Origin of the sequence: Bacteroides faecichinchillae JCM 17102 (assembly GCF_000614145.1) — a bacterium.
Classification (GTDB): Bacteria; Bacteroidota; Bacteroidia; order Bacteroidales; family Bacteroidaceae; genus Bacteroides; species Bacteroides faecichinchillae.
The window spans coordinates 57,672-115,342 of sequence record NZ_BAKK01000006.1; the positions used below are offsets into that span (position 1 = coordinate 57,672).

Consider the following 57,671-nt stretch of genomic DNA (forward strand, 5'->3'; position numbering starts at 1 on the left):
TCCCATATTTCCGGTTGTTTCTATAATACATTATGCTACAAAGATATAACAAAGGATTGAGAAAGTAAAAAAAGAAGCAAAAAAAATCCCCTTATTGCTTACCAATAAGAGGATTTTGTATATATAGCGTATATGCTATTTCGATTATTTTTTGAAAAAGTCTTGTACTTTTTCGTTTGGAACCATTTGTTCATCAAAAATGTAAGCTCCAGTCTTCGGAGATTTTACCATTTTGATAACCTTGGTATAAGCACGACCTTCTTTGCTACCTTCGTGCAAACTTGCTACTGTTTTCTTTGCCATGGGTTATACTATCTTTATTATTTAATTTCTTTGTGTACTGTTACTTTCTTCAAGATTGGGTTATATTTTTTCAACTCAAGTCTCTCTGTAGTATTTTTTCTGTTCTTAGTTGTGATATAACGAGATGTTCCCGGCATTCCACTGTCTTTGTGTTCTGTACATTCCAGAATCACTTGCACTCTGTTACCTTTTGCTTTCTTTGCCATTGTAAGTTTTCTCCTCTACTATTTAGCCGATTACTTTAATGCTTTTCCAATCACAATAACCTTTAGCTACTGCATCAGTCAGTGCAGCATCCAGGCCTTTTTTGTTGATAATACGCAGACCATTAGCGCAAAGGCTAAGGCTGATCCAACAATTCTGTTCTACATAATAGAACTTCTTGTTAAACAAGTTCAAATCAAAGGTTCTTTTAGTTCTTCTCTTTGAGTGTGAAACATTGTTGCCAATCATGGCTTTCTTTCCGGTAATTTGACAAATCTTCGACATTTCTATCTTATTTTTATAGTTTTATATCTAACATATTTCAAACAGGACGCAAAGTAAGCACTTTTATCCGTATAAAACAAGTAATTCATTAAATAATTCACGTATAAACACCAATTTTTCTTTATTTGAGAAGATCACGAAGCATTAACAATGCATTATTGCCCGCTCTTTCAATATTCATCGCTCTTCCCCGATTTGTTTCCTGTTTATAAGTGCGGATTTCGTTTTTATAACCAGCGGCTATCCAAACAGTGCCAACCGGCTTTTCTGGGGTCCCCCCATTGGGGCCAGCTATTCCAGAAGTTGCAACTGCACAATCAGTTTTCAACGCTTTCATCGCACCTTTTACCATCTCAATGACAGTTTCCTCACTTACCGCACCGTGTTGTGCTAATGTTTCGGACGAAACATGTAATAATCCCATCTTTACGTCGTTAGAATAAGCCACTATTCCCCCATTAAAATATTCAGAACTTCCAGAAATAGAAGTTAGGCGTGCCGCAATACTTCCTCCTGTACAACTTTCTGCGGTGGAAACGGTTAATTTCTTCTTTTTCAAAAGGTCACCCACAATCATTTCTAGCGGTGTATCTTCTTCGCTAAAAATATCATCACCTAGAATTTCTTCTAACTTTACTTTTTCACGATTAAGAATATTAACCAATTTCACTTTATCATTTCCTCTTCCAGTCAATCGAAGACGAATAATCCCAGGTTTTGGCAAATATGCTAATTTGATGCATTCCGGAAGAGCTGTTTCCCATGGCTCTAGCTTTTCCGCCAGTACCGATTCGGGATAGTGTTGCACAAGGAAAGTCTGATGGATAATAACATCCGTTTGAAATCTTTCCTGTAATTTAGACAAAACGGACTCTTTCATCACAGCGGTCATCTCCTGAGGAACACCGGGCATTGACACAAGTACTTTATCTCCTCTTTCAAACCAACTAACAGATGCGCTTCCTATAGGATTATTAATCACCGTACAGTCTTTGGGAACCATCGCCTGACTCTTATTCAACGCATTCATCGGTATTTTTCCGGCAAGTACACGCTTGATATTCTCATATACATCTTCATTGAACACTAATTCAGTGTGAAAATACTCACAAAGAGTCTGTTTAGTGATATCGTCTTTAGTCGGACCAAGCCCTCCGGTTACCAAGACAATATTTGCCCTTTTCATCGCACTGTCAATCGCTTCTGTAATCTCTTCCTTTCGATCGCGAATTGAGACAATGCGAAGAACTTCTATACCTATTTTATTTAATTCCTGCCCCATCCAGGCGGAATTTGTATCGATGACCTGCCCTATCAGCAGTTCATCACCAATGGTAATAATCTCAGCAAACATATTTCCCTTATACTTTTAATAGCACTTATACCTTATATTATATAGGTATGTATATTACACTAATCCTTTGAAATTATTCTATTCTCTCGTTTCACGTACATGATCCGTTCGATTTACGTACGTGATTTCATCAGACTACGTACGTGGAGCGATCAGATCTCGTATATGAAACGAAGAAACCCCATATGGAAAACTACTTAATGAAGGCTTCATCTCCTCTTAATTCTCCCAGGTTTATCTATTAATAATAGAAGAATATTAGTCTTTTGATAGACTTTTATTATCGTTTTTCCTACTTTTATTACCATCTACTGTCACTTTAATTATTACCATTTAAATAAATATCAAACAGATTATTATTCTTAGATATGACAGGTGAAAATAAAAAACGAATTATAGTGTAACGCGAGAATATGCAGGAAGTTCAATAGAACAAAAATCTTTATCCAGATACTTGAAATACCCTGTAATAGCAATCATAGCAGCATTATCAGTAGTATAACTAAACTTAGGAATAAAGATATTCCAACCATATTTCTCTGCATGTTCGCGGAAAGAGTTACGTAATCCGTTATTTGCAGATACTCCACCAGCTACAGCAACTTCCTTTATATTATATTGTTTGGCTGCTTTCCGCAACTTATCCATAAGAATGTCAACAACAGTAGCTTCAAGCGATGCGGCTAAATCGACTTTATGATGTTCGATGAAGTCAGGATCTTCCTTCAACCAATCACGAAGTGAATAAAGAAACGAGGTTTTCAATCCGCTGAAACTATAATTAAGCCCTGGAATATGAGGTTTACTGAACGTAAATGCTTTTGGGTTTCCCTGACGTGCCAATTTATCTATAATAGGACCACCGGGATAACCGAGTCCCATTACTTTAGAGCATTTATCAATAGCTTCTCCGGCAGCATCGTCAATAGTCTGTCCGAGAATCTCCATATCATTATAAGCTTTTACCAATACAATTTGCGAATTTCCCCCGGAAACCAACAGGCAAAGAAAAGGAAATTCCGGCTGTTTATTTTCTTCTCCTTCAACTTTAATAAAATGAGCTAAGACATGCCCTATCAAGTGATTAACATCAATCAAAGGAATATTGAGTGAACGTGCAAATCCTTTTGCAAAAGAAACTCCTACTAATAAAGAACCCATCAATCCCGGTCCACGTGTAAATGCCACCGCACTCAATTCTTCTTTAGTAACACCTGCCCGTTTTAGTGCTTCGTGTACTACTGGTACAATATTTTGTTGATGTGCCCGAGAAGCTAGTTCCGGTACGACACCGCCATAAGCTTCATGTACAGCTTGACTTGATACCACATTTGACAGCAGATAACCATCCTTAATTACGGCTGCCGACGTATCATCACAGGAGGATTCAATTCCTAATATTATTGCACTCATAAGTTATTAAACTATTAAACGGTGCAAAAGTAATGATAAAACTACGATTCATAACGAACTATTTTATATTTTTGTTCGCAAAATAAAATTATCGCTTATCAGAACGCTGAAAAAGACCGTACGTTGGGTAGTCGGAATTGTACTTGTAGTATATATCGGGACTATTACATTGCTGAATATTCCAAATGTTCAGCATGCTATGAGTGCGTTCATAGCTGAAGAATTATCTAAAGTATTAAAAACACATCTGACAATTGGCAGAATTAATATAGGATTATTAAACCGTATTATCATCGATGACGTGGTGCTAAACGACCAGAGTGACAAGGAAATGTTGAAAGTCACTCGTTTGTCTGCCAAATTCGATATTATTCCTTTCTTTAAAGGCAAAATATCTATCAGCAGTGTTCAATTGTTTGGTTTCAACATTAATCTGAATAAACAAACCCCCGACTCTCCTCCTAACTTTAAGTTTGTTTTGGATGCTTTTGCTTCTAAAGATACTGTAAAGAAAGACAATTCTTTGGATTTGCGTATTAATTCAGTTTTAATTCGTCGAGGGAAACTGTCTTATCATATTTTATCAGAGGAAAATACACCCGAAAAGTTCAATGCAAAACATATTCAGCTTCAAAATATCATTGCGAACATATCTTTAAAGGCAATGAACAAGGATTCATTGAACGTAGGTATTAAACGGTTAAGTTGGATGAAAAGATATCCGGCTTTTCTTTGAAGAAACTGAGCATGAAGCTTGTGGCTAACAAAGAACGGATGAGCATTGATAACTTTGCTGTTGAGTTGCCTGAAACTTTTTTGAAAATGGATACAATTCGTATGGAGTACGATAGTCTGAAAGCCTTCGACCATTTTTCAGAAAAGGTTCGTTTTTCGTTCCGTACATTACCGTCACAAATTACTCTGAAAGACATTTCTCCATTCGTACCAGCCTTGTCACATTTCAAAGAACCGATAACTTTGGATATGGAAGTTGATGGCACAGTTGATCAATTAAACTGCTCTCATCTTGAGATCACTGCTGACAATCGACAATTCCGGCTTTCAGGAGACGTATCACTGCAAGATCTATCTCGTCCACAGGATGCATATGTATTTGGTACACTTTCAGAATTTGCCGCAAATACTCGTGGAGTTGGTTTTCTGGTGCGTAATTTAAGCTCTAATTATAATGGAGTACCTCCCGTTTTAGAACATTTAGGGAATATTAATTTCCGCGGAGAAGTTTCCGGATACTTTACGGACTTGGTCACCTATGGTCAATTATCGACTAGTATCGGAAACGTAAATATGGACTTGAAACTAAGTTCTGATAAAGTAAAGGGACTGTTTGCTTATTCCGGAGCGGTTAAGACTAATGATTTTGAATTAGGAACACTGCTGGGCAATGACAAATTGGGAGAAATTACATTTAATCTAGATGTTCGTGGGCGGCACATTGATAAACAACTGCCTACAGTTGAACTGAAAGGATTGATAGCTTCATTAGAATATAGTAGATACAAATATGAGAATATTACATTGGACGGTGAATATAAACAAGGAGGATTCAATGGAAAAGTAGCATTGGATGACCCCAACGGTTCTATTTATCTAAATGGGGATGTCAATGTTACTTCAAAGATTCCGACGTTCAATTTCTTGGCTGTGATTACCAGACTTCGTCCCAATGATTTGAATTTGACACCCCAATATGCTGAAACAGAATTCTCTTTAAAAGTAAAAGCTAATTTTTCGGGAGGTTCTGTGGATGAAATGATTGGGCAAATCAATATCGATAGTTTGGAAGTTAATGGTCCGGATAAAAGTTATTTCATGAAAAACATGAATATTAGTGCTACCCGAGAAAACGATGAAAATCAGCTTAAACTAATATCTGAGTTTCTGACAGCAAGTATAAAAGGACATTTTCAGTATCATACATTGCCAGCCAGTATTCTTAATATTACACGACGATATATTCCTTCTTTGGTATTGCCTTCTAAAAAAACGATTGACACACATAATAATTTTCAATTTGACGTAAGCATATATAATACCGACATTTTATCCACTGTCTTTAATATTCCACTGAGTGTATATACTCATTCTACTTTGAAAGGATATGTCAATGATACTTTGCAGCGTATACGGATAGAAGGATATTTTCCTCGTTTACAATATAAAGACAATTACATAGAATCGGGAATGGTATTATGTGAGAACTCTTCTGATTTTATTCGTGCAAGAATTCGCCTGACTAATCTGAAGAAAAAAGGAGCTGTCAATTTATCAGTGGATGCCCAAGCAAAAGATGACAACATCAGTACAACTCTGAATTGGGGAAATAGTGCGGTAACAACATATAGTGGTCAGTTATCAGCTGTAGCTAAGTTCTTACGTACTGAGGGTGAAAAGCCTTTATTAAAAACAGTAGTTGATGTAAAACCAACAGATGTTATATTAAATGATACAATATGGCAGATACACCCTTCACAAGTGGTAGTAGATTCGGGTAAAATAGATGTAAAGAACTTCTATTTTAGTCATCGTGACCGTTATATACGTATCAACGGACAGCTCTCTGAGAATCCTGAAGATACGGTGAAAGTTGATTTGAAGGACATTAATATGGGTTATGTCTTTGACATTGCCAGAATATCTGACGATGTCAATTTTGAAGGAGATGCTTCTGGAACAGCTTATGCTAGTGGAGTCTTGAAAAAGCCGGTGATGAATACCCATTTGTTCGTAAAGAACTTTTCGTTGAATCAGGGGCGCTTGGGAGATTTAAATGTATATGGTGCCTGGGATAATGAAAATAGAGGTATCCTTCTGGATGCATCTATCAAAGATATATCCCGTTCTCCGTCACGAGTTACTGGAATTATATATCCTCTAAAACCTGAAAGTGGTCTTGACTTAAACATCGAAGCTAATCAACTGAATTTAAAGTTTCTTGAATTTTATATGAAGTCGATAGCAAATGACATCAAAGGACGAGCTACAGGTAAAGTGCATTTCTATGGTAAGTTCAAAGGATTAAATTTGGACGGTGCAGTCATGACAGACGCATCGATGAAATTCGACATTTTAAATACGCGGTTTGCTGTTAAAGATACAATTCGACTTGCTCCTACAGGACTGACGTTCGATCGGATTCATATTGCTGATGCGGAAGGACATTCAGGAACAATGAATGGATATTTACACTTTGAGCATTTCAAAAACATTAACTATCGCTTTGAGATACAAGCTAATAATATGCTGCTGATGAATACCAAGGAATCTACAGATATTCCTTTTTATGGAACAGTATATGGAACAGGAAATGCCGTACTTACCGGAAATGCCATACAAGGACTTGATGCGAATGTAGCAATGACAACTAACCGAAATACAAACTTTACTTATATCAATGGAAATGTTGCATCAGCTACGAGCAATCAGTTTATCAAATTTGTAGATAAAACACCTCATCGTACCATTCAGGATTCTGTTCAGGTAATGTCGTATTATGAACAAATGCAACAAAAGCTCCAAGCTGTCGAAGAAGAACGAAAGACCGATATTCGATTAAATATTCTGGTAGATGCAACTCCAGACGCTACAATGCGGATTATCATGGATCCAGTTGCAGGGGATTATATTAGTGCCAAAGGAACAGGAAATCTCCGAACCGAATTTTATAATAAGGGAGATGTGAAAATGTTTGGTAGTTACCGAATTAGTCAAGGAGTATATAAGTTTAGTTTACAAGAAGTAATTCGTAAGGACTTTGTGATAAAAGATGGTAGTACAATCAACTTCAATGGTACTCCATTGGATGCTAATATGGATATTCAGGCTTCTTATACGGTCAACTCTGCATCTTTGAATGATTTAATTCCAGATGAAGCTACAGCAGCTGTTATTCAACAGCCCAATGTTCGTGTTAATTGTATTATGTATTTGAGTGGTATGTTAGTTCACCCTACTATAAAATTAGGAATTGAACTACCAAATGAAAGAGATGAGATCCAAACATTGGTAAGAAATTATATTAGTACGGAAGAACAGATGAATATGCAAATTCTTTATTTATTGGGAATCGGTAAATTCTATACTGAAAATAATCGAAGTAATAACCAAAATTCTAATGTAATGTCATCTGTACTCTCTTCTACTCTTTCCGGACAGTTGAATAATGCTTTATCTCAGGTTTTTGAAACAAACAATTGGAATATCGGAACAAACCTGAGTACTGGTGATAAGGGCTGGACAGATATGGAAATAGAAGGTATTTTATCGGGGCAGTTACTAAATAACCGCCTTTTGATTAATGGTAACTTTGGTTATCGCGACAATCCTATGGCAAATACAAATTTCATAGGTGACTTCGAAGCTGAGTGGTTATTGAATCGTTCGGGAGATATCCGGTTAAAAGCTTATAATGAAACAAATGATCGTTATTACACAAAGACAAATCTGACAACACAAGGTGTAGGTGTCATGTACAAAAAAGATTTCGATAAGTGGAAGGAACTTTTCTTCTGGAATAAGTGGAAAATACGTAATCTGAGAAAGAAGGAAGTTGAAAAGATCGAAAAGCTGGAATCCGATAGTATTGGGCAACAAGCAAAATCGGAAATGAAAAGGAAACGTGAAAAATAGCATTACTCAAAATGGTAACGCTATCTTAGCCATATAATAACACTATAAGCATCGAATGATGACACCATCCTGTCTGGATAGTGTCACCATTTTTTAGATTATAGAATAGTACCGTCAGATGTAACTTTTATCTTCTTATCTGGCCTATTATCTGCCTCTAATTCAATAAGATAGTAATTTCCTTCAGACAATGTCTCAAAGTATTCGGAATCATCAATATGATATTCAGGGAATTGCTCGCTAATAGTTGTTCCAACTGTTACGGGGATGATGTCTACATCCCACGAGGTAGATATCCAATCACCTCCTTGATTAAATAATACTTCCTTAGATGATCCATTATGTAAAATATCAACTTCTGTATAACCGGAATCTTCCTTATCTATTTCCATGATTTTTGCTTCCGGATATTTTCTTTCAATAAAAGATTTCATTTTAGCAGTAAGCTGAGGGATCGGTAAGTAATTGTCCTGATCATCATCTGTATCTACTGCACTTTTTATCAAAACACCATCCTCCGAATAATACAAATCCATCTCTTGGTTCTGTCGCTCTACCTCGATGACATACATAGTTCCCATTCCCTGACGTTCTAACATATCTATATCATCCTTTTTCCAATCTTTATATTCACTCTTTTCAAATGAGTTTTTTACAGCTTCCGGTAATTTGGTATAAGGAATATCGGTTTCGGTCATACACCAACTACCATCCGGCATAAACCAAGCCGAAGTCTCATATCCATTATGAAAGTCTGCCACATAATAACCGGACTTAGTTTCCCATTTTACATTACCTGCATTGGGATATTTGGATGAAAATGCATTCTGTAATTCTATGGGAACAGAGATTGATTCATCATCATCGCTATCACAACTTTGTAAGCTCCAGGCACTTAGAGCAATCATTAGAAGATACAATTTTAGTTTCATATTGTTTTAGTTTAGAATAAATTACATATCAATATCAATCAAATTAAAGTTTATGTCGAATTTCAGTTCTGTTCGATTAGTAAGCTTTACTTCATATTCTTTTTTATCCCGTTCCAGTTTCAGTATCTTGGTATCCGGATAGTTGTCTTTTACATACTTTTGAATAGGTTCAGGAATCACAGCAGCAGGAACAGCACTATATTTGCAATCTACTTCTTTCCAGTTTCCCTTTTTATCAAATTCCACTTTATTACCATTAGTGAAAATCACATCATAACTTTTATTAAAAAGATCACTTTCCATTTTTGCCAAAGCTACCTTATTGTCAGCAAAATATTTCTTTATAAATAACTGCGCTTGCTGTGGCATTTGACTTATCTGGATGGGTTTGTCATCATCAGCTCTTACCACCGTTTGCATAGCGAACAAACATACAAATAAAAATAATAACTTTTTCATAATCATCGTTTTTTTATTGGTTTATACTATTATCGATTATTTCGTAATGCAAAGATGAGAGTAGAATCTGAAAAAAATTAGGAATTTTGAGGAAAATCGAAAAAAATAATGGAAATATATTCAATTATATTCTTATAATAGCTACTAATATTAACATCCCTTACTTTTGCATACACAAATTTGACTATATTCATATTAAAATAACCATAAGAACTTTTTTATGACTATGAGAACAAATTATTTCCTATTATTAGTAATGAGACGAGAAGTCAGATCAAGGTAAAATCTTACAAATATTTTCCATAATACTGAAAAGAAACTGTATCAAGACTGATAATTACTATCATTTTTGATACAATTTCTTATTTTAGTTACGTTTCAAGATATCGAAGCAATGTTCTTGATGTTCGAAATAGTATTGTAATTTTAAATGTTGTAAACGACAAATAGAATTGGCAATGGCTAGTCCTAATCCGGTAGAACCTTCTTTTCTACTCCCCTGATAGAAACGCTCAAAGATGTGTTCCTTATCTAATGGATGATTTGTTCCAGTATTCCGGAAAGTTATTCTATACTTAGTAATTTTAACATGGATACAGCCACCACTTACGTTATGAACAAAGGCATTTTTTAAAAGATTCGTCAATAGAGCAATAGCCAATGATTCATTTATTGTTGCATGGAATTCACCTTGTTCTACAATTGTTACTTTTATATTACGATACTCGTAGACTTCTTTGTAATCTTTCAGATACTGTTTAAGAATGTTATTCAATACTAAATCTTTAGTTTCAGAAAATTGCCCGTTATCTATTTTAGTCAATAATAATAAGGACTTGTTTAATTTCGTGATATATTCCAACGTTTGATGAGTCTTCATCAGTTCTTCCAGTTGATTCTCAGTTAATGAATCATCTTCCATTAACATTTCCATACGGTTACGACAGATAGCAAGCGGAGTTTGTATCTCGTGCGAAGCATTTCCTATAAATTGCTTTTGTTGTTCGAACATTTGATCTGTACGCTCAACGTAACGGATAGCGGCTTCATTCAATTTACGAAACTCAGTTATTTGAGTCTGATTTTTCAGAGGTTCATTTTTTTTCCCTGTCTGATAACCATCCAGCCAATGAAGCAACGCATACAAAGGACGCATATTCCGGTAGAACACCCATACTGAAATGGAAATAATACAAAGCGATAAAGCAATGTACAAAAAAATAACCCAAAGTAATATCTCATCTTTCAAATCATCTTTTTCAATGCTAGGAGTAGATACGGTAAGTTTGTGATAACGTCCCTCATCATCTTTAAATATAGTAATCAAAATACGCGCCGGTTCCGTTTCTTCCTTTTCTACAATATAAACCATAGAGTCTTTATATTGGATATCGTCATGGCTTTCTGCATATTCTTTGCTTACTTCTGTCAGATAATATTGGTTATTAGAACCATTATTTTTAGAAGGTAACTCCTCTCCTGCCAAGCACGGATAATGATTGCCTCCGAGTAATCTTCCAACGAATCATCTACTTCATCATTTATTTCGTCAATCATCGTGACATAAAAAAAGGTAGCCCAAATTGTTAGAATGAGAATTAAAGCTATAGAAATACGGAGAATGATATAATATATTAATTTCATGTATAGGCGTGACTAGTTACTTTTTATTCTACAATCATCTTATAACCAAAACCATAAACGGCCTTTAATTCTATATTAGCTCCCGAGTCTTTCAACTTCTTACGAAGATTCTTGATTTGGGCATAAATAAAATCAAAATTATCTACCTGATCAATATGATCCCCCCAAACGGATTCAGCTAACGTATTTTTATTTATTAATCTTCCGGGGCGATTCATAAAGTATAATAAGATATCATATTCTTTACGATTCAATTCCAATTCTTGATTTTCAACGAAAACTCTGAATTTATCTGGTTCTATCCGCACATTTCCCTGGCAAATATTTATTTCTCCTTCATTCTGGTGACGGCGAATAACACTTTTAATTCGTGCATTCAATTCAACCAAATGAAATGGTTTTGGCAAATAGTCATCTGCTCCCAGTTCTAAGCCCAAAACTTTATCTTCCAAAGAGTCTTTAGCTGAGATAATAATCACATTTTCTCGTTTATGCATCGTTTTCAACTTCTCCAAAAGATCTAATCCGCTTCCATCTGGCAACATGATATCCAGCAAAATGCAGTCATAGTCGTAATCTTCTATTTTATATAAAGCTGTATTAAAGCTGTCCGCCGTTTCTACAACATACCGTTCCTTCTCCAATGAAAGTTGAATAAGTTCTCTCAAAGCCGGTTCATCTTCTACAATTAATATCTTCATAAAAAGTCCTCCTTTTCTTGTACGAATACAAAGAAAAAGGATAATTCTGAAATAAAATTGAAATGAATAAAAAAGAGTCTGAAATTCAATGGAGATTTCAGACTCTTAGCAAATTAATGTGATCTAGATTGGATTTTCCTCACATCAAATTATCTTAATAAGAACGTGCAAAGATTACACGACATGCAGAAGGTTTACCCGTAACCATACATTTACCCGGTTCTTTATCACCCGGAACAAATGAATCGAATGGGATACAACGGATCGTAGCTTTCGTTTCTTCTTTTATCTTTTCTTCAGTTTCAGTTGTTCCATCCCAATGAGCCAGGATAAAACCACCTTTTTCGATTTTTTCCTTGAATTCATCGTAGGAATCAACTGTAGTGATATGTGAGTTACGATAATCTAACGCCTTCTTATAAATATTTGCCTGCATTTCTTCAAGCAAATTCTGAACATATGTCTCAATACCATCACAAGATACAGTTTCTTTTTCAAGTGTATCGCGGCGCATCACTTCCATTGTATTATTCTCAAGATCACGTCCACCCATCACAAGACGTACAGGAACTCCCTTCAATTCATAATCTGCGAATTTGAAGCCCGGACGCTTATTATCTGCATTATCATATTTTACAGAAACACCTAACGCTTTCAACTTGGCGACAATACTTTCTACTTTAGCATCAATTTGTTTTAATTGTTCATCATTTTTATAGATAGGAACAATAACGACCTGAATTGGAGCCAAATGTGGAGGTAAAACCAAACCGTTATCATCAGAATGAGTCATAATAAGTGCCCCCATCAAACGAGTAGAAACTCCCCATGAAGTTGCCCAAACATACTCTAGTTTATTTTCTTTGTTTACAAACTGAACGTCGAAAGCCTTTGCAAAGTTCTGTCCCAAGAAATGGGAAGTACCGCTCTGCAATGCTTTTCCATCCTGCATCATAGCTTCAATTGTATATGTATCAAGTGCACCGGCAAAACGCTCGTTAGCAGATTTCACTCCTTTTACAACCGGAACAGCCATATATTTTTCTGCGAATTCAGCATATACATTCAGCATTCTTTGTGCTTCTTCCTCAGCTTCTTCACGTGTAGCATGTGCTGTATGCCCTTCTTGCCACAAGAATTCAGCAGTACGCAGGAACAAACGGGTACGCATTTCCCAACGGAATACGTTTGCCCACTGATTACAAAGGATAGGCAAATCACGATAAGACTGGATCCAATTCTTATATGTATTCCAGATAATTGTTTCAGAAGTGGGTCGAATAATCAGTTCTTCTTCCAACTTTGCAGCCGGATCTACCACAACGCCTGAACCATCTTCTGCATTCTTCAAACGATAGTGTGTTACCACAGCACATTCCTTAGCAAATCCTTCTACATGCTCTGCTTCACGACTTAGGAACGATTTCGGAATTAATAATGGGAAATAAGCGTTCACATGTCCTGTTTCTTTAAACATATTGTCCAATTGACGCTGCATCTTTTCCCAGATAGCGTATCCGTAAGGCTTAATCACCATACATCCGCGTACAGCAGATTGTTCTGCCAAGTCTGCTTTTACCACCAAATCGTTGTACCATTGAGAGTAGTTCTCACTACGTTTGGTCAGGTCTTTCAGTTCTTTTGCCATTATATTTTTCTATTTAAGTTTCTTAAGTGTTCAAACAGGACGCAAAAATACGAAAAATGAACGAAATGTGTCTATTCTTCATACATTAATTTCAATACGAAAAAAAATCAGATAGATATCTAACATTATCTATCTGATTTATAACGGAGCGGTAAACGAGGCTCGAACTCGCGACCCCCAGCTTGGGAAGCTAGTGCTCTACCAACTGAGCTATTACCGCATTATTCACTCAAAAAGTGCTTCCAAAATGATGATGCAAAGGTAAACATAATTTTTATAATTTCATTCTTTAGTGAAAGAAAAATTTCAAGTAGCCTAATTTGTCTTCTAATTACGGAATTCTAAACTGTTCATTATGGAATAATTAGCTTTTAGAGTACCCATAAGTGAACAAAGTTGTTCTTTTATCTGTTAGAAAGTCTCTAAAATAAGATTTGATAAACATGAAAAAGAATCAACTGATATTTGTATTATTTGCTTTATGTTTCCTCAGCAATCAAATGAAGGCACAGACTTCGTTAAGTTTTAAAGAATCATTACATTTGCTTCAACAAGGAAATCAGAGTTTGAAAATAGCAGATAAAAGTATAGAGATAGCAAAGACTGAACGTGATAAGTTAAATGCTTTTTGGTATCCTAGTCTACAGTCTACAGGAGCGTTCGTGCATATGTCGGAAAAGATTGAGGTAAAACAACCTTTGTCTCAATTTACGGATCCAGCTAAAGATTTTGTGCATTCTATAATTCCAAATGATCAGATCATTTCATCTATCCTTGACCAAATCGGAACCAATACACTTATTTTTCCTCTAACTCCACGCAACTTGACAACAGTTGATGTATCGGCTGAATGGGTACTTTTTTCTGGAGGTAAGCGATTTCGTGCCACAAATATTGGACGTACAATGGTAGATCTGGCTAGAGAAAATCGTGCAGAAGTTTCTGCCAACCAACAAAATTTGTTAGTCGAAAGTTATTATGGGCTTCGACTGGCACAACAGATTGTGACAGTTCGGGAAGAAACATACAAAGGACTACAAAAACACTATGAGAATGCTCTGAAACTTGAAGCAGCAGGAATGATAGATAAAGCAGGACGTTTGTTTGCCCAAGTAAATATGGACGAAGCAAGACGAGAACTAGAAGCTGCCCAAAAAGAAGAAACTGTCATGCAAAGTGCTCTTAAGACCTTATTAAACAAGAAAGATATGGATGAAAATATTGTCCCTACCTCTCCTTTGTTTATGAATGACTCCTTACCTCCTAAAATGCTTTTCAATTTATCAGTGGGAAGTGGCAACTATCTACTCAACCAATTGCAGTTACAAGAACATATTGCCAAACAACAAGTACGCATCGATCAAAGCGGTTATTTGCCCAATATTGCAATATTCGGTAAACAAACCCTTTATTCTCATGGCATTCAAAGTAATCTAGTCCCTCGTACCATGGTCGGAATCGGATTTACATGGAATCTGTTCGATGGTTTGGATCGTGAAAAACGTATCCGGCAATCGAAACTGACACAACAGACCTTAGTCCTGAGACAAATGAAAGCTCGAGATGATCTGGCTGTAGGAGTAGACAAACTATATACACAACTTCAAAAAGCCCAAGACAATGTAAAAGCTTTAAATGCAACCATTAAATTGAGTGAAGAATTAGTACGTATCCGCAAAAAGTCTTTCACTGAGGGAATGGCAACATCAACCGAAGTAATTGATGCAGAAACAATGCTTTCGAAAGTGAAAGTAGCTCGACTGGCTGCCTATTATGAATATGATGTGGCACTAATGAATTTACTTTCACTTTGTGGCACACCAGAACAATTTGTAAACTATCAACCTAAACCGTAAAAAATAATGAAACCAACTAGTAGAACCCTTTCCTGGGCCTTTGTCATCATCATGCTGGCAGTTGCCATCTTCACAGTCCTGGGAATGATATTGATGCATAAACAACCGCTAGTTCTGCAAGGACAGGCAGAAGCAACAGAAATTCGTATCAGCGGGAAACTTCCCGGACGTATTGACACTTTCTTCGTAAAAGAAGGCGATTGGGTACGTCAGGGCGATACACTTGTCGTTATCAATAGTCCTGAAATACATGCCAAATACCAACAGGTAAATGCTTTGGAACGAGTAGCTATGCAACAAAATAAAAAAATTGATGCAGGAACCCGCAAACAGATTGTGGCTACAGCATTGCAATTATGGAATAAAACCAAAAGTGATCTGACATTAGCAAAAACAACTTATAATCGAATTCTTACATTATATAATGATAGTGTAGTTACTTCTCAACGAAAAGATGAAGTAGAAGCAATGTATAAAGCAGCAGTAGCAGCCGAACGGGCAGCATACGAACAATATCAGATGGCTGTAGACGGTGCACAGAAAGAAGACAAAGCTTCTGCTGCTAGTATGGTGGACGCTGCACGAAGTACAGTAGATGAAGTCTCAGCTTTATTAGTTGATGCTCGATTGACCGCACCAGAAAACGGACAAATTGCAACTATTTTCCCAAAACGTGGAGAGTTGGTTGCCCCAGGAACACCTATTATGAATCTGGTAGTTATGAATGATGTACATGTTGTACTTAATGTACGAGAAGATCTAATGCCACAATTCAAAATGGGAGAAACATTTACTGCAAATGTACCAGCTATCGGAAAAGAGAATATTGAATTTAAAATCTATTATATTAGTCCCCTGGGTAGTTTTGCTACATGGAAATCAACTAAACAGACGGGAAGTTATGATTTACGTACCTTCGAGATCCATGCTCGTCCCACAGAAAAAGTAGAAGATTTGCGTCCTGGAATGTCCGTATTATTGACGCTAAACGATTAAAAGCATGAGTTCATCACAAACATATCATCCTTTTCACGCAGTGTTGCTGAGAGAGTGGCATCGTATGACTTCACGACGTCTTTATTTTGGTGTGTGTATAGTACTCCCACTGTTCACTCTCTTTTTTATGGCAACAATTTTCGGCAATGGACAAATGGAAAATATTCCTATCGGTATTGTTGATCAGGATAATACAGCCAGCTCCAGAACAATTGTTCGTAATATATCAGCTGTACCTACATTCAATGTGATACAGCATTTTGTAAATGAAGCTGCTGCCCGAGAAGCTGTGCAGAAAAAGGAAATATATGGTTATCTCTCTATTCCTCCTCAATTTGAACAAGACGCTATTACCGGAAAGAATGCAACTCTATCTTATTATTATCATTATGCACTTATGTCGGTTGGCGGTGAGTTGATGGCAGCGTTCGAAACATCTTTGGCTCCTGTATCTCTTTCTCCTATCGTGATGCAAGCTGTTGCATTAGGAGTAGATCAAGAACAAATTACGACTTTTTTATTACCTGTTCAGGCTAATAATCATCCTATTTACAATCCGAGTCTGGACTATTCGGTGTATTTAAGTCAGCCTTTCTTTTTTGTATTATTTCAAGTGTTGATTTTACTCACCACTGTATATGCAACGGGTATTGAAATAAAGTTCCGAACAGCCGATGAATGGCTGACTGTTGCAAAAGGTAATATGGTAATAGCTGTATTAGGGAAATTACTACCTTATACTATTATTTATATACTAATAGGATGGTTTGCCAATTATGTAATGTTTGGTATTCTACACATCCCTTTTCAGGGAAGTTGGTTGTTAATGAATAGTATGACTGTTCTTTTCATTATAGCAACGCAGGCCCTTGGTTTGTTCTTATTTTCACTGTTTCCTGCCATTTCCTTAATCATCAGTATCGTGTCGATGGTAGGTTCTTTAGGTGCCACGTTATCAGGAGTAACTTTTCCTGTTCCTAATATGTTCCCGTTAGTAAGGGATGCATCTTACCTTTTCCCGGTCCGTCATTTTACGGAAGCAATGCAAATGATGCTTTACGGTGGCAGTGGATTTATTCATCTTTGGACAACGGCTGTAATATTGTGTATATTCCCTTTGTTAGCCTTCCTGTTACTTCCGCATTTGAAACGAGCTATAGAAAGTCATAAGTATGAAAAAATTAAGTAAATTACAACAGATATCGTTCATCATCCGTCGTGAATTTGTGGCTATCAGTACTAGTTATGCTATACTATTGGTATTGATAGGAGGAATTTTCGTATATGGATTACTCTATAATTATATGTATGCTCCTAATATCGTAACTAATGTTCCGGTAGCAGTTGTTGATAATTCTCACAGCCAATTAAGTCGTAATTTTATTCGATGGTTGGATGCTACTCCACAAACAGAAATTTATGATCAGGCTATAGACTATCATGAAGCAAAAGAATGGATGAAAACAGGAAAAGTACAAGGAATTATCTATCTACCCCATGATTTTGAAGAACGGGTATTCCGGGGAGATGAAGCTGTATTCTCTTTATATGCAACAACTGACGCTTTTCTATATTTTGAAGCTCTACAAAGTTCCTCTTCATTAGTAATGTTGGCAATCAACGATAAATATCGTCCGGATGGAGCAGTCTTTCTACCTCCTCAAGGTTTATTGGCTGTAGCTATGGCACAACCTATCAATGTTTCTGGAACGGCACTTTACAATTACACAGAGGGATATGATCTTATTTGATTCCAGCAGTTATGATGATTATTATTTTTCAAACATTATTAATGGTCATCGGGATGGCGACCGGAGAAGAATATAGTACGAGAGGAATTCGGGTTTATATACCTTTTGGACAAGGATGGGGAACCGCTATACGTATTGTGGCAGGAAAAACTTTTGTATATTGCAGTCTATACGCTGTCTTCGCTTTGTTCTTGTTAGGTCTGCTTCCATACTTTTTTAGTATTCCTAATATTGGCAATGGATTATACATTGTCTTATTGATGATTCCATATCTCATAGCTACTTCGTTTCTCGGATTAGCAGCTTCGCGTTATTTTACAGATTCGGAAGCACCCTTACTTATGATAGCCTTCTTCTCAGTTGGATTGATTTTCCTCTCGGGAGTTTCTTATCCAATGGAGTTAATGCCATGGTATTGGAAAGCAGCTCATTACATTCTTCCAGCAGCACCGGGTACACTTGCTTTTGTGAAGTTAAACTCAATGGGAGCCAGTATGGCTGACATCCGACCGGAATATATCACTTTGTGGATTCAGGCAGGAATCTATTTTCTATTGAGTATATGGGTATATAAGAAAAAACTGAATTAAACAATCAGCAGAATAAAAAGGCCAAGAGGTAGCACTTCATGATGAAAAAGAACTACCCCTTGTTTATGGCATGAAGTATCTTGTTATTATCTACGAATCAAATATTTGATAAGAAAATAACCTCCAAATACTTGTAAACACATACCAAGGATACCTATACGAAAATCCTGAATAGCTTTAAAGAAATTATCAACATAGATCCACTCTCCTAAAGTACCGACTATCTGATAGCTTAAGACTACTCCTACTAAAATAGGAATAGATATACGTCCGAAGTGGTGAGCAGCCCATCCGGCAGAAACAGCCAGTAGTATTGATTTCATAAGAATAATAGGCAATGCAGTATGCATTGGCATATTAAATAATAAAAAATTAATCACAGGTGAAAGAATAGCTGTCAGTAGACCTACTTTCCAACCATACTTATAAGCACCGATTAATGTAAAGAAATAAATTGGTAGCCAGGTTATTCCACCTTGGGGAATGAGATGAAAAAGTTGAGGGAAAAGGAGGTTGCCTACAATGAATATAGAGGCTGCCAAATATGTCTTTATATCACTATAATTGAGTGAATAGAATTTCACAGATATTGTTTCCATATTATTTATTATTTAAAAGTTCAAATTTATACCGCCCATAAAGGTTACTTTAGGCATTGGATATCCTAGATTAATTTCATACTGTTGTGCCAATAAGTTTTCACCTTTTACAAAGACGCTAGCATAATTACATAAGCGGTAACTTCCCCTAAGATTCCACAGTACAAAACTATCTTGCTTTTCATTTCCTTTGATCGCACTAGTATAAAGTCCTTTCACATATTGTACTCCTGTAGCCAAGTTCCAACGCCCTGAAGAAAAGTTTGCTCCAGCATACAATTTATGTTCGGGAGCAGCAAGCACCGGATTCTTTATATGTAACCAGCTATAATTAGCATTAACACTCCAATAAGAATTAATCCGATACCCCATATTCGTCTCAATACCCCAATTTTCAATCTCACCCGAATTTATATTGAGTGGAGGCATTAAACCATTGGACATGATTATATTATCTCCATTAATATAATAAAGACTCAAACCATATGAAAGCGCATTTCCCAATAAATGTTGCGAATATGACAATTCATAATTCGTCAGCCTTTCAGCTTTCAAATCAGGATTTGCAGGAGTGAACATATACATATCACGAATAGTTGGATTACGATATCCTTTGCTTACCATTGCTTTTAATTCCGTATTTTTGGGAAAATGGAAAGCTAATCCTCCCTGAGGAATCCACTCTGTTCCCACATGTGAATGATGATCAATACGGACACCTGCATCCAAAGACAACCAGCTATACAAATCCTGTCGGAAATCTACATATCCGGCAAACTCATCTACTTGTTTGTCAACTCCAGGGATACGTTCACCAGTCGCTACTACCCTATTCCATGATTCACCTCCAAAATGTTGATAGTCAAAGCCTACAGTCAGACGATTACCAGAAAAGAAGCTGGTACTCTGAAACCAAGAAACACCCATCATTTTATCTTTAGAATAAAAATGTGACTTCTGAGGTTCTTTTCCTGCTGAATATCCATCATTGATTTTATGCCGTCCCCAATTGTAGAAAAAACTCAGAGCACCGGAAGTCTTTTCGTAACGATTTTCCAAAGCAAATGAGGTCATTCCCCGAGTTATACGAGAATCATTATCAATAAGAGGAGTTTGAATGGTTCCCGGATTGGAAGCGTTGAAATGGGTAACATTTACATCTCCCCACACTTTCCAATAATTACTAAGATCATATCCTAATTTAGCATATCCACCATATTGCTCAAATTCCATATCTGAGCGATGGCCGTCTGTACGGTTATATGATCCTGTAACAACACTACTGAAACGTCCCTTTCTTACCCGGTTGGACATTTCTGTCTGCAAAGTATTATACGAACCGTAACCCACTTGCATATCAGTATTTACTCCATCCTCCAACTGCTTACGAGTAACTATATTAATAACTCCCCCCATCGCATTAGAACCGTATAGAACAGATGCAGGTCCACGTACCACTTCTACTTTTTCAGCCATCATTGATTGATAAGCATCCGCTATTGGATGTCCCATTAATCCCATGTATTGAGGATGTCCATCAATCAAAACAAGTAATCCTGCCGTTGGACTTCCTCCAACACCACGCAGGCTCATGCTACCCGCTGCCCCTGTAGATACACCATATCCCATTATACCACGACTAGTGATAAACAGTCCCGGCACCTGTTCTGTCAAAAGTGGCAGCAACGAAGCTTCATATCTACTTTCTATTTGAGAACGTCCTACCACAGATATAGTCATCGGAAGATGACGAACATCTGTTTCACTGCGTGTTCCTGTAACCACCACTTCATCAATCGCATAACTCCTCCCCACATGTGTCGTATCTTTTTTAACCTGTGCCGCTCCTGAAAGGGAAAACAAACTACTTATTAAAAAAAGACTAGCTGTATTTTTTATCGTTCTCATCTTTTGATTCTCATTTTTCCAATAAAATCATGAATTAACGGTAATATTGCCTCGGCAGTTTCCACATCACTACACATAGTTTCTACAGGACACCACCCAGTACGATCACGATTCCAAATAAACGGCACCTCTTGCTTAAAACCAACTTTCACATCAGACTGGCGGAATAATTCCAAAGCTTTAGAACTGATTATATCAGTATACAATTCCTTTATACCTCCCAGAATCATTAATGCAGCAGCACCTTTACCGACTACTTTATCAGCAATGGAAGCCCCCTGAAGAAAATCAGGTTCCAGAGTCAGCAAATCATATAAGTCAGCTACTCCACGCTGAGTGAAAGTTCGACGTACTTCTCCATTAACAATCACACAGGAGTATCCTCCCGAATGTAACAAATTAATTAGTTCTTCCATTATAAGGTTCCTTGTTTTAGTTGTTCTACAAATTGATCGATACGGTATAACTCCCTGGTATATCAATATTCTGTGGGCAATGAGACACACATTGGTTGCATCCGATACAATGGCTGGCCTGTCGCAATTTAGGAACACTACGGTCATAACCGATAAGAAAAGCACGACGTGCCTTCGCATAATTTTTATCCTGTCCACTACTTGGTACATTACCTTCATTGACACAGCGATTATAATGCAACAATACTCCGGGTATATCCAATCCGTATGGACATGGCATACAATATTTGCAATCGTTACAAGGTATTGTAGGATAATTCAGCATTAATAAAGCTGTTTCCTCCAAGAAGTCTTTCTCTTCGTCGGTAAGTGGCTGCAAAGGAGAATAAGTGCGGAGATTATCCTGTAAATGCTCCATATAGGTCATTCCACTTAAAACAGTAAGTACCTTCTCCGGAGATCCCGCATAACGGAATGCCCATGACGCTACGCTAGTTTCAGGGCTACGTTGTTTAAGACGTGCAACCAGATGATCATTCAGTTTAGACAAACGTCCTCCTAAAAGTGGTTCCATTATAACGGCTGGAATGTCACGTTTTTCCAGTTCCTGATATAAATATTCCGCATCTGTATTCCTAGCATTCACTTCTTTTGCATGTTTCCAATCAACATAATTAAGCTGTATTTGCACAAAATCCCATTTTATTTCATTATGCAACGAAAGTAGGTAATCATATACTTCAATATCACCATGATAAGAAAATCCAAGATTCCTGATACGTCCTGCTTCACGTTCTTTAATCAGGAAATCTAGCATTCCGTTATCTAAATACCTGCCTCTGAGAGCATCCATTCCCCCCATCCCAATACCATGAAGTAACATATAATCAATGTAATCTACCTGAAGATCTGTGAATGATTTATGATACATTTTTAAAGAAGCCTCACGAGACCATGTACTTGGATCGAAATTAGATAATTTGGTAGCAATATAATATTTATCACGTGGGTGACGGCTTAATGCAATACCTGTCGCCTTTTCAGAAAAACCTTGAACATATGCCGGAGATGTATCGAAATAGTTTACTCCATGAGCAATAGCGTAGTCCACCAATTCATTAACAGCGTCTTGGTCAATCAATTCACCTTTACCATCAGGAGCCGGCTTGAGTGGCCATCTCATACATCCATATCCTAACAACGAAACCCGATCTCCTGTAGAAGGAGTAATACGATAGGTCATTTTGTCGGTAGGAATCCCTTTCTCCGCTGAAACTACACTTGAAGCAGAATTATTATTATTAGAAGAGCATCCATACAGTAAACCTGTTGATGTAGCAGCACTGATACCTACTATCTTTATGAAATCTCTTCGATTCATTTCTTTTTTATTTTTTTCTTCCATAATCTTATGTTGAATTAGATTATATAACTCGGTGCATCAGATGTCCAGATACATAGATTGCACTAAACGGACGTGACGGACATAAATTCTCACAAGCTCCACAACCGATACAACGTTCTACATTTACTATCGGAATTTTAGGGGAATCGGAAATATTCGGATTCGATGGAACCATTTGTATCGCATTGGTCGGACAGTGACGAGCACAGTTACCACACTCCTTTCCATCTGTTAATGGGACACAATTCTCTTTCACCCATACAGCATGACCGATTTGAGTTGCTGATTTATCAGCGGTAGTAATCGGAAGAATGGCACCTGCCGGACAGACATCCGCACACTTAGTACATTCAGGGCGACAATAGCCTCGTTCATATGACATCTCCGGTTGCATTAACGTCATTAAATTATCTGAGGGACGAAGCACTTGATTAGGACAAACAGAGACACATAATTGGCAAGCAGTACAATGCTGCGTAAAATTACGTGCACTTAATGCACCGGCAGGGAAAATCTTATTTTCCCGATTGGGAATCTTTTTATCTTCAATGACAGCTAACCCTCCATCCACTTTCTTTTCCTGAGCTTTCAGAATAGCTGCTGTGGCAAAGATTGCAGATGATGATAGGAAGCTACGGCGAGAGTTACTCGCTGGCGTAGAATTCACTTGCGATGTTTCCAATGAAACCGATCCGTCATTTACTGTTCTAGGAACTCGCCGAGTATATTTGATAGCTCCATGTTTACACTTTCCGATACAATCCATACAAGCAACACAACGACTATAATCAATTTCATGTGCTTTCGGATTAATACAGGATGCCTTACAATTACGCGCACACAACCCACAATTGTTACATTGGGTCGTATCAATCATTGGTTTGAAAACAGAATAGCGGGATATAAATCCCAAGATCGTTCCAACAGGACAGATTGTGTTACAATAAGCACGTCCGTTACGCCATGCTAATATAAACAATACGATAAAGGTTACGACTGAAACCATCAAAGTAGAAAGACTTTTCATCCAAACATCCACTTCATAGAAAGCATAGCTATCTGCTCGATCTGCCAAATAGGCAAGAAAATTATTCCCCCATTGCCAAACAGGAGCTAAAAGACTGGATACCATACGTCCATAAGCGCTATAAGGTGCCACAAGAATGGCTAAAGCATTCCATCCCGCAATCATAGCTACAACAAACATAGCTAAAACTCCATAACGTAACCACTTTTTTGCCGGTGAATAACGGAAACGATTTTTCTTCCGTTTTCCGGAAAACCAAGAAATAATGTCCTGAAACACTCCTAAAGGACATATCACCGAACAATAAACACGCCCGAATATGAATGTCAGTACTACAAGAAATAGTACGACACCTACATTCAATGCTAATATTGCAGGTAAAAATTGAATTTTAGCCAGCCAACCAAACCAAGTATGCAATGTTCCTGTAAAATCAAGGAAAAGCAGGGTAATAATAACAAAGCATACAATAGCAGTTGTGATTCTAATAATACGTAGCATAATCAAATAAATTTCAATTTATAATAGTTAAAATTCTTTTATTTAAAGAGTTTTACCGTATGTCTGACCATTATACACCACAAGCGGATTTTATTACGGTGCAAATTTAATCACAGAGATTTACTTTTCACATATCTTAATTGCTGAAAGTTATACCAATATTACAGATTTACTTTCTTTTAATAGAAAAACTGCCCGTCAATACATCATTTGGATATATCAATGAGCAGTCTTTTTACAGTTTCATTTCTATATACTTCTTTATGTTATGAAATCTATCAGACATTGTTTCCCATTTCATAGGCTTCCACCATCGAAAGTTTTCCTTCTATCTCTCCCACCTTCCAGGCACCAATTCCATAAACCACTCCTTTCTCTACTGGCTCTTCCAGACAATCAAGAAAGCCTCGGAAACCTTCGATGGTTCTTTCCATCATCGGAACACTTTCTTCTGCAGCAGCTATAATAAAATAGAATTCTTTGTTGCGTATTTCGAGATAACGGGCACAGCAACGGTCAATCAATGTTTTCATCTGTGCGCACATAGTATAGAAATAGACAGGAGTTGCCATTACAATCACATCTGATCCTATCATTTTTTCAATGATGTCTGCTGCATCATCTTTTTGCGGACAAGGTTTCCCGTACATACTACAAACACTACATCCCGTACAATAATTGATTTGTTTGTCTTTCAGAAAAATCTTTTCCACATCATTTCCTGCCGCTTCGGCACCTTTTAAAAACTCATCACACAGTCTGTCTGAGTTTCCTCCTTTACGGGGACTGGATGATAGTATCAGAACTTTTTTACTCATAATCGTAGCCTTTAAATTGTTATTGATTATTCACTTTGCAAAAGTATGCAGAATTTACCAGAACTTTTGTATATAAATTACGGGTGATATTACCATTTTTACAGATAATTATCCCTATCTTTGCTTACCTGTTAATTATAAGTAGAAGTTATGAACCATCCTTATCAATTTAGAGAAGCAACAATTTCGGACATAGAAATTCTGAAAGAATTGTATAAAGAAACAGTTTTGACTATAAACATAAAAGACTACTCTCTTGAAGAAGTCCGAGATTGGGCTTCATGTGGTGAGAATATTCCACATTGGATAGAACTAATCAATAATCTATATTTTATTATAGCTCTCAACGAAACAAACCAAGCCATTGGATTCGCATCTTTACGTAAAGACGGCTATTTGCATTCCATGTTCGTACACGCAAAATTCCAACAGAAAGGAGTGGCTACCTTCCTGTTGTCCGAAATAGAAAAATATGCTATCAACCATCAAATTGAAATTATCACATCCGAAGTAAGCCTGACAGCCAAATCCTTTTTTGAGAGCAAAGGTTATTACATCCAATACGAACAAAAAAAGACTGGCAAACCAATTATGTCTCACCAACTTCGTCATGAAAAAACATTTGAGATAGAGACATTTGCATACATGTCCTTATTCAACGACCATTTCAAACTGATCACACGCTCCTGTTCGATGAGCCAGATGTTTGGTTGAAGGAGAAAAACCAAATAAAGGTGAATAAGTTTTTACTTTGATAGTTTTACCGTCAGGCATAAATTCAAGTATACGGAGCCAACCGTCTCCTCCATTGCCTTCCCATCCGCCACCTGATATCTGTACATTGAACATCATCTGGTGAACCTTTTTTCCCACCTTGTTCGGGTCTACACGATAAGCGACTGCATCCTCAAATTCACCAGGTTTACCCGTATGTCCACATACAACCAGATCTATATTTGAAGAAGGATAAATCAGTTTATCCCACACTCCTTGTCCCCAATTTCGGGGAGTTATTTTATAATGCTCATTGTCAGTACGTTTCGCATTGCGCTCCCGAAGAAAAGAATGAGTTATAAATATAACCTTATGATCAATATATTCTTTCTTTGCAACTAAATTTCTTGCCCATTCAAGCACTTCGTCACGTGGAGCAAATTCTGATGTTATAACTAAGATTTTATCCCAATTAGGAACTTTAAACTCAAAAGCTGCATTCTCTAAAGATACTACTCCATTACGATTCGGAAAGTCAGCGACAAGACAATCTCTCCAGGTTGAATTTCGTTTGAAAGGAAAATATTCAGGAAAATGAGTAATACCACATTCTGAACTTTTGTATCCGTAATCATGATTACCACAAGATATTATATAAGGAACCTTGTTGTCAAGACGCGCAAATGAACGTGAAGCGGATTCCCACATTTCTTCACTTGTCTGATTAAGCATCTTCCGATTCATTGTAATGTTTTCGTTTTGTTCTACCAGATCTCCTGTACAGAGTACAGCCTTTATATTTAGATTGTCAATATTATCAGCAATCCATGCCGTACAGAGTTCGAATATCGGTTGGTTGATGTCGTATTTTGTATATCCTTGAGGATCCCCCAATACGATCATTGAAAATGATTCATTATTTTCAAGGTGTTGTTGGTCTGCTCGCTGTTGTGCTAGCGTGGGAAGTATGAATGTAAGTACTGCCCAAAAGAATAAAATTGGCTTCTTCATATTATTAGATACAATAGTTGAGAACTTAATTATTGGAATCAAAAATACAAAAAATATATTGTATTCATACTTCTATTAATATTTTTTCTTCAAATAACATACTGTTTGGATTAGTACTTGTTCTATAGAACACAGTTTACTTATATTTTCGTTTGTTATGTTTTCCTGGATTATATTTCTCAAATCCCGCATTGTTAAGACGTTTTTTTAAGTAACCATTCTGCTTTAAAAACAACTAAACAAACGGTTTATTTACCTTTATATATATAAAAAAGATTGTGCAATTTTACACGCTAAATCTATTCAATTGAAAGAAAAATAACACAAGTTGGAGGAAGAAAAATACAAAAACATAACGAATAGTAGAATAACAAAGTGACAATAGAACCCGGATAACTTTCTATTATCACTCTATTGTCACCGACTATTATCACCATTTCAGCATTGATTAGTAATTGTTTAACTTAAAAAAGTGACAAATGACAATAAAACAAGCATTTTTTAGTCTAAGTACGCTGAAGGAACGAGCCTTGATTGTACAGTAACTGACCGGAAGAACTAGAATAAGTTGATAGTTACTGTACAGCATTCAGCCAGTTACTCTGTTGCAACATAGTTGTTCGTGCAGATGTTCTCGCTAATGGATAGAGGAATATTATTAATTTATACGGATAAAAACGATAACTCCTCCTTATGGATTGGTAAAGATACCTTTTATTATTAGACTACAAAGGTCATCTTTTATTGCGATTTACTCTTTTTCTATCGGGATTTACTTATATAAATAACTCCACAAATAGTTAGTAAATATCCTGTTAGGCATATTACAGAAGCCACACGTATACGTAAATCACTGAATATATCCGGATTATAAGCGGAAAGGGTACTCCCCTCGCCGCTCATCAATATATATCGATAAAACACCGAACATTCCCAAGGCAGAAGAAAGAATTGTCATCGAGTAATATGCCTGTGTCTTTTGAAGCCGGGTGCCATTTACTTCAAAATAAGAGACTGCCTGACGTATTTGTTCATCGGATGAATGATGGACGTTCTTATCCTCATTGACTTTTATACACAACAGATTATACTCGGCAAGTTATGCCTCGTTCATCTGATTCGTCTGAATATTTTCAAGAATTATAAAAGCAGTGTCCGGGTCCTGCTCCATTATTGCGCAGCTCTGTCTAACCCCTGTTTTACATTTGTCCCTTCCAGATGACAACCAACCAAAGAAAACAACATCACATAAAGTAAAATTCGGAATTTATTCATAGCGGTATCATACCTATTGATTGTTGTCGCAAATATAAAATGAAGTAACAAATAAAAGAAAGAAAAGAGGAATGTGCCTGGGGCAATTGATACAGATTACAGTTTCTTCTACCATTATTACTGATAGGTAATACCAATACGGGAAAAAGTACTAAATTTGTATCGTATCAATCAAGCTTAAAAAGAGTATGGACGAAATCATCAAAATGGATCACATCTGCCAATATAATGATCGGGTAGGCAATGAAACACTACATCCACTAGTGAGTGTAGTAGACTTCTCTAAATGCAAATCTATACGGCATTCACGTCAAATGTTGGGCTTTTATACCATATTTCTAAAGGAAGTGAAATGTGGAGATATACATTATGGACGCCAGTATTATGATTATCAGGAAGGAACAATGGTTTTTCTTGCTCCGGGGCAAGTTGTAGGTTTTGTAGACAATGGAAAGCCTTTTCAACCCAAAGGATGGGGATTGCTTTTTCATCCTGATTTTCTTCGCGGAACATCACTGGGACGTAATATTAAGAATTATAACTTCTTTTCTTACGAATCCAACGAAGCTCTCCACCTGTCTGAGCAAGAACGGGGTGTGATTATTGAGTGTTTTCATAATATACAAACAGAGTTACAACGTGGTATCGATAAACATAGCCAAACGATTATTGTAGCTAATATAGAATTACTCCTAAACTACTGTATGCGCTTCTACGATCGTCAATTTATTACTCGTAGTAATGTAAATAAGGATATCTTGAGCCGGTTCGAAAATCTTCTGCACAACTACTTTCTGTCAGATAAACCACAGGATATCGGTTTGCCTTCAGTACAATATTGTGCAGAGAAGCTGAATCTTTCACCTAATTATTTCGGAGATTTAATCAAGAAAGAAACGGGAAAGTCACCACAAGAACATATCCAACTTAAATTGATAGAAACAGCAAAAGAAAAAGTCTTTGATACAAGTAAATCTATTAGCGAGATAGCATACGAATTAGGGTTTAAATATCCTCAGCATTTCACACGTTTATTTAAGAAATGTGTAGGTTACTCTCCTAACGAGTATCGACAGAATAGCATAAACTAATGCTCTTCATTTGAAACGCTTTAGATCTTTCTTTGCGAATGTCCATTCCGGAGTATAAAGATTTCCATCGTCCGCATCGGTCAGTTCGTACCAAGGAGACAGATTGCGATCTGACGGATTGACTAAGATATGAATCTGTTGAGCCGGCATATAACTTTGTGCCAATAAAAAGACCTTTTTCTTTGTCGTTGGATGGATAGCAATGTCCATCACGATTACAGCATGCCCCGGAGAGCCTCCTTTGATAAAAACATCTCCGGGTTGTAAAGAGGTGTAAGGAACTGTTTGAAGTTCCTTTGCGAGAGAGGCCGTACCGGCATACATAAATACCATATCCAAATACTTGCGAAAAGTTTTATATGAATAATCTCTTCCTCCTGCAGCATACCACTCCGCTTTATTTCCACTTACCTTAATACGTTTCCCTTCCGCCCACTTCGTATATTCTACCGGAAAACCACTGGTAAAGTTAAACTTGATTTCACCATATCGCTTTTGTACCCATAGATACTCTGCCCGTAAGCGTATCACCGCATCTGCACATTGCTGCAAATCCAGATTGCCTATTTCCATATTTATCACAGAATAAGCAGCTGATTGATTTTGCTTTTCTTGTCCATTATAAAGTTTGACTTTACTGCCCTCCGGAAACAAGGGAAGTTGTCGTAAATAAGCTGCAAAAGAATTTCCATCACACTTCTTACGGATATATCCATCAGGGGGAACGATTCTATTTTCTATAGTTTGTGCAAAAGCGATTATAGAAACAAAGCAGATTATATTAACTATTAATATTCTTCTCATAATATTTACTTTGTTCGAAGATAAAATTTATTTTATTGAAAATCAAATACTATTCAAAAAACTTTCTGATTTTATCAGAGAGAATACTCATCTTTAAGAAAAGGATTCTCCACTATTCTCTTTATATTTGCAAGAAATTAAAAATATGTACTCACAAGTTATACTTATTACTGGAGCATCTTCCGGATTCGGAAAATTCACAGCACAAATGTTAGCTGAACAGGGGCACGTCGTTTATGGAACAAGTAGAAAACCATCCGGAAATATAGGTAATGTTAAAATGATAGTAGTTGATGTCACAAATGTCAATTCCATACAATGTGCTATTGACAAGATAATATCGGAGCAAGGAAGAATCGACATACTTATCAATAATGCCGGAATCGGGATTGGAGGAGCATTAGAACTAACCACTGATCAAGAAGTAATGACACAAATGAATACCAATTTCTTTGGTGTAGTAAATATGTGTAAAATGGTGCTACCATTCATGCGTAAAGCTCGCAAAGGAAAAATTATCAATATCAGTTCGATTGGCGGCGTAATAGGTATTCCTTATCAAGGATTTTATTCGGCTTCCAAATTTGCCATAGAGGGATATAGCGAGTCATTGGCTTTGGAAGTTCACCCTTTTGATATCAAGGTATGTCTGGTAGAACCAGGAGACTTTAATACAGGATTTACTGCCAATCGTAATATATCAGAAGCGACATTGAAAGACACTGATTACGGACCAAGTTTTGCCAAATCTTTAGAGATTATAGAGAAAGAAGAACAAAATGGTTGCCATCCTCGTAAACTAGCAGGTACTATCTGTAAGATCGTATCCTCTCAAAATCCCCCTTTTCGGACGAAAGTAGGGCCATGGGTACAAGTGCTATTTGCTAAATGCAAATGTTGGTTACCACATAAGGTTATACAATTCGCACTCCGGTTTTTCTATGTTATTCGATAGTTTCTCTCATAAAAATAATCCTCTCATTTTCATATCTGGAAAATGAGAGGATTATTTTATGACATTATTTCGTTCTATGCTTTAGATACCAACTCCAGAAACATAGTAGTAGTTAATAATACTGCTAATCCTACGCAAACTGTAATCAACAACCAGTTTATGTATTTCGCTTTTGGCTTAGTATCTGCATGCAGGTTATTTAAAAAATATTCCCGGAAGAATAGATACAAGCCCGGAATGGTCGCACTTGCCAATAAAAAGTCCTCAGGTATTTGGAAAAAATAAGTTTTAGACAATCCGATCAATGACCAATGGCATAGAAAAAGAACCAGAAACATATTTACCTTATGGGCAAATAATAGCAATAATCCAATGGTAAATACCACTACCGAACAAGGCATTACCGGAGAAGTCATTTCCGGGAAAGTCAATCCGCGAGCTAAAGAAATAAGAGGATAAACAAATGGCATTGCTAACAACACATAAGAAAGTATATCATATTTATGAGTACGCTCAAAAGTTGTATAGCCTGTAATAATATCCCAAAGCCATATAATAGCCATTACTCCCCAAAACATAGCCATCACCCCGTTATAACTACCGTTCTTCACAACAAATATAATAATAGACAATCGAAATCCATGTATACAGTCCTATCATATAGACTTTCATAGCCATCTTCTTCCATGGATAAGGCTTGCTCACAAGCAATGCAGTCAGTATAATCCCAATCAGTATAATTGCTATCTGATATATCCAGGTAACAGAATTATAATATCCAATTGTTCTCCAAAAAATCTCCATAAATGTAGTTTAATTAGTGTCTTGTTAATGAAAAAGCTCTATGTGGGAACACGAACATTGGAAAGGTAGCTCCTACCGCCAACATAAAAATAACCGTACTTGCTATCAGAGAATTAGAAAAAAACATTTCCATAAATTTACTCAACTTCTCAGGTTCATTGACAGTCTGCAAACACATTATCAATGAGAACACCATGTTGTATGCAAACTTACCCGGAATCATTGGGAGTAATGCCGGAATATAGAGTACCGTCATTGGGCAATAAACTCTTTTGCCTAGCCATAAACTACCAAAGCCAATCACCAATCCCGCAAACAAGGAAGCTGTAGCAATATCTACTCCTAAATACGTTATCAGACAAAAACGACATGCATGTCCCAATGCCGCCAATATCGCAATTATTTTGAACGCTCGCAAAGGAGGATCTGAAATAGCTCCAAAACCAATTCCAGCTATCGCTGCAAAAAATCCGTCAGTTAAAATATCAAATATTATCATATCAAACTATTTTTGACCATTAATAATGTAAACGAAAGCCCGATAGCAATACTTACAATTAAAAGAGAAGCTTCTGTCAAACGAGCAAAACCAGTCAGTACATATCCTTCCACCACATCAATAACACCATTTATCAAAGGAACTCCCGGAACAAGATATAATACACTAGTTGCCATCGCTATTTCTGAAGTTGTATTAAAAATCAACGCAGTCGAAGCGCAAAGTGAAGCAACGAATGCCGAAACAATAAAAGTGATATAATGATTGATCTTTTTCTTTTGCATTTGCTGTTTCAAAAAAAATCCGGTAAGCGTAGCAGAGAAAACAATACCCATTGAACATAAGTCACCGCCAAACAGCTTACAAAAAGAAGCATTGGCAAAGCCAACCAGAATCAATACAAATAATGGATGTATTTTAGGAGCACTAATAATCTTATTATATTTTTCAGTCAATTCCTCCAGTGATAAATGTTTATCGAGTGCCTCCCAACTTAATGCACTTAATTCGGAGTTATGCTCGAAACTAATGGGATGTGCTGGAATATCTATTACTTCATTACATGCTTCATGAGTTTCTTTGTCGATAATGGTCAAGATAATATTTTTATGAAAAACGCCCAACTTTACATTTACATTAAAAGCTTCTCCAATACGTTTTGAGTTGCGCACAACTCGTGATGTATGAACCCCGGCTCCCATTAAATGGACTGAATATTCTGCAATAAATTTACCTATAGATAATAAAGATTCGCTTGTCTTCATATAGTGATATTTTTTTAATCGGGCACAAAAGTACAAAAAAAATAGATACCTTTGCCCCACTAAAAATAAAAAACACATGAATATGCAATTTACGTATCCTAAAGAAAGAATACGTTTCGCTATCTTTACTTTCTTTTTTGCCCAAGGACTTTGTATGGCAAGTTGGGCAAGCCGTATACCTGACTTTAAAGATTTATTTGCCGCTAATTATGCTTTTTATTGGGGACTTATTTTATTTATGATACCTGTAGGCAAATTTGTTGCAATCCCTTTAGCCGGTTATCTTGTTTCCACACTAGGAAGTCGTAGAATTGTACAGATCAGTATTTTGGGATATGGATTTTCTCTGTTTTGTATCGGCTTAGTTCACCACGTTTATATATTAGGTATTCTTCTATTCTGTTTCGGCGTATTTTGGAATCTATGTGATATTTCTTTCAATACACAAGGAATAGAAGTAGAAAGATTATATGGCAAGACAATTATGGCAACCTTTCATGGCGGATGGAGCATGGGAGCTTGTACAGGAGCTCTGATTGGCTTCTTGATGATATTATCGAATATACCACCTATCTGGCATTTTTTATTCATAGCACTTTTAATATGTCTCATTGTACTAACAGGAAAAAAATATTTGCAGGAATGTGGTTCCCTAACTGAAATAAAACAAGAAGAAAAAACAATAGAAAAAAACGGATTGAAATTATTGTTTCACAATCCGGAAATGTTATTACTTCAATTAGGTTTGGTTGGTTTGTTTGCTTTGATTGTAGAAAGCGCTATGTTCGATTGGAGTGCTGTGTATTTCGAATCAATTGTCCATGTTCCTAAATCCCTTCAAATAGGTTTTCTCGTATTCATGATTATGATGACAGTGGGGCGCTTCCTAACGAACTATGCTTATAGGCAATTCGGAAAAAAAAGAGTTTTGCAAATTGCAGGAAGCTTTATTTGTTTAGGCTTCTTTATTTCCGCACTATTAGGAAACTTTTTTGAATCGATGGCTCTAAAAGTGATCATCAATTCTTTCGGTTTTATGTTAGTCGGATTAGGGATATCCTGTGTAGTCCCTACTTTATATAGTTTTGTAGGAGCCAAGTCAAAAACTCCGGTAAGCATTGCACTTACTATTTTATCAAGTACCAGTTTTACCGGTTCTCTGGTAGCCCCCTTATTAATCGGTGCTATTTCGCAGGCTTTTGACATACGGGTTGCTTACATGTTGGTAGGATTATTTGGGGGATTCATTGTAATAATAGTTCATTTTAATAAAACATTTGAAATCAAAGGATAAGTACTATCTAAGAAAGACGTTCTATTTGTCATTCTATTTATTGTCTCCACCTATTCCAATCTTCAATTGAATTAAAATTAGAATATCGATAATTAAATATAGAACATCGTATTAACAAACAAAAAGTTGCATATAAAATATTTTTTTTAATAGAGTAAAAAAATACTGCTTTAACAGCATTATTCTTCTAGAAAAGGCTTTCTTTGAGATAGATTCTATGATTTTCATTGATTTTACCAATAAAAGCCTATTGACATGAAACTTAACAAACACACACTTTACAGTGATGATTTATTAAATATTTTACCAGAAGGAGTCCTCATTTTGAATACCGAAGGAGAAGTTCTGCTACTGAATCAGCAGGCAAGAATGGAACTTCAAACTAAGGTTCTAGACATAAATCCATTTAAATCTTGCCACATAGATAGTTTATTGAAACTTTTATATAATAAGGAAGATATTCTTCCATCAATTATGGATAAACTCCGCCAAGGAGAATGTCGTTACCCATTACCTGATCGTACTTATCTCCAGGAAAAAGTAAATTATACACAATTTCCTATAAAAGGACAATTTGAAACTCTTAAAGAAAAAGGTGAAATAAAAGTTATTGTATTCTTCTTCCGTAATATCACTGCAGAACTCACACAAGAATACATTTTAAATACTGCTTTGCAAAGAACAAAGATATATCCATGGTATTATGATATAAGTAAAGGTGAATTTACCCTTGATTACCGCTATTTTAAACATTTAGGTATTCCAGCAGGAGTGAATAACTCATTATCAATGGAAGAATATATAAATATGATTCATCCGGATGATCGTGAAGCTCTTGCTGATGCTTTTGTTGTACAACTAAGCGGAGTTGAAACCTATGAGAAACCTGTCCCTTTCCGACTACATCGTGGTGATGGAACTTGGGAATGGTTTGAAAGACAGTCCACTTATATCGCAAATGTATCCGGCCAACCCTATCGTTTAGTAGGGATCTGTATGAGTATACAAGAATATAAGGATATAGAAGAGACTTTAATTGCAGCCCGTAAAAAAGCAGAAGAAAGTGATAAACTGAAAATGGCTTTTCTTGCTAATATGAGCCACGAAATTCGTACTCCATTGAATGCAATCGTTGGTTTTTCGGATGTAATAGGAAATTCTTACAATGAATTAAGCAAGGAAGAAATTGAAGATTTTATAAGACTAATCAGCATCAATAGCGAACATCTAACAAGGCTTATTGATGATATACTCGACCTATCTAAAATAGAATCAAATACAATTGATTTTTCTTTTTCTGATAACTCATTAATATCTTTGTTTAAAGATATTGAGAAAGAACAAATAATGAGAAATATTTCAGAGATTGAAATAAAAGCAATATTGCCAGACAATGATATTAGAATTGTAACTGATGCTAGACGTTTGAAACAAGTCATTTGTAATCTGATAAATAACGCATGCAAATTTACTAAAAAAGGATTTATTCATTTTGGTTATACAGCCAGCAAAGAAGCAGTTTCACTATTTGTAGAAGATACAGGAATAGGTATCCCTTTCGAATATCAAGAACAGATATTCGAAAGATTCTACAAAATAAACTCCTTCAAACAAGGTACCGGATTAGGACTTTCAATTTGTAAAACGATTATAGATCATTTAAATGGAAAAATAACCGTTACATCCGAGTTGGGAAAAGGTAGTTGCTTCACAATTACATTACCTCTGAACAAAGAGAATAATCCCTAACGTTCCCGATATTCTTGAGGTGTAACTCCCGTATGCTGTTTGAAGTATTTATTAAAAAAGGAAAGATTATCAAATCCCAGCGACAAAGCAATATGTTTTACAGGTTTATCAGTAGATTTTAACCATACCTTAATATCTGTAATGATCAAAGAAGTAATTATCTGCAGAGGAGTTTTACCTGTCGCATTCTTAATAGATGAACTGAAATAAGGCAAACTTAGTCCCAACTGATCAGCATAAAATGTAACGTCATGGTGAACTGTATAAAATTTCAGAGCCAATTGCATAAAATCCTGATAAATAGCATACTTTCTTGTATACGAAGGTAAATACCAATTATTTTTCATTTTATAAAGTTCTGTTGATCCCTGAACAAACATCATGAGAATTGCATTGATAATTTCTCTGTTTTTCCTGTTTTTCAAAGATTTATATGCAATGATAGATGATTCATAAAACATCTTATAACTTTGTGCATCAAAAGGAGGCAAATTATATATTGGATTCTCTATGATAACCGGAAGAAGATGCTGGGTTGATCTCATCAAATTAATACTCTCGATAAAACCAGACGAAAATGCAGCAAAGTAAATATGTATATCTGATGAAAAATCATGAATTTCCATAAAATAATTAGAGGGTAAAGTAAGTAAGTCGTTCTCTTTAATATGATAAGTTCTGGCATTAATAGTTATCTGCATACTACCTCTTGTACACAGAATGAAAAAACAGGATTCTATTTTACAGGGATAATTTTTATAAGCCTTTAAGGATTTCTCAATTCCTTCTCCTACAGCATAATCAACAGATAAATTATATGTAGTTATACCTCTTCCTATCATTTAGATTGTCTTTGTATACAGCTATTTTACTTCCTTATTCAACCGATAAACCTATAATATACACATTAAATTGTTTAATTAATTACATAGAATCTTACTCTGAACAATTTATGATTCCGAGAGTTTTCCGATTTCTTTAGCTTCTCTTTCAGTAACCTTTCCGCCATGTCTATTCTGATATTGATGAACCATTTTTTATAGAATGGACATTATAAATAAAACAAGAATGAATATTATTTATTTTTTAGAAATCTGATCCTTCCTCCCCTCTTTATTTACAACAGCCGGATTACCTCTATATTCAATATCACCGCTACCACCAACCCTGGCACTAAGTTGTTTCGACGCATAACATTCAATATCTCCTGAACCTGAAACAGTAGCAATAACATTAGTAGTAACCAAATTTCCCGCACTAATATCACCGGAACCATTGACAGTCAGAATCGCATGTTGTGCAGTACCTTTCATTTCAATATCACCAGAACCCGCAATTTCTGCATTCACATTATCAACCTTCATATTTTTCAATACGATGTCCCCACTTCCTTTAACTGCCACAGAAATATCTGTATAGTTCAGATTTTCTGCATCAATATCTCCAGACCCCATTACATTCAATCCAATATTTGTACCTTTTATAGTACCTTTCAGACTTACATCCGAAGAACCTTGTATATCAACTTGCGTCAATGAGGGCGATGAAGCGATCACTTTCAAACGACGTTCTCCGCCATGAATATTGACTCCTTTCTTTATATTTACCTGTAATACTCCATTCACTGTATTTACTTCCAATAATTCAACCAGATTATCAGAACCGTAAATAAAAACTGCCACCTTAGAATTATTACTTTGGCGATATTCTACATCTGGACTACCCAATACTTTAATAGCACTGAAGTTACCTGCATTTTTTACTTCTTGCGTAATATATTTCTTACTGGGAATAACCGTCTGTGCTTTTACTCCTGTTACGGACAATAACATCCATATCATCCATACAGATACATTCTTTAAATTCTTCATAATTTCTTCGTTTAAATTGATTTATCACAAATATACTTTATATACTTTAAATAACAAGGAAATAACATACTATTCTTTATTGTATAACATCTATAAATTCATTACTTTTGTTCGTTAAAATAAAAAAATGAGCAATCATGGCAGATAATTATATAGAAAAACAACAAGAGGCATATGAGGCCCGAAAAGCCGCATGGAAACTAGCTATAAAGAATGGTAAAAAAACAACAACTCATCAAGCTAAAGCGAAACAAACTACTGAAACAGTCTCTGATACACTAACACAAAAGAGAAGAGTTTTTGTAACAGGAGGAGCAGAAGGAATAGGCAAAAGTATTGTATCAATGTTCTGTCAGGAAGGTGATTTAGTTGCATTTTGTGATAATAATGAGTTGGCAGGACAAGCCAGCGCAAAAGAGACAGGAGCTACTTTCTACCAAGTAAACGTCAGTGATAAAGAAGCACTTGAGAAATGTTTCCTGCATCTTCTGGCGGCATGGAAAGACATCGACATTGTCATCAATAATGTAGGTATCAGTACTTTCTCATCTATTACAGAAACAAGTGTGGAAGACTTTGACAGAATACTTTCTATCAACCTTCGCCCGACATTTATCCTTTCGAGACTACTGGCAATTCACCGCCAAGCTCAAGTTACTCCTAACCCTTATGGAAGAATAATTAATATTTGTTCTACACGATACTTAATGAGTGAACCCAGCAGCGAAGGATATGCCGCTTCCAAGGGAGGGATCTATTCGCTCACTCATGCATTAGCGACCTCTCTTTCAAAATGGAACATCACCGTAAATTCAATATCTCCGGGATGGATACAAACACAAAATTATGAGCAACTCCGTCCCGAAGCACATTTGCAACATCCTTCCAAACGAGTAGGAAAGCCGGAAGATATCGCCCGCATGTGTTTATTTATCTGTCAGAAAGAGAATGATTTTATCAATGGAGAAAATATCACGATTGACGGAGGTATGACAAAGAAAATGATCTATGTAGAATAAACCAATCTAATCGTTTTTTTGCTTATTAAAAGAGTAACACTATCCTACCAACATAGTGACGGTATATGCTCAACATGGTGTAACCATCCGAGACATATACCGTCATTCTTTTACAAACATTATTATGTAACCCAAAACAGCACCTATAATAGCTATTTTAATTCAAATAGCATCTTTTTACCATGCACAAGTTCATCATGAGTAATACGGTACTTATTTATTTTTTTACCGTTTAATAATACTTTATCAATATAAAGAGTTTCCGTCCCAGTACGATTACTTTCAATTACCAACTCCTTCTCTTTATACCATTTCGGATCCAGACAGATCGTTACTTTATTGAAAATCGGAGTCGTCAAAGTATATTCCGGCAATCCGGGACAATCCGGATAGAAACCAATCATATTGAAAATAGCCCAAGCCGACATCGTTCCCGTATCATCATTTCCGGGAATTCCATTCGGTTTTGTCGTAAAATACTTATCCAACACACGTTGAGTTTCTTTTTGTGTACGCCATTCCTCTCCCTTAAAATATGAGAATAAATAAGCATAAGCAATATCCGGTTCATTAGCGGGATCATAAAGTCCTTCATCAAATACCATTTGTAACTTATTGATAAAAGGTTTCTTCCCTCCCATCAACTTCGCAAGTCCGTAAACATCGTGCGGCACATAGAATGTATAGTTCCATGAATTACCTTCATGAAAGCCCGGACTCGGTTCAAAGTTCTCTCCTTGCTTCGGATCAAACGGACTATAGAAAGTTCCATCTGAAAGAATCGGACAAAATGTACCATATTCTTTACTATAATAATGTCTATAACCCAAAGAACGTTTGTAGAACAGTTCTGCATCTTTCTTCTTACCTAATGCATTGGCAAAACGTGAAAGTGCAAAGTCTGCAATATAATATTCCAACGCATGGGATACAGAGTTATCATATTGTTCGCGGAGAGGAATATATTCTTTCTCTATATAATCATCATTATCCGGACGCATCAGGTTTTCAGTTCCGGGCAATGTAGCCGATTTATACATCGCTTCATAAGCCAGATCGACATCGAAATCACGCAAACCTTTCATCCATGTATCCACAATAACCGGAATACTCGGATCACCCTCCATAGTCAGCGTCTCTCTTCCATACAATTCCCATTTCGGCAACCACCCATATTCCCGATACATATCAAGCATGGTACGTACCATTTCTATCTGACGTTCCGGATAAACCAAGGTCAGCAGCTGATGTACATTCCTATACGTATCCCAAAGAGAGAATACCGTATAGCGGTCTCCTTTCGTTGTCAGAATCTTATCACTTTCCATTGCCGGATATTCTCCATTAACATCCTGCAAAATATTAGGATGAATCAATAAATGATAAAGCGCCGTATAGAAAACCGTTTTCTGATCATCCGTTCCTCCTTCCACAGTAATTCGTGACAGGTCACCGTTCCATTTGGCACGTGCATCTGCATGAACCGTTTCAAAACTCTTTTCTGCCTGTTCCTTATCCAGATTCAAACGGGCATTCTCAATACTGACAAAAGAAACACCTATCCGTACCTCTATCTGTTCACCTTCTTCCGTATCGAAAGAGAAATAAGCTCCCACATCATCTCCGGCAATCTCTTTCCCGTACTTAGTATACAATTTATATTTCCCATTATCCGAGTCCCATTGAGCTTCTACCCCTGTCATCGGACGTTGTTTCTTCCAATACCCCGTTGCAGCAGGAATTTTATTCACCCGCATCACAAAATAGATAGGAAATACCGCTTGTGGATTATAGCAGAAAGTACCCAACAACTTCATTCCTTCCACCTCACAATCATTCACACGACGAAGCATTGCTCCTGTCTCATTCGTTAATCCTTCCCCCAAATTCAACAATACATGACTTTTACCTTTCGGGAAAGTGAAACGTGTAATCCCCGTACGAGGTGTAGCCGTAGTTTCCGTCTTCACATTATATTTTGTTAGATAGTTAGAATAATATCCGGGAGAGGCTTGTTCGTCTTTATATTTACTTCCATATTTTTTGTAATCAACGTTCAGTTCTCCTGTAGTAGGCATTAATAATAAAGATCCTAACTCTGGACAACCGACACCACTCAAATTCACATGAGCATATCCTGTAAAAAAACAATTCGTATGTTCATAAGGAGTAGACCACCAGCGGGCATCTTTATCATATTTATTATCAGAGGAGCCCATCACATTAAAAGGCACAACGGACATCATTCCGTTCGGGCAGACAGCCCCCGGATTAGTAGTTCCGAAATTTGTTGTTCCGATAAAAGGATCCACATAATCTATCAACAAATTCTTTTTCTCATTGAAAGGGGGGCCTCCCCCCTCTTCCGCATAAACGGAATGAAGAGAGAAAGCAAGTGTGTAAGCTAATAGTATGCGTTTCATATTTAGATAATACTCGTTCGTTTAATAAATTCGATGATTTCCTTGATATAACCGAAAGCCACACCTACTACAGTATCCGCTGCACCATAATAAACAGCTACCCGTTCACCATCTTGCAAAGCCGCACAAGGGAATACCACATTAGGCACATCTCCCTGAAGTTCATAAGGAGCAGCCGGACCGAGCAAATATTCACGAGTTCGGTACAATACTTTCTCCGGATGATCCTTGTCAAGAATAGCAGCACCCATCGAGTAACGGAAACCATTGCAAGTCGTAATCACTCCATGATAGAAAAGCAACCAACCTTCATCTGTCAGGAAAGGTACCGAACCTGCACCGATTTTAGTACATTGCCATGCACTTTCAGGAAAGGGAGTAACTTTCATCACGCAACGATGTTCACCCCAATATTTCATATCCGGACTGAAGCTGATGTAAATATCACCGAATGGTGTATGTCCATTGTCACTGGGACGACTCAACATAGCATACTTACCATCTATTTTTTGTGGGAAAAGTACACCATTACGATTGAAAGGAAGGAACGCATTCTCACATTGGAAGAACTCCTTGAAATCATAGGTATAAGCAATACCTATAGTCGGACCATGATAACCGTTGCACCAAGTCACCCAGTAACGGTCTTCAATCCATGTCACACGAGGATCGTATTTATATTCAGATTCAATCATCTCCGTATTACCTGCTTTGAAGCGAATAGGTTCATGGCTAATATCCCAATGAATGCCGTCTTTACTAAATCCTGTGAAAATATTCATCTGGACAGCCTTATTATCGCAACGGAATACCCCAGCGAATCCATCTTCAAAAGGGACCACTGCGCTATTAAAGATACTATTGGATGAAGGAATATGATAACGTCCGATAACCGGATTCTGTGAATAACGCCACATAACGTCTGTACATCCTGCTGGACGTTCTTCCCAAGGCATTTGAATTTTACTCATAGTTATATTTTTATATTAGTTATTTTTTAGAGTCATCATGAGTGAATGGAATAAAATATGTAATCAGAAAAGCCGGAATAGTAGCCAGCAACACATAAATAAAGAAATCCCGGTAGCCAAGCAAATCACTCAAGTAACCGCTAGCCATTCCCGGTAACATCACTCCCAGATTCATAATCGCCGACGCAAAAGCATAATGAGACATCTGATACTTTCCGGGAGCAATCTGCTGCATCATGAACAAGGTCAGTCCGACAAAGCCGAAGCCGTAACCAAAATATTCCATGGTAATACAAGTTCCTACTAAATAAAGATTATCCGGTCGAACAATAGCCAGAAAAGTATAAGCAATAAACGGAAGATTGAATATGCAACAAAGCGAGAAAAGTGTTTTTTTCAATCCAAACTTAGAAACATAAAAACCTGCCAGCAAAGAACCAAGCACAAAAGCCGCAGAACCGAATATTCCAACCAATGTACCGATTTCTGTGGTTGTCAGTCCCAACCCACCGACTTCTCTTGACGAACGAAGAAACAAAGGAGCAACTTTCATGATAAAACCTTCTCCTAACCGATATAAGATAATGAAGAAAATATAGTAAATGATATGTTTTTTAGTGAAGAAGTTACGTATTACCGCAACCAGTTCTCTGCCAACTTCCGCAACCGTTTTTCTCTCGGCAGAAGAAACCGGGACTTGTGTCGATGGCAACATTTTTATATGATAAATCCCCAATAAGACAAGCATTAATGCAATGATCCCATAAATAATCATCCAAGAGTACGAATAAGCTTCCTTGTTCATCTCCAACGGAGCTCCTTCTGTAGCCCCGAAGTATTCAGATAGCATACCTGCCAAAGCAACCAGCCCTCCATTAGCCACCAATTTGGCAATATTGTAAAAAGCTCCCTGAACTCCAATATACTTAGTCTGATCAACTTGGTTTAACTCTGCATGTATACCCCGTCACAAGCCACATCATGCGTTGCTCCGCTAAATGCAATCACAGCCATGGTAGAAATACTAATCGCAAAAAAGTAATTAGAAAACAAAGAAAATGCGACCAGTCCAAACAGAAAACCACTTAACATTTCAGTCAGCAGAACAAAGAATTTCTTCGTCCGGTACATTTCCATAAAAGGACTCCATAGAAATTTCAAAGTCCAAGGAAGTATTAACAGGGAAGTCCAAAACGTAATTTGTGTATCCGAAACTCCTAATTCCTTATACATATACAAAGAAACCAGATTTACCGCAATGAAAGGAAGCCCCATTGCATAATAAGCAGTAGGTACCCAATAAACAGGATTAGTAGCTTTGTGTTGAGAAACAGTTTTATTATGTTGCATAAATCATAGTATATAGATGAAAATATATTTTTATCATACTCATATATAATACAACTAAGATAGTAAAATTACTAATACCCATTCCTACTTTTTTTTAAATTTTCTCTTTTACCTGAATATTTTCCGGACTTCTTCTCACATTTTTTATTTTTTCTCCTTGTTCTTTCCGTTAAAATTAAAAAGAAACCTATCTTTGTCTGATAAGCTAATGTCAATAACAAAATAATTTCTTTAAAATGAAACATGAGAGTGAGCTCCTAGTATATAAAGCCTCTGCCGGATCCGGCAAAACCTTTACACTGGCTGTGGAATACATTAAATTATTGATTCTCAATCCACGTGCATACCAACACATTTTGGCTGTTACCTTCACCAACAAAGCGACAGCCGAAATGAAAGAGCGCATTCTCAGCCAGCTATATGGCATTCAGACAGGCGACAAAGACTCCGAAGCTTATCTTGAACGTATTGAAGAAGAGACAGGAAAAACAGAAGAAGAAATACGAATAGCTGCTGGAACAGCTTTAAGCTATATGTTACACGATTATAGCCGTTTCCGCGTAGAAACAATCGACTCGTTCTTTCAGTCCGTCATGCGTAATCTGGCACGTGAACTTGAACTTAGCCCGAACCTGAATATCGAACTGAATAATGCCGAAGTATTGAGTGATGCTGTAGACAGCATGATCGAAAAACTCGGACCTACTTCTCCTGTGCTGGCTTGGCTATTGGACTACATCAACGAACGAATTGCAGACGATAAACGCTGGAATGTATCTGACGAAGTGAAAAACTTTGGACGCAATATATTTGACGAAGGTTATATTGAAAAAGGAGGAGGACTTCGCCAACGGCTTCGTACCCCTGACACGATAAAAGAATATCGAAAACAACTAAAAACTCTGGAAACCGAGATTCTGGAACAGATGAAAGGATTCTATGAACAGTTTGAAGGAGAATTGGATAACCATGCACTAACTGCCGATGATCTGAAAAACGGTTCAAGGGGAATCGGAAGTTATTTTCGTAAACTGAATAACGGAATTCTAAGTAACGATATTCGGAATGCGACTGTAGAAAAATGCCTGGAAGATGCAAAGAACTGGGCAACTAAGACTTCTCCCCGTTATGGAGATATTATTGCTTTGGCCGGCTCGAGTCTGATGCAGATTCTGGAAGACGCGGAAAAACTCCGTTCAAAGAATAATCTTTTGTTAAATAGTTGCCGCCTTTCCCTGCAACATCTCAATAAAGTACAACTTCTCGCCAATATCGACGAAGAAGTACGTCAATTAAATCATGACAACAACCGCTTCCTTTTATCAGATACTAACGCATTACTCCATCAATTAGTAAAAGACGGAGATTCTTCATTTGTCTTTGAAAAGATAGGAACCAACATCCGTAACGTTATGATCGATGAGTTTCAAGATACCAGCCGGATGCAATGGGGAAATTTCAAACTCCTTTTGCTCGAAGGTCTGTCTCATGGTGCCAATAGCTTGATTGTAGGAGATGTCAAGCAATCTATCTACCGTTGGAGAAACGGAGATTGGGGAATTCTGAATGGACTGAATGATCATATCGAACATTCTAAAGTTCGTGTCAAGACATTGGTAACCAACCGGAGAAGCGAAACAGCCGTCATTCGATTTAATAATCGTATTTTTACAGCTGCAGTGGACTACTTGAATGATATCTACAAAAAGCAATTGAATAAAGATTGTGAAGATTTACAGAAAGCATACGCAGATGTCGTTCAGGAATCCCCGAAAGAAGTAGAAAAAGGATATGTGAAAGTCTCATTCCTTGAGCCTGATGAGGAGCATGATTATACAGAACAGACACTTATCAGTCTGGGGGAAGAAGTAAAAAGGTTGCTTGCCTCTGGCATAAACCTGAATGATATTACTATTCTGGTACGAAAGAATAAAAATATTCCCCGAATCGCCAATTACTTTGACAAAGAGCTACATTACAAAATAGTATCAGATGAAGCCTTTCGCTTGGATGCTTCCCTTGCAATTTGTATGATGATAGACGCACTGCGTTATTTATCCAATGAGAATAATCGCATTGCACGTGCTCAACTAGCCATCGCATACCAGAATGAAGTTTTGCAAAAAGAGTTAGATATCAATACTCTCTTAATGCATCCTGTAGAAGACTATCTCCCTCCAATTTACCTTGAAAAGCTTGCCGAACTAAGGTTAATGCCTCTATATGAATTATTAGAAGAACTTTTCAGTATCTTTGAAATGAACCGTATCCAGCAACAAGACGCTTATTTATTTGCTTTCTTCGATGCTGTGACCAACTATTTACAAAGCAATTCCTCGGAACTTGACAGCTTTCTTCGTCATTGGAACGAAACATTGTGTAGCCAAACAATTCCTAGCGGTGAAGTAGATGGTATCCGTATTTTCTCTATTCACAAATCCAAAGGATTGGAATTCCATACAGTACTCCTTCCATTCTGCGACTGGAAACTTGAAAATGAAACAAATAACCAGTTGGTATGGTGTGCCCCTCAGGTAGCTCCATTTAACACACTGGATATACTTCCCATCAACTATTCCACCCAAATGGCAGAATCAATTTATGGAAACGATTACTTGCATGAACGATTGCAATTGTGGGTAGACAATCTTAACTTACTATACGTAGCTTTTACTCGTGCAGGAAAGAATCTGATTATCTGGAGCAAGAAAGGACAAAAAGGTACCATGTCCGAATTGCTTACGAATACATTACCCGTCGTAGCCCTAAAAGAAGGAATCGAATGGGAAGAAGATTGCTACGAACAAGGAAAGCTTTGTCCTTCTGAAGCGAAGAAAGCTAAAGTTTCCACCAATAAACTTACCCGAAAACCGGATAAGTTACCCATTCATATGGAATCCATGCACCACGATATCGAATTCAGACAATCCAACCGTTCTGCTGATTTCATACAAGGAATTGAGGAAGACGAATCCAGTAACCGTTTCATCAATCGCGGACGTATGCTTCACACGTTATTTTCTGCTATTGAGACAGCGGATGACATTGAACCAGCTATCGAACGGCTTGTATTTGAGGGGGTAATCAGAGATCAGGATAAAGAAGAAATGACTCGTGAAGTGGCACATAAGGCCTTCTCACTTCCCGAAATACAAGAATGGTATTCTGGGGAATGGACACTATTTAACGAATGTGCTATCGTATACAAAGAAAAGGGGATCCTTCAAACCCGTCGTCCGGACCGTGTCATGATGAAAGACGGGCAAGTGGTTGTTGTCGATTTCAAGTTTGGAAAAGAAAATTCCAAATATAATATGCAGGTAAAAAGCTATATGCAATTACTTGCCCAAATGGGGTATAAAAATATTACCGGTTATCTATGGTATGTAGAGGAAGAAAGAATTGTAAAAGTATAACAGAAGAATATGGATAAAGTATATACAATGAAAAAAGTTCCTTTAATAGGAATTGCCCGTCACAGGCTTACCATTGATGGTGAGGGAGTTACAACTCTCGTCGCATTTCATGGTTGTCCGTTACATTGCAAATACTGCCTGAATCCTACATCCCTGCATCCGGATGGTATTTGGAAAAAATATGATTATCTAAAGCTTTATGAAGAGCTACGTCAAGACGAACTTTACTTTCTTGCCAGTGGTGGCGGAGTTACTTTTGGCGGTGGAGAACCACTATTGCAAAGCGAATTTATTTTTCAATTCCGCCAGCTATGCGGTCCTCAATGGAGAATTACAGTAGAAACATCGCTCAATGTTCCGTTACAACATCTGGAACTTCTATTACCTGTTATTGATAACTACATTATTGATATTAAAGATATTAATAATGATATCTATCTCCAGTACACTCAAAAAGAAAATATGACTGTTCTTTCAAATCTTCGTTACTTAATCAAACACGGAAAAGCAGAACAAATCATCGTCCGTACTCCATTCATACCCTCTTATAATACAGATGAGGATATAGATGCCAGTATCCAACGACTAAAAGAAATGGGAATTATCCATTTTGATCGATTCAAATATAAAACACCTAACAACTAATAGAGCCATGAAAAGAGGAAAGCAAACTTGTAAGATCTTGAAAGAGATTCGCCGACAAATAGCTGAAGCGAATGATATTGAATTTATCACTTCTGAATGTCAGTACCATGGGGATTGTCTGGGTAGTTGTCCGAAATGTGAAGCTGAGGTACGTTATCTGGAACAGCAGTTGGAAAGAAAAAGACTGGCAGGTAAAGCAATTACCATTTTAGGAATTTCCGCCGGAATGCTTACGATGGTTCCCATACAGGCCGAAGCACAACAGGTAAAAACGACAACAATAGAAAAAAAAACAGATTCCATTAGTGTGGTTGAAGGAGAAAACGTATTACCCGGAGTCATCGAAACAATGCCCGAATTTCCCGGCGGACAAGCTAAATTACTGGAATATATAAAAACAAATCTTCGTTATCCCGATCCTGACTGTTGCATATCAGGACATGTGATCGTGCAATTTAAGGTGATGAAAAATGGTAGTATAAATGAAATCAAAGTTGTAAAAGGATTGCATCCATTATTTGATCAGGAAGCATTAAGAGTGATCAGTACTATGCCCAAATGGAATCCCGGAAAAATAAAGGATCGTCCGGTAAATACCTTATTTACTGTGCCGGTTACATTTAAATATGAAAATAATGATTCAACCAAATTACCAAAAACCCACATATTAGAAACTGCAACAAAAGATACCCCAGAAAGTCAGTTCATCACAGTAAAAGGAAAAGTGGTCTATACTGACGGCACTCCCATAGTAGGAGCAAATATTTATGAATATAAAAATGAGCAGAATAATACTATATCTTATGTGGATGGTTATTTTCAATTAACGATAGATAGAAGACATGCCTTATTTGTTACATACATAGCCTTCAAGCGACAGGATATTAGATTAAACAAGTATAAATCACCCTATATAACAATAGTACTTCATGAAAGTGAACCTGTAATTATGGGTGAAGCCATCATTCAAACAAGATAGCCATGAATCGAGGAAAGCAAACTTGTAAGATCTCAAAAGAGACTTGCTGGTAAATAACTGAAACAAATGATATGAAATAGATCCTCTGGGAAATTAGCAGATGGTACCAAAGTAGCTGTTAAATATACAATTCCAGTTATGTTCAAATTACAATAAAGAATAAATTTTTTAATAATAATATGCAATCATTTCTCCAACTAGTCGCTCATGACCTGTACTCTAAAATAGGAAACAACCTGTCACGTACAGTACTCGTCTTCCCAAATAAACGTGCAAATCTGTTCTTTAACGAATATCTCGCGGATGAATCCGATCATCCCATTTGGTCACCCACCGCTATGAGTATCAGCGACCTGTTTCAGAAAATGTCCATACAGAAAGTAGGAGACCCGATTCGTCTGGTCTGTGAACTTTATAAAGTATTCCGGGAAGAGACACAAAGTCAAGAGACATTGGATGATTTCTATTTCTGGGGAGAATTACTTATAAGTGATTTCGACGATGTAGACAAAAATATGGTGAATGCAGACAAACTATTCAGTAATCTGCAAGATCTGAAAAATCTAATGGATGATTACGACTTTCTCGATAAAGAACAGGAAGAAGCTATCAAACAGTTTTTTCAAAACTTCTCCATTGAACGACGTACTGAATTGAAGGAAAAGTTTATCTCTCTATGGGATAAACTAGGTACAATCTACCATCATTATCGTAAGAATCTGGCTGAATTAGGCATTGCCTACGAAGGTATGCTCTATCGCAATGTCATCGAAGAACTGGACACAGACCGATTAAAATACGATAAATATATATTTGTCGGTTTCAACGTACTAAACAAAGTTGAAAAGGAACTTTTTGTCAAACTGAAGAATGTAAACAAAGCAATGTTCTATTGGGATTATGACCTCTTCTATACCCAGCAAATAAAAAAACATGAGGCCGGAGAATTCATTAAAAAGAACCTCAAAGACTTCCCAAATGAACTTCCGGAAAGTTATTTCAATTCTATACAACAGCCTAAAAAAATTCGTTATATCTCCGCTTCTACCGAAAATGCACAAGCACGTTTCTTGCCTGAATGGATACGCAACACTTTTTCCGGCAATTATGAAGAAAAAGAAAATGCTGTAGTACTCTGCAACGAAGCCTTACTCCTTCCCGTCCTTCACTCCATCCCGCAAGAAGTGAAAAATGTAAATATCACTATGGGATTTCCCTTGGCACAGACTCCGGTATATAGTTTTATCAATGCAGCTATGGAATTACAAACAAACGGTTATCGCTCGGACACCGGACGATTTACCTACGAAGCTGTTTCTGCTATACTTAAACATCCCTATACCCGCCAGCTCTCGGTACAAGCCGAATCATTGGAATGGGAACTAACAAAAACGAACCGTTTCTATCCATTTCCTTCAGAATTGAAGAAAGATAATTTTCTGGCAAACCTTTTCACTCCTCGTAGTGGAATTAAAGATCTTTGCAACTACCTTACTGAATTAATCAACGACATCTCAGTTCTCTATCGTCAGGAAAACGAATTCAAAGATATTTTCAATCAACTCTACCGGGAGGCACTTTTTCAGAGTTTCACTAAAATAAACCGCATATATAGTTTGATAGAAAGTGGTGAACTGGAAGTGCGCACAGATACTCTAAAACATTTGATAACGAAAGTTCTGACCGCATCTAATATTCCTTTTCATGGAGAACCTGCTATCGGAATGCAAGTCATGGGAGTATTGGAAACACGTAATCTGGATTTTCGCAACCTTGTCATGTTATCACTTAACGAAGGACAATTACCCAAATCCGGAGGCGAATCCTCTTTCATTCCCTATAATCTGCGAAAAGCTTTTGGAATGACCACCATTGAACATAAAAATGCAGTATATGCATACTATTTCTACCGTCTCATTCAACGGGCAGAAAATATCACTTTACTATACAATACTTCCTCCAACGGTCTGAACCGTGGAGAATGGTCACGTTTCATGCTACAATTTCTGGTAGAAGGACCTCACGAGATTACTATGGAATATTTAGAAGCGGGGCAATCTCCACAAAATATAACAGATATTCAAATAAAAAAGACTCCTGAGGTATTGGCACGCCTACATCACACTTATGACAGTTCCAACCCTCGTTCACTGATCTTATCTCCATCGGCTCTCAATGCTTACCTCGATTGCCGCCTGAAATTCTATTATCGCTATGTAGCACGATTGAAAGCTCCCGAAGAAGTTAGTGCCGATATTGACTCTGCTCTATTCGGAACTATTTTTCATCGTTCTGCTCAACTTGCCTATACAGATCTGATAGCTAACGGCCAAACTGTACAAAAAGACGATTTGGAAAAATTATTGCGCAACGATGTGAAATTACAGGACTACGTAGATCGTGCTTTCAAGGAAAAACTCTTCAAAGTTCCTATAGATGAGAAACCCGAATACAATGGAGTGCAGCTTATCAACTCTAAAGTGATAATTTCTTATCTAAAACAATTACTAAGAAATGACCTTCAATATGCTCCGTTCGAAATGATAGCAATGGAAAGCGATGTTGAAGAAAAAATAAAAATCCAAACAACACAAGGTCCATTAACTATCCGCCTCGGAGGAACAATAGACCGTATAGACTCTAAAGAAGATACTTTACGTATTGTAGACTACAAAACTGGTGGAAGCCCTAAAACTCCCGCTAATATCGAACAACTGTTTACACCGGCAGAAACACGTCCTAACTATATCTTCCAAACTTTTTTATACGCATCCATAATGAGCCGTCAGCAATCACTGAAAGTAGCCCCTGCACTACTTTATATCCATCGGGCTGCTTCTGAAAGCTACTCTCCTGTTATAGAAATGGGAGAACCTCGAAAAACAAAAATACCTGTCAATAATTTCGCTTTTTTCGAAGATGAGTTTCAAGAACATCTAAAAGCATTATTGGAAGAAATCTATGATGAAAAGGAATCTTTTACGCAAACAGAAGACGCAAAAAAATGTAATTTCTGCGATTTTAAATCAATCTGCAAGAGAGGATAAGAAAAAGAAGTTGTATCAAAATACTGATTAACATCTGCTTCTATCATCCCAAACGTAGTGAAGATTTTCTTTTCTGACTCATACAGAAAGTAAATTCTTCACTATGTTTATAATAAGAGAGCAAAATGATAACCATTATCAATTTTGATACAACCTCTTTTTCTTTATAAGGACTTTAGAAATAGTCCTTTCTATCTTAAAACCTGAAATTATCGCTGCAACAATGGCACTGAGAAACTAAACGTAGATCCTTCTCCTTCTTTCGAAGTGAACCAAAGATCACCTCCATTCTTAACCACAAAATCCTTGCAAAGTAACAATCCAAGTCCGGATCCTTCTTCATTATTCGTACCGAAAGTACTGAAATGTGTATCCGTATGCAGCAATTTCTTCTGATTTGTCTCGTCAATACCACAACCGGAGTCCTTCACACTAACCACTGCCATGCTATCCTCTTCTGTCAAAGATATCACTATCTCAGTTCCTTCATTACTAAATTTAATAGCATTACTGATCAAATTACGAATTACCGTTTTTATCATATCAATGTCGGCTCTTACTTCTACCCGGTCTGAAGAAATGTCAAGTACAATCTTTATCTTCTTCAATCCGGCTACCATATTGAAGATCTCACTTACACCTTCTATTACTTCTACCAGATTGATATCCTGATAAACTACTTTCAACTTACCGATCTGGCTTTTAGTCCATTTCAATAAATTATCAAGCAGAGAAAATACGTCTTCCGTCGTTTGATTAGCCATCGTAAGTAGTTCGTACATCTCGTCACCTATCGTCTGAGTTGGCAGGTTCAAAATCAGCATATTCAGTACCATTTTGATTGATCCCATTGGTGAACGCAAGTCATGTGCTATCACAGAATAAAGTTTATCACGTCCCATGATTGTTCTGCGTAATTCCTCTGTTTGTGCCACAATAATCCGTTTAGCAGCCACCAAAGAAATCTGGTGAGTCACACGAATAATTAATTCTTCTTTGTTAAAAGGCTTTGAGATAAAATCATTCCCCCCTACCTGAAATCCCTTTACAATATCTGCTGTACTATTCAGCGCTGTAAGAAAAATAATAGGAATTTCACTCATTATCGAATCAGCTTTCATTTTTGTGGCGACCTCGAATCCACTCATATCTGGCATCATGACATCCAGCAATACTAAATCAGGTTTTTCTTTTTCAACCTGTTCCAAAGCTTGCTGTCCATTATTTGCCGTTACAATATTGAATTTCTCATTTGTCAAAAGCACTTTCAACAGAAGGACATTCGAAATCACGTCATCCACAATAAGGATCTTATATTCGGACGGATTTATTTCCACATTCATATCTTCGATTTTTTAGATTACATCAAATTTGTTTAAAATACTCAATCATTCGTAGCAGTCCTTCTTCTAATTCGATTGTCGGTTGCCATCCTAGTTTTTCCTTTGCCAATGTTATATCCGGTTGTCGTTGTCTCGGATCGTCGTGTGGTAAAGGCTTGAAAACAATCTTCGAAGCAGATCCAACTAATTGAATCACTTTCTCTGCTAATTCAAGCATTGAGAATTCATGTGTATTTCCAATATTCACAGGACCTGTAAAATCATCCTCAGTATTCATCATTCTCACCATCCCCTCAACCATGTCATCTATATACTGGAAACTACGTGTCTGTTTACCATCTCCATAAATAGTAATATCTTCATTTTTTAATGCCTGCGTGATAAAGTTGGATACCACACGTCCATCATTTGGCAACATCCGCGGTCCATATGTATTAAATATACGAATTATTTTTACGCGAACCTTATTCTGACGAAAATAATCCATACATAAAGTTTCCGCACAACGTTTCCCTTCGTCATAGCATGAACGGTAACCTATCGGATTCACATTTCCCCAATAATTCTCAGGTTGGGGATGAATAGCCGGATCGCCATATACTTCGCTGGTAGAAGCCTGCAATATCTTAGCATTCACTTTCTTTGCCAGTCCAAGCATATTAAAGGTTCCCAATACTGACGTTTTAGTCGTCTGAATCGAATCATATTGATAATGAATGGGCGATGCCGGACAAGCTAAATTATAGATTTCATCTACTTCGACAAAAAAAGGAAAGGTTACGTCATGTTCTACTAACCTAAAATTAGGCTCATTCATCAAGTGCTTTATATTATCTTGAGAACCTGTAAAAAAGTTATCCAAGCATATAACATAATAACCTTCTTTTATGAGTCGTGTACAAAGATGAGAACCTATAAAACCGGCCCCACCGCTTACCAATATTCTCTTCATTTTTACTTTTACTATTTTTTAATCTCTCTGTTTTGTTTATTGAATACAAATATAACCACTTTACCCCTAATATGCAAATCAAACAATCAAAAATAGTTGCGATTTCCGAAACAACTCTCCTTTCGCAAATGTTAATTATAAAAATGTAATATTTACCGTAGAAATTATGATAACATCTGAATTAAATACGGGACTCATAGACGCCGTAAGAGAAAAATTATCACCGAAAGAAAACATAGCCAATCTACTAATGGATACTCTTTTCATAGGTAAAGAAGCCATCTACAGACGGTTGCGCGGCGAGGTCCCTTTCACACTGGAAGAAGCCGCCCTTATTTCAAGAAAACTGGGCGTATCACTGGATAAAATTGTTGGAGTAAGTTTCAGTGCCAATGCTGTATTCGACATGAATGTAGTAAACCATAACGATCCTTTTGAAACCTACTATACAATCCTAAATAAATATACCAAATTACTGTATACAATGCGGGATGATCCGACTTCCACCTTAGGAACTTCCTCCAATGTCATCCCTCAAACGCTTTATCTGAAATATGATATCTTGTCGAAGTTTCGCCTATTCAAATGGATGTATCAGAATATGCATATACAATGCAAACATTTCGAAGAAATGGAAATCCCTAAAAAAATATACGATATCCAGAAAGACTTTGTTGCAACCACACAACATATCCATTCCACAGATTACATTTGGGATAATATGATCTTCCATCATCTGATCAATGACCTCCAGTATTTTTCTGACATTCATCTCATCTCAGATAAGGAAAAATTGCATATCAAGGACGAATTGCATCAATTGGTGAACGAATTGGAAGAATTGGCTATTACAGGAAAAACGGAAGCTGGTAATGATATACATATCTATGTTTCCCATATCAATTTTGAAGCGACCTACAGCTATCTGGAATCCAACTCACTCCAACTTAGCATGATACGGGTATATTCTATCAATTCTATTACGACTCAGGATTGCGAAATGTTCCTAAGCCTGAAAGAATGGATACAGTCATTAAAGAAATTCTCTACCCTAATTTCCGAAAGCGGAGAGATGCAACGTATCCAGTTCTTCAAGCAACAACGAGAAATTATCAATATACTGTAGAATCTTTCTGTTTCGATTTTCGAAACAGAAAGATTTATATAGTTACAATATTCGAAAGAACACCTATCTCTTTTCTCGCGTTTTTCATTCTGCGATCATAACCTCGTCTTTTCCTCCTTAATCAGAAAGACTACATATTTTTCATACTTGTTTTAACATACTAAACTCTCATCCATAAACTTTAAATTTGCAGTGAAGATATATCTAAACATATTATTAATCAAAAAAAGAAGAATATGATGAAAAATAATATTGCCAATGAGTTGATTGCAGAGATGAAAGTGAGAATTCCCAAGGGACAGAATCTTGCCACCTATCTGACAGACACTTTATGTATGGGAAAAGAAGCAGTCTATCGGAGGCTTCGGGGTGAAGTCGTTTTTACGTTCGATGAAATAGCTTTGCTTTCTTGCCGGTTAGGCATTTCCATCGACCAAATCATCGGTAATCATCTTGCCAATCGGGTAACGTTCGATCTGAACCTACTTCGTGCACAAAATCCGATGGAAAGTTATTACGAAATTATTGACCGTTATCAAAAGATATTCGACTATGTGAAAAGTGATAGTAGTACGGAGATATATACCGCCTCTAATCTGCTTCCATTCACTCTTTATTCCTCCTATGAATATATGTCTAAATTTCGCATTTGTCGTTGGATTTACCAGAATGAGCATATAAAAACGCCTAATTCACTAACTGATATGAAGATAGAAGACCGGATTGTCAATGCACATAAGAAATTGAGTGAGAGTGTGAGACAATGCCAGAAGACATATTTCATTTGGGATACCAATATCTTTTACTCTTTCATTAAGAGATTAAATACTTTGCTAGCTTGAACCTGATATCGGAAGAAGATGTAAGCCATTTAAAAGATGAACTTTATCAATTGCTTTTAGTTATGGAGAATCTATCTAACAAAGGAGAATTCGGAAATGGTAAGAAAGTCTATTTTTATCTTTCTAATATTGATTTCGAGGCAACCTATAGCTTTATACAGAAAAAAGACTTCCAAATCAGCCTGCTACGTGTTTATTCCATCAATTCTATGGATTCTCAAAGTCAACATATCTGCCAGATGCAACAAAAATGGATCCAGTCGTTGAAACGACATTCTCTTTTAATCTCTGGCAGCGCAGAAGTACAACGCATCACCTTTTTTGAAAAGCAACAGGCAATAATCGATACGTTGTAAATATAGAAACAGGTCAGGATGTAATTATCCTGACCTGCTCTCTCAAGAACAGATTTTACTTTCCACCCTCACTCTTTAAGGCGGGAGCATTTAACTCCCAATCTGTACCCGAATTACTTTTTCAGCTCAGTTTATATCTTGATCCTTTTTTCAATCACGTTGCAAATATCGTGAAATTCTAATGAAATACTATTGAAGGTCCATTTCTGAATTTATAAATACTTAAAATATAAAATGCTACTAATGAAAAGGAGTAAATCTTCAATTTCACTTTCCAATACAAAATTAATATGATTTTCTTTCTGTTTCAGTAGGAGCCACTTCATCAGGAATACTAAATTCATGATTCGCAAACAAGTCTGCTAATCCGGAAATCTGCTTCAGACGTAACAACTCGTCACGGTCCATACCAATATTTTTCATTATCCATTGATCGGACATACCTGCTTTGTCCAATTCAGCAACAATATGACACATCAATTCAATATTATGCATTCCTCGTGCACGATTGTGTCGGATCGTTGAACTCATTCGGTTCGATAAATCCTTATCAATTACTACAATTGGAAGCAATCCATTCTCGCGTTGATAAATACGTTTCGAAGTTTTCAATACCGTATAACGATGATAACCGTCCACCAAAATGTAACGATCTTTATCTTTGTCATAATAGCATACACAAGGCATTGTAAATCCATCTTCCCAGATCGACAGCTCCAGCAACTTCATTTCAGGTGGAGCAACCACATTAGGGTTATAATCATTTGCAAATACCTTTTCTACAGGTACGGCTTTCACTCCGTAAACCGGACTTTTATCAACACTCATGATACTATAATTCTATATTGTTCCATAATTTGACTTCTTTTACTCATCTCTTCCTTTGTCGGAGAAAATCCCATGTACTTACA

The 57,671-nt window shown here is 36.7% G+C and carries 41 protein-coding genes, 1 tRNA gene and 9 pseudogenes (2 of these 51 cut by a window edge); 17 read left to right on the forward strand and 34 right to left on the reverse strand.

Annotated features, from left to right (window positions below):
- From ftsY to tsaD, 6 genes are all read right to left on the reverse strand, one after another.
- On the reverse strand, positions 1–6 hold the 5' end (the start) of the coding sequence (gene ftsY / locus JCM17102_RS04615) for a signal recognition particle-docking protein FtsY (RefSeq protein WP_025074184.1). It extends 954 nt beyond the left edge of the window; the window shows 6 of its 960 coding nt (coding positions 1–6); it begins with the start codon at positions 4–6; its stop codon lies off the left edge, out of view.
- 138 nt (positions 7–144) lie between these two features.
- A complete protein-coding gene (locus JCM17102_RS29490; protein WP_005777897.1) occupies positions 145–303 on the reverse strand; it encodes a DUF4295 domain-containing protein in 159 nt (52 codons plus the stop codon).
- Positions 304–320: 17 nt separating this feature from the next.
- Positions 321–509 carry a 50S ribosomal protein L33 gene (gene rpmG / locus JCM17102_RS04625; protein ID WP_025074185.1) on the reverse strand — a complete coding sequence of 63 codons (189 nt, stop codon included), beginning with the start codon at positions 507–509 and terminating at the stop codon, positions 321–323.
- A 22-nt stretch (positions 510–531) separates the two neighbouring features.
- The gene (gene rpmB, locus JCM17102_RS04630) at positions 532–792 is read right to left on the reverse strand and encodes a 50S ribosomal protein L28 (protein WP_025074186.1); all 261 of its coding nucleotides are present in this window, start codon (positions 790–792) and stop codon (positions 532–534) included.
- 121 nt (positions 793–913) lie between these two features.
- Positions 914–2,146 carry a competence/damage-inducible protein A gene (locus tag JCM17102_RS04635; protein ID WP_025074187.1) on the reverse strand — a complete coding sequence of 411 codons (1,233 nt, stop codon included), beginning with the start codon at positions 2,144–2,146 and terminating at the stop codon, positions 914–916.
- 393 nt (positions 2,147–2,539) lie between these two features.
- Entirely contained in the window at positions 2,540–3,559 is a 1,020-nt protein-coding gene (gene tsaD / locus JCM17102_RS04640) for a tRNA (adenosine(37)-N6)-threonylcarbamoyltransferase complex transferase subunit TsaD (protein ID WP_025074188.1), read from the reverse strand.
- 199 nt (positions 3,560–3,758) lie between these two features.
- On the opposite strand from tsaD, the pseudogene JCM17102_RS26205 reads away from it, so the two are divergent.
- Positions 3,759–8,209 (forward strand): annotated as a pseudogene (locus JCM17102_RS26205) (translocation/assembly module TamB domain-containing protein).
- A 98-nt stretch (positions 8,210–8,307) separates the two neighbouring features.
- Here the strand turns inward: JCM17102_RS26205 and JCM17102_RS04650 are convergent.
- The 6 genes and pseudogenes from JCM17102_RS04650 to JCM17102_RS04675 all read right to left on the reverse strand — a co-directional run bounded on the left by JCM17102_RS04650 (position 8,308) and on the right by JCM17102_RS04675 (position 13,813).
- On the reverse strand, positions 8,308–9,141 hold the full coding sequence (locus JCM17102_RS04650; RefSeq protein WP_025074189.1) for a PepSY-like domain-containing protein: 834 nt from the start codon (positions 9,139–9,141) through the stop codon (positions 8,308–8,310).
- Positions 9,142–9,162: 21 nt separating this feature from the next.
- Positions 9,163–9,600 carry a PepSY-like domain-containing protein gene (locus JCM17102_RS04655; RefSeq protein WP_025074190.1) on the reverse strand — a complete coding sequence of 146 codons (438 nt, stop codon included), beginning with the start codon at positions 9,598–9,600 and terminating at the stop codon, positions 9,163–9,165.
- A gap of 442 nt (positions 9,601–10,042) precedes the next feature.
- Positions 10,043–11,244 (reverse strand): annotated as a pseudogene (locus JCM17102_RS26210) (sensor histidine kinase); the annotation flags it as partial.
- Positions 11,245–11,267: 23 nt separating this feature from the next.
- Complete coding sequence (locus JCM17102_RS04665; RefSeq protein WP_025074191.1) at positions 11,268–11,945, reverse strand: response regulator transcription factor; 678 nt, start codon at positions 11,943–11,945, stop codon at positions 11,268–11,270.
- Positions 11,946–12,099: 154 nt separating this feature from the next.
- On the reverse strand, positions 12,100–13,593 hold the full coding sequence (proS, locus tag JCM17102_RS04670; protein ID WP_025074192.1) for a proline--tRNA ligase: 1,494 nt from the start codon (positions 13,591–13,593) through the stop codon (positions 12,100–12,102).
- A 147-nt stretch (positions 13,594–13,740) separates the two neighbouring features.
- Positions 13,741–13,813: transfer RNA gene (locus JCM17102_RS04675), tRNA-Gly, on the reverse strand.
- A gap of 280 nt (positions 13,814–14,093) precedes the next feature.
- Here JCM17102_RS04675 and JCM17102_RS04680 point away from each other — a divergent pair.
- The 4 genes and pseudogenes from JCM17102_RS04680 to JCM17102_RS26215 all read left to right on the forward strand — a co-directional run bounded on the left by JCM17102_RS04680 (position 14,094) and on the right by JCM17102_RS26215 (position 18,786).
- Complete coding sequence (locus JCM17102_RS04680) at positions 14,094–15,449, forward strand: TolC family protein (protein ID WP_373278861.1); 1,356 nt, start codon at positions 14,094–14,096, stop codon at positions 15,447–15,449.
- Between the two features lie 6 nt (positions 15,450–15,455).
- A complete protein-coding gene (locus JCM17102_RS04685) occupies positions 15,456–16,445 on the forward strand; it encodes an HlyD family secretion protein (RefSeq protein ID WP_025074194.1) in 990 nt (329 codons plus the stop codon).
- 4 nt (positions 16,446–16,449) lie between these two features.
- Entirely contained in the window at positions 16,450–17,634 is a 1,185-nt protein-coding gene (locus JCM17102_RS04690) for an ABC transporter permease (protein ID WP_025074195.1), read from the forward strand.
- Positions 17,618–18,786, forward strand: a pseudogene (locus JCM17102_RS26215) (ABC transporter permease). The gene JCM17102_RS04690 and the pseudogene JCM17102_RS26215 overlap by 17 nt, the downstream one beginning before the upstream one ends.
- 86 nt (positions 18,787–18,872) lie before the next feature.
- Here JCM17102_RS26215 and JCM17102_RS04700 read toward each other — a convergent pair.
- The 6 genes and pseudogenes from JCM17102_RS04700 to JCM17102_RS04725 all read right to left on the reverse strand — a co-directional run bounded on the left by JCM17102_RS04700 (position 18,873) and on the right by JCM17102_RS04725 (position 25,460).
- Positions 18,873–19,385, reverse strand: coding sequence for a hypothetical protein (locus JCM17102_RS04700; RefSeq protein WP_025074196.1), 513 nt, complete (start codon positions 19,383–19,385; stop codon positions 18,873–18,875).
- Positions 19,386–19,397: 12 nt separating this feature from the next.
- On the reverse strand, positions 19,398–21,293 hold the full coding sequence (locus JCM17102_RS04705) for a TonB-dependent receptor (protein WP_025074197.1): 1,896 nt from the start codon (positions 21,291–21,293) through the stop codon (positions 19,398–19,400).
- Complete coding sequence (locus JCM17102_RS04710) at positions 21,290–21,709, reverse strand: DUF1893 domain-containing protein (RefSeq protein ID WP_025074198.1); 420 nt, start codon at positions 21,707–21,709, stop codon at positions 21,290–21,292. Before JCM17102_RS04710 ends, JCM17102_RS04705 begins: the two co-directional genes overlap by 4 nt.
- Positions 21,709–23,114, reverse strand: a pseudogene (locus tag JCM17102_RS26220) (aldo/keto reductase). The gene JCM17102_RS04710 and the pseudogene JCM17102_RS26220 overlap by 1 nt, the downstream one beginning before the upstream one ends.
- Positions 23,115–23,133: 19 nt before the next feature.
- A complete protein-coding gene (locus JCM17102_RS04720; protein WP_025074199.1) occupies positions 23,134–24,642 on the reverse strand; it encodes a 4Fe-4S binding protein in 1,509 nt (502 codons plus the stop codon).
- A 278-nt stretch (positions 24,643–24,920) separates the two neighbouring features.
- Positions 24,921–25,460, reverse strand: coding sequence for a flavodoxin family protein (locus tag JCM17102_RS04725; RefSeq protein ID WP_025074200.1), 540 nt, complete (start codon positions 25,458–25,460; stop codon positions 24,921–24,923).
- 150 nt (positions 25,461–25,610) lie between these two features.
- Here JCM17102_RS04725 and JCM17102_RS22085 point away from each other — a divergent pair, with 150 nt between their 5' ends.
- Positions 25,611–26,174 (forward strand): GNAT family N-acetyltransferase, encoded by a 564-nt coding sequence (locus JCM17102_RS22085; protein WP_033886545.1) that lies wholly within the window; start codon positions 25,611–25,613, stop codon positions 26,172–26,174.
- Here the strand turns inward: JCM17102_RS22085 and JCM17102_RS04735 are convergent.
- The 3 genes and pseudogenes from JCM17102_RS04735 to JCM17102_RS31295 form a co-directional block, all read right to left on the reverse strand.
- Positions 26,112–27,185: a metallophosphoesterase gene (locus JCM17102_RS04735; RefSeq protein WP_025074201.1), complete on the reverse strand. Its 1,074-nt coding sequence runs from the start codon at positions 27,183–27,185 to the stop codon at positions 26,112–26,114. The genes JCM17102_RS22085 and JCM17102_RS04735 overlap by 63 nt on opposite strands.
- A 762-nt stretch (positions 27,186–27,947) precedes the next feature.
- Positions 27,948–28,127 carry a DUF3098 domain-containing protein gene (locus JCM17102_RS29495; protein ID WP_073349411.1) on the reverse strand — a complete coding sequence of 60 codons (180 nt, stop codon included), beginning with the start codon at positions 28,125–28,127 and terminating at the stop codon, positions 27,948–27,950.
- Positions 28,120–28,460, reverse strand: a pseudogene (locus JCM17102_RS31295) (tetratricopeptide repeat protein); the annotation flags it as partial. The gene JCM17102_RS29495 and the pseudogene JCM17102_RS31295, both read right to left, overlap by 8 nt.
- A 188-nt stretch (positions 28,461–28,648) precedes the next feature.
- On the opposite strand from JCM17102_RS31295, the gene JCM17102_RS04740 reads away from it, so the two are divergent.
- On the forward strand, positions 28,649–29,551 hold the full coding sequence (locus tag JCM17102_RS04740) for a helix-turn-helix domain-containing protein (protein WP_025074202.1): 903 nt from the start codon (positions 28,649–28,651) through the stop codon (positions 29,549–29,551).
- Between the two features lie 6 nt (positions 29,552–29,557).
- On the opposite strand, the gene JCM17102_RS04745 is transcribed toward JCM17102_RS04740, so the two are convergent.
- Positions 29,558–30,355, reverse strand: coding sequence for a DUF4846 domain-containing protein (locus JCM17102_RS04745; protein ID WP_025074203.1), 798 nt, complete (start codon positions 30,353–30,355; stop codon positions 29,558–29,560).
- A gap of 145 nt (positions 30,356–30,500) precedes the next feature.
- Here JCM17102_RS04745 and kdsR point away from each other — a divergent pair, with 145 nt between their 5' ends.
- Complete coding sequence (gene kdsR / locus JCM17102_RS04750; RefSeq protein WP_025074204.1) at positions 30,501–31,310, forward strand: 3-ketodihydrosphingosine reductase; 810 nt, start codon at positions 30,501–30,503, stop codon at positions 31,308–31,310.
- Positions 31,311–31,384: 74 nt separating this feature from the next.
- On the opposite strand, the pseudogene JCM17102_RS26225 reads toward kdsR, so the two are convergent.
- From JCM17102_RS26225 to JCM17102_RS04765, 3 genes and pseudogenes are all read right to left on the reverse strand, one after another.
- Positions 31,385–32,114, reverse strand: a pseudogene (locus JCM17102_RS26225) (DUF6064 family protein).
- Positions 32,115–32,127: 13 nt separating this feature from the next.
- A complete protein-coding gene (locus JCM17102_RS04760; protein ID WP_025074205.1) occupies positions 32,128–32,613 on the reverse strand; it encodes a threonine/serine exporter family protein in 486 nt (161 codons plus the stop codon).
- Complete coding sequence (locus JCM17102_RS04765) at positions 32,610–33,377, reverse strand: threonine/serine exporter family protein (protein ID WP_025074206.1); 768 nt, start codon at positions 33,375–33,377, stop codon at positions 32,610–32,612. The genes JCM17102_RS04760 and JCM17102_RS04765 overlap by 4 nt, the downstream gene beginning before the upstream one ends.
- Positions 33,378–33,453: 76 nt before the next feature.
- Here JCM17102_RS04765 and JCM17102_RS04770 point away from each other — a divergent pair, with 76 nt between their 5' ends.
- Both JCM17102_RS04770 and JCM17102_RS04775 read left to right on the forward strand, forming a co-directional pair.
- A complete protein-coding gene (locus JCM17102_RS04770; protein WP_025074207.1) occupies positions 33,454–34,671 on the forward strand; it encodes an MFS transporter in 1,218 nt (405 codons plus the stop codon).
- A 255-nt stretch (positions 34,672–34,926) separates the two neighbouring features.
- A complete protein-coding gene (locus JCM17102_RS04775; protein ID WP_025074208.1) occupies positions 34,927–36,420 on the forward strand; it encodes a PAS domain-containing sensor histidine kinase in 1,494 nt (497 codons plus the stop codon).
- Here the strand turns inward: JCM17102_RS04775 and JCM17102_RS04780 are convergent.
- The gene (locus JCM17102_RS04780; protein ID WP_033886547.1) at positions 36,417–37,262 is read right to left on the reverse strand and encodes a helix-turn-helix transcriptional regulator; all 846 of its coding nucleotides are present in this window, start codon (positions 37,260–37,262) and stop codon (positions 36,417–36,419) included. The two genes, JCM17102_RS04775 and JCM17102_RS04780, sit on opposite strands and share 4 nt — an antisense overlap.
- A gap of 237 nt (positions 37,263–37,499) precedes the next feature.
- Positions 37,500–38,291 (reverse strand): head GIN domain-containing protein, encoded by a 792-nt coding sequence (locus JCM17102_RS04785; protein WP_025074210.1) that lies wholly within the window; start codon positions 38,289–38,291, stop codon positions 37,500–37,502.
- 137 nt (positions 38,292–38,428) lie between these two features.
- Here JCM17102_RS04785 and JCM17102_RS04790 point away from each other — a divergent pair, with 137 nt between their 5' ends.
- Positions 38,429–39,310 (forward strand): SDR family NAD(P)-dependent oxidoreductase, encoded by an 882-nt coding sequence (locus JCM17102_RS04790; protein ID WP_025074211.1) that lies wholly within the window; start codon positions 38,429–38,431, stop codon positions 39,308–39,310.
- Positions 39,311–39,462: 152 nt separating this feature from the next.
- On the opposite strand, the gene JCM17102_RS04795 is transcribed toward JCM17102_RS04790, so the two are convergent.
- From JCM17102_RS04795 to JCM17102_RS26230, 3 genes and pseudogenes are all read right to left on the reverse strand, one after another.
- A complete protein-coding gene (locus JCM17102_RS04795; RefSeq protein ID WP_025074212.1) occupies positions 39,463–41,733 on the reverse strand; it encodes a GH92 family glycosyl hydrolase in 2,271 nt (756 codons plus the stop codon).
- Between the two features lie 2 nt (positions 41,734–41,735).
- The gene (locus tag JCM17102_RS04800) at positions 41,736–42,704 is read right to left on the reverse strand and encodes a 1,4-beta-mannosyl-N-acetylglucosamine phosphorylase (protein WP_025074213.1); all 969 of its coding nucleotides are present in this window, start codon (positions 42,702–42,704) and stop codon (positions 41,736–41,738) included.
- 19 nt (positions 42,705–42,723) lie between these two features.
- Positions 42,724–44,054: pseudogene (locus JCM17102_RS26230) on the reverse strand (MFS transporter).
- 236 nt (positions 44,055–44,290) lie between these two features.
- Between JCM17102_RS26230 and JCM17102_RS04815 the strand changes: the two are divergent.
- The 4 genes from JCM17102_RS04815 (at position 44,291) to JCM17102_RS04830 (ending at position 52,141) form a co-directional block, all read left to right on the forward strand.
- The gene (locus tag JCM17102_RS04815) at positions 44,291–47,470 is read left to right on the forward strand and encodes a UvrD-helicase domain-containing protein (protein ID WP_025074214.1); all 3,180 of its coding nucleotides are present in this window, start codon (positions 44,291–44,293) and stop codon (positions 47,468–47,470) included.
- 27 nt (positions 47,471–47,497) lie between these two features.
- Positions 47,498–48,115: a radical SAM protein gene (locus JCM17102_RS04820; protein ID WP_025074215.1), complete on the forward strand. Its 618-nt coding sequence runs from the start codon at positions 47,498–47,500 to the stop codon at positions 48,113–48,115.
- Between the two features lie 7 nt (positions 48,116–48,122).
- Complete coding sequence (locus JCM17102_RS32175; RefSeq protein ID WP_025074216.1) at positions 48,123–49,094, forward strand: TonB family protein; 972 nt, start codon at positions 48,123–48,125, stop codon at positions 49,092–49,094.
- Between the two features lie 179 nt (positions 49,095–49,273).
- Entirely contained in the window at positions 49,274–52,141 is a 2,868-nt protein-coding gene (locus JCM17102_RS04830; protein WP_025074217.1) for a PD-(D/E)XK nuclease family protein, read from the forward strand.
- 209 nt (positions 52,142–52,350) lie between these two features.
- Here JCM17102_RS04830 and JCM17102_RS04835 read toward each other — a convergent pair whose 3' ends face one another.
- Positions 52,351–53,484, reverse strand: a complete 1,134-nt coding sequence (locus JCM17102_RS04835) for a hybrid sensor histidine kinase/response regulator (RefSeq protein WP_025074218.1) — start codon at positions 53,482–53,484, stop codon at positions 52,351–52,353.
- Between the two features lie 22 nt (positions 53,485–53,506).
- Positions 53,507–54,436 carry a UDP-glucuronic acid decarboxylase family protein gene (locus tag JCM17102_RS04840; RefSeq protein WP_025074219.1) on the reverse strand — a complete coding sequence of 310 codons (930 nt, stop codon included), beginning with the start codon at positions 54,434–54,436 and terminating at the stop codon, positions 53,507–53,509.
- 166 nt (positions 54,437–54,602) lie between these two features.
- On the opposite strand from JCM17102_RS04840, the gene JCM17102_RS04845 reads away from it, so the two are divergent.
- Positions 54,603–55,562 carry a hypothetical protein gene (locus JCM17102_RS04845; RefSeq protein WP_025074220.1) on the forward strand — a complete coding sequence of 320 codons (960 nt, stop codon included), beginning with the start codon at positions 54,603–54,605 and terminating at the stop codon, positions 55,560–55,562.
- A 239-nt stretch (positions 55,563–55,801) separates the two neighbouring features.
- Positions 55,802–56,760 (forward strand): annotated as a pseudogene (locus tag JCM17102_RS26235) (hypothetical protein).
- 285 nt (positions 56,761–57,045) lie between these two features.
- Here JCM17102_RS26235 and JCM17102_RS04855 read toward each other — a convergent pair.
- Both JCM17102_RS04855 and JCM17102_RS26240 read right to left on the reverse strand, forming a co-directional pair.
- The gene (locus tag JCM17102_RS04855; RefSeq protein WP_025074221.1) at positions 57,046–57,588 is read right to left on the reverse strand and encodes an IbrB-like domain-containing protein; all 543 of its coding nucleotides are present in this window, start codon (positions 57,586–57,588) and stop codon (positions 57,046–57,048) included.
- Positions 57,585–57,671: pseudogene (locus JCM17102_RS26240) on the reverse strand (DUF3440 domain-containing protein) (it continues 1,217 nt past the right edge of the window). Before JCM17102_RS26240 ends, JCM17102_RS04855 begins: the two are co-directional and overlap by 4 nt.

Excerpts from the sequence above, each read along its gene's own strand:
- proS (WP_025074192.1), bottom strand. The coding sequence starts at position 13,593 with ATGGCAAAAGAACTGAAAGACCTGACCAAACGTAGTGAGAACTACTCT.
- JCM17102_RS04780 (WP_033886547.1), bottom strand. The coding sequence starts at position 37,262 with ATGATAGGAAGAGGTATAACTACATATAATTTATCTGTTGATTATGCT.
- JCM17102_RS04830 (WP_025074217.1), top strand. The coding sequence starts at position 49,274 with ATGCAATCATTTCTCCAACTAGTCGCTCATGACCTGTACTCTAAAATA.
- JCM17102_RS04665 (WP_025074191.1), bottom strand. The coding sequence starts at position 11,945 with ATGAAGATATTAATTGTAGAAGATGAACCGGCTTTGAGAGAACTTATT.
- JCM17102_RS04740 (WP_025074202.1), top strand. The coding sequence starts at position 28,649 with ATGGACGAAATCATCAAAATGGATCACATCTGCCAATATAATGATCGG.
- JCM17102_RS04760 (WP_025074205.1), bottom strand. The coding sequence starts at position 32,613 with ATGATAATATTTGATATTTTAACTGACGGATTTTTTGCAGCGATAGCT.
- JCM17102_RS04745 (WP_025074203.1), bottom strand. The coding sequence starts at position 30,355 with ATGAGAAGAATATTAATAGTTAATATAATCTGCTTTGTTTCTATAATC.
- kdsR (WP_025074204.1), top strand. The coding sequence starts at position 30,501 with ATGTACTCACAAGTTATACTTATTACTGGAGCATCTTCCGGATTCGGA.
- JCM17102_RS04690 (WP_025074195.1), top strand. The coding sequence starts at position 16,450 with ATGAGTTCATCACAAACATATCATCCTTTTCACGCAGTGTTGCTGAGA.
- JCM17102_RS04775 (WP_025074208.1), top strand. The coding sequence starts at position 34,927 with ATGAAACTTAACAAACACACACTTTACAGTGATGATTTATTAAATATT.
- JCM17102_RS04820 (WP_025074215.1), top strand. The coding sequence starts at position 47,498 with ATGAAAAAAGTTCCTTTAATAGGAATTGCCCGTCACAGGCTTACCATT.
- JCM17102_RS04685 (WP_025074194.1), top strand. The coding sequence starts at position 15,456 with ATGAAACCAACTAGTAGAACCCTTTCCTGGGCCTTTGTCATCATCATG.
- JCM17102_RS04700 (WP_025074196.1), bottom strand. The coding sequence starts at position 19,385 with ATGGAAACAATATCTGTGAAATTCTATTCACTCAATTATAGTGATATA.
- JCM17102_RS04800 (WP_025074213.1), bottom strand. The coding sequence starts at position 42,704 with ATGAGTAAAATTCAAATGCCTTGGGAAGAACGTCCAGCAGGATGTACA.
- JCM17102_RS22085 (WP_033886545.1), top strand. The coding sequence starts at position 25,611 with ATGAACCATCCTTATCAATTTAGAGAAGCAACAATTTCGGACATAGAA.
- JCM17102_RS04790 (WP_025074211.1), top strand. The coding sequence starts at position 38,429 with ATGGCAGATAATTATATAGAAAAACAACAAGAGGCATATGAGGCCCGA.
- JCM17102_RS04765 (WP_025074206.1), bottom strand. The coding sequence starts at position 33,377 with ATGAAGACAAGCGAATCTTTATTATCTATAGGTAAATTTATTGCAGAA.
- JCM17102_RS04770 (WP_025074207.1), top strand. The coding sequence starts at position 33,454 with ATGAATATGCAATTTACGTATCCTAAAGAAAGAATACGTTTCGCTATC.
- JCM17102_RS04680 (WP_373278861.1), top strand. The coding sequence starts at position 14,094 with ATGAAGGCACAGACTTCGTTAAGTTTTAAAGAATCATTACATTTGCTT.
- JCM17102_RS04720 (WP_025074199.1), bottom strand. The coding sequence starts at position 24,642 with ATGCTACGTATTATTAGAATCACAACTGCTATTGTATGCTTTGTTATT.
- JCM17102_RS04845 (WP_025074220.1), top strand. The coding sequence starts at position 54,603 with ATGATAACATCTGAATTAAATACGGGACTCATAGACGCCGTAAGAGAA.
- JCM17102_RS04840 (WP_025074219.1), bottom strand. The coding sequence starts at position 54,436 with ATGAAGAGAATATTGGTAAGCGGTGGGGCCGGTTTTATAGGTTCTCAT.
- JCM17102_RS04710 (WP_025074198.1), bottom strand. The coding sequence starts at position 21,709 with ATGGAAGAACTAATTAATTTGTTACATTCGGGAGGATACTCCTGTGTG.
- JCM17102_RS04815 (WP_025074214.1), top strand. The coding sequence starts at position 44,291 with ATGAAACATGAGAGTGAGCTCCTAGTATATAAAGCCTCTGCCGGATCC.
- rpmB (WP_025074186.1), bottom strand. The coding sequence starts at position 792 with ATGTCGAAGATTTGTCAAATTACCGGAAAGAAAGCCATGATTGGCAAC.
- JCM17102_RS04735 (WP_025074201.1), bottom strand. The coding sequence starts at position 27,185 with ATGAAGAAGCCAATTTTATTCTTTTGGGCAGTACTTACATTCATACTT.
- rpmG (WP_025074185.1), bottom strand. The coding sequence starts at position 509 with ATGGCAAAGAAAGCAAAAGGTAACAGAGTGCAAGTGATTCTGGAATGT.
- JCM17102_RS04705 (WP_025074197.1), bottom strand. The coding sequence starts at position 21,293 with ATGAGAACGATAAAAAATACAGCTAGTCTTTTTTTAATAAGTAGTTTG.
- JCM17102_RS04635 (WP_025074187.1), bottom strand. The coding sequence starts at position 2,146 with ATGTTTGCTGAGATTATTACCATTGGTGATGAACTGCTGATAGGGCAG.
- JCM17102_RS04855 (WP_025074221.1), bottom strand. The coding sequence starts at position 57,588 with ATGAGTGTTGATAAAAGTCCGGTTTACGGAGTGAAAGCCGTACCTGTA.
- JCM17102_RS04650 (WP_025074189.1), bottom strand. The coding sequence starts at position 9,141 with ATGAAACTAAAATTGTATCTTCTAATGATTGCTCTAAGTGCCTGGAGC.
- JCM17102_RS29490 (WP_005777897.1), bottom strand. The coding sequence starts at position 303 with ATGGCAAAGAAAACAGTAGCAAGTTTGCACGAAGGTAGCAAAGAAGGT.
- JCM17102_RS32175 (WP_025074216.1), top strand. The coding sequence starts at position 48,123 with ATGAAAAGAGGAAAGCAAACTTGTAAGATCTTGAAAGAGATTCGCCGA.
- JCM17102_RS04835 (WP_025074218.1), bottom strand. The coding sequence starts at position 53,484 with ATGAATGTGGAAATAAATCCGTCCGAATATAAGATCCTTATTGTGGAT.
- JCM17102_RS04785 (WP_025074210.1), bottom strand. The coding sequence starts at position 38,291 with ATGAAGAATTTAAAGAATGTATCTGTATGGATGATATGGATGTTATTG.
- JCM17102_RS04655 (WP_025074190.1), bottom strand. The coding sequence starts at position 9,600 with ATGAAAAAGTTATTATTTTTATTTGTATGTTTGTTCGCTATGCAAACG.
- JCM17102_RS04795 (WP_025074212.1), bottom strand. The coding sequence starts at position 41,733 with ATGAAACGCATACTATTAGCTTACACACTTGCTTTCTCTCTTCATTCC.
- tsaD (WP_025074188.1), bottom strand. The coding sequence starts at position 3,559 with ATGAGTGCAATAATATTAGGAATTGAATCCTCCTGTGATGATACGTCG.
- JCM17102_RS04725 (WP_025074200.1), bottom strand. The coding sequence starts at position 25,460 with ATGAGTAAAAAAGTTCTGATACTATCATCCAGTCCCCGTAAAGGAGGA.